Source organism: Methylobacterium guangdongense (assembly GCF_038442355.1).
Taxonomy (GTDB): Bacteria; Pseudomonadota; Alphaproteobacteria; order Rhizobiales; family Beijerinckiaceae; genus Methylobacterium; species Methylobacterium guangdongense.
Genome location: NZ_JBBXMX010000010.1, coordinates 1 through 56,518, shown reverse-complemented (window position 1 = coordinate 56,518; position 56,518 = coordinate 1). Strand labels below are relative to the sequence as shown.

Genomic DNA, 56,518 nt, shown 5'->3' with positions numbered 1-56,518 from the left:
CGGGAAGGGGAACGTGGCCCCGGCTCCGGTGATGTCGGCGGCCAGCGCCGCAGACGCCAGCTGGACCGTCGCGAGGCCGACGGCGAGCGCGTAAGCGAAGGGTTTCAATGAAATCTCCGTTGCCGTCGGGCCAATCCTGCGCCGCTCCGCCGGCATGCTCATGCCCGCGGCAGAGCCTTGCGGCCGGTCCTCGAAAGACCCAGCGCCGGCCGCCCGATGGATGCGCGGTTACGACAGGTAGATGACACCGGCATGACATCGCGCCGCAGGTCGTTCGGCACGGTTTGTGGCTCTCGCGCGTTTCCGGAGCACTCTCCCCCCGGGCGGATACCGGTCCGGCGCATGGGAGGGCATCACGACACAGGCTCACGGCGGTCGTAGACGGCCTGGGCGGTCAGGACACCGGAAGGACGTTGGAGCCGTGCAGGGTGAAGGCACCGACCCAGTGACGGAGCGAGATCCGGGCTGGCTGGCCCTGCATGCCGAGCGGGAGGCTCTGGAGCGGGCCCTCGCCCTGGCCCAGGCCCATCAGAAATTCAGCCCCGATGCGGATGTCGCCGCGGCGGCGCGGCGCGAGGAGGCGGCCCTGCTGGTCGACCTCGATCGGGTGCTGACCTTGATTCGAGCGGCCGAGTATCGCCGCAGGCCGGGTGCGCGCCGCTGGTGACGCGCTCGGGCGTGGCGCTGTCCGCCCGCGTCATGCCGGACCGTATCGCCGATGTCCGGGTCTCGTGAGCGGAGCCGAAAGCGCCGAGCTTGGTGCCGGTCCCCGGCCCAATGCCTCAGCTCGCCCGGCGCAGCTCCCGCTCCTTCTGGCGCAGGCGCAAAAGCAGTTCCACATGCGTATCGGTGATCGGCTGCGTGTCGACGCTGCCTTCATAGATCGTGCGGAGCGAGAGACCGAGCCGGCGCGTATCGATCGCCTGCTTCGGCAGCTGCCCTTCGTGCGAAAGTCCCTCGGACCCGGCACCTGACGGCTTCATGGCTCCCTCCCACCCGTCGCCCGCCCAAACATGCTGCGGCGCCGGGATTGAATGAGAGTCAGCAAAATTGGTTAACGAAACGTTACCGTCAACGCACGGTTAAGCTTACCTGTCACTTAACCATCGGCGCCCTGGAGGAGCCGAGCCGCCGCCGCCCGGGCCTCGTCGGTGACCGTGGCGCCGGCCAGCATACGGGCGATCTCCTCGCGGCGTTCGGCGACCGGCAGGCTCGCCACCCGCGTCGCGACGCGGCTTGCGCCCTTCACGGGGGCCTTCGCGATGAGGAAATGGGTCTCGGCGCGCGCCGCGACCTGCGGCGCATGGGTGACGGCGACGACCTGCACGGTGGCTGCGAGGCGGGCCAGGCGCAGGCCGATGGCGTCGGCGACAGCACCGCCCACGCCGGTGTCGATCTCGTCGAAGATCAGCGTCGGGGCAGAGCCCTTGTCGGCCAGCACGACCTTGAGGGCGAGCATGAACCGCGACAACTCGCCGCCGGATGCGACCTTCATCATCGGCCCGGGCTTGGTGCCGGGGTTGGTCTGAGCCCAGAACTCCACCCGGTCCGTGCCGGCCGGATCACGCGAATCGAGATCGGTGACGATCTCGGTGATGAAGCGTGCGCGCTCCAGCTTCAGGGGTGGCAACTCGGCCTTCACGGCGGCGTCGAGCTGCTTGGCGGCGCGGCGGCGGCCGGCACTGAGCTTCTCGGCCGCCTCGGCATAGGCGGCCTCGGCCCCGGCGAGCGTCTGCTCCAGGCCGGCGAGGGCCGCCTCGCCGGCATCGATCGCCGCGACGTCCCCGGCGTAGCGCTCGGCCAGGGCTGCGAGATCGTCGGCGGGGACATCGTACTTGCGGGCCGCCGCCCGCAGGGCGAACAACCGCTCCTCCACCCGCTCCAGATCGCGGGGATCGAACTCGGTCTCGGCCACCGCCGCATCGAGCACCGCGCGGGCCTCGTCGAGGGCCACCATCGCGGCGTCGAGGGCGTTGACGCAGGGATCGACCAGGGCGGGGAGCTGCGCGGCGCGGCGCTCCAGCTTGCGCAGGGCGGCCGAGAGATGCGGCACCCCGGAATGGGGCCCGCCGACCGCATCCAGGGCCTCGTTGAGCTCGCGGGCCACCTTCTCCGATTGCTGCATGATGCTGCGGCGCTCGGCGAGCTGGGCCTCCTCGCCGGGCTGCGGCGCGAGGGCGGCCAACTCCTCCACGGCGTGGCGCAGGAAGTCGGCCTCCTTGCGGGCCGCCTCGACGCGGGCGCGGTGCTCGGCGAGGTCGGTGCGGGCGGTGCGGACTGCCCGGGCGGCCGTCGCGACCTTAGTGAGCTGGCCCTGGAGGCCGCCGAACGCGTCGAGGATCGCCCGGTGCGAGGCCGGATCGGCCAGCGCCCGGTCGTCGTGCTGGCCGTGAATCTCCACCAGCGCCCCGCCGATCGCCCGCAGCACCTGAACGCCCACCGGCTGATCGTTGACGAAGGCGCGGGTCCGGCCGTCCGCCATCTGGGTCCGGCGCAGGATCAGGTCGCCTTCCGTGTCGATCTCGGCCTCGGCGGCGATTCGGCGGGCCGGATGATCGAGGGGGAGATCGAAGACGGCGGTGACGACACCCTGGGTCTCGCCGTGCCGGACGAGGCGGCCGTCGCCGCGCCCGCCCAGCGCCAGGGCGAAGGCGTCGAGCAGGATCGATTTGCCCGCGCCCGTCTCCCCGGTCAGGACGCTGAGGCCCTGCCGGAAATTCAGTTCGAGGCGGTCGATCAGGACGATGTCGCGAATCGCGAGCTGCGCCAGCATGCGGCGGGGGCATTCCTCAGGAGGGGACCGCAGACATAAGGCCGTCGGGGCGCCGATTCACCCCAAAAATGCGCCGCACAACGGGAAAGGCCCGGAGCGAGCGCTCCGGGCCTTTCCCGTTGTGCGGCGGTCGGCCGATCGAGTCCGGGCTTCGAACGGGCGAGACCTTTCGCGGGTCGAGGGCAGAGCCCTCGTCAGAATCTCAGGGCCCTGCCCCGCACATCTGCCAAAGCGCTGAGCCCTCTGGAAACCCGGACCCGATGCGCTCACTCGGCCGACGCGGTCTTGCCCGTCACCGTGCGGTAGATCTTCGACAGGAATGAGGTCTTCTCCTCGCGGGGCTCGAGGCCGTTCTGGGCCAGGAGCGCGTGCGCGTCCTTGTACCAGGAGCTTTCCGGGAAGTTGTGGCCGAGCACCGCGGCGGCGTTCTGCGCCTCCTGGGTGATGCCCAGCGCCCAGTAGGCCTCGGTCAGGCGCTCCAGCGCCTCCTCGGCGTGGCGGGTGGTCTGATACTTCGAGACCACGTCGCGGAACCGGTTGATCGCCGCCGGGAAGTTGCGCTTCTCGAGATAGAAGCGCCCAATCTCCATCTCCTTGCCGGCGAGTTGGTCGCGGGTGATCTGGATCTTCGCCTTCGCGTCGGTGGCGTATTCGGAGGTCGGATACTTCTGAACGAGCTCCTGGAGGGCGACGAGCGCCTTCTCGGACCGCTCCTGGTCGCGGGTCACGTCCGGGATCTGCTTGTAGTTCGACATCGCCATCAGGTACTGCGCGTAGGCCGCGTCCTTGCTGGCCGGGTGCCGCTGCAGGTAGCGCTTCGAGGCGCTGATCGCGTCGTCGTACTTCTGGCCCTCGTAATTGGCGTAGGCCGTCATCAGCAGCGCCTTCCGGGACCATTCGGAATACTGGTACTGCTTGTCGAGGCTGTCGAACTTCTTGACCGCGCCCTCGTAGTCGCTGTCCTCGAGCTTGGCCAAGCCATCGCTGTAGAGCTTGTCGGCCGGGACGTCCGGCACGACCTCGGGCTTGTACTTCTCGGCGAAGAGATTGGTCGGGTCGAAGTCGCAGCCACCGAGGCCGAGGCCGAGGACGGCCACGAGGGGGGCCACGAAGGCCGCCGCCCGGCGGTGACGAATGGTGACAGGCATCTGGCGCTCTTTCCCGGAAGCGGCGCCATCCCGCGCCGTCATGCCATCGCGTGCGTGGATCCGGCCCGCCGGGCCGTGCCCGCCGTTCACGGACCGTTAAACCGTGCCGGTCGATTCGGGCACGAAAGCGGCAAGGCTGAGGCGGGCTGGATCTGTCGCCGAGTGTGGCGCGCGGACAACAGGTTGATGGTCAGAGGTCGCCTGCGAAGGCGGCGATGCCCAGACCGACGCCGAGTTCGGAGAGGACGGTTTCGCGACGCGGGCCCTGCGCCTCGACGATCGCGTAATTGGCCCGGTCGGCCAGCAGGGCGGAGAGCACGCCGACATTCATCCGGTGGCCGCCGCAATAGGAGCGGTAGGCGCCCTGGATCGGCAGGCCGGCCAGGGCGAGGTCGCCGACCGCGTCGAGGATCTTGTGCCGGACGAACTCGTCCGGGAAGCGCAGCCCCTCGGGGTTGACCACCGCGGTCTCGCCGACCGCCACGGTGTTCTCCAGGGAGGCGCCGAGGGCGAAGCCGGCCTTCCAGTACCGCTCCACGTCCCGCATCATCCCGAAGGTGCGGGCGCTGGCGATCTCGCGGCGGTAGGAGGCGGGGGTGAGGTCCATCGCCTTGCGCGATCGGCCGATCACCGGACTCTCGAAATCGATCTCGACGTCGAGGCGGAAGCCCCGGTCGATCGGGCGGAGCTCCGCGAAGGCACGGCCGCCCTCGATGCGGACGTGGCGCAGAACCTTGAGCCAGCGCCGCGGCGTGCCGCAGGTGGAAATCCCGACCTGATCGATCGCCTGGACGAAGGGGAGCGCGGACCCGTCGAGGATGGGCATCTCGGGCCCGTCGATCTCGATCAGGGCGTTGTCGACGCCCAGGCCGAACAGGGCGGACATCAGGTGTTCGACGGTGGCGACCGCGCCGGTCTCGACGTCCCCCAGGACGGTGCAGAGCTCGGTGGCGGAGACGAGGGCGTGATGCGCCTTGATCAGGCGATCGTTGCCGTTGGCGGTACCGGTGCGGAGAAAAGCGATGCCGTGATTGGCGGGTGCGGGCCGGAGCGTGATCTCGGCGGGGTTACCGGAATGGACCCCGATGCCCGAAAGAGTCGCCGGCCCTTTGAGGGTCGTCTGTTTCAGCGTTCGCATTCCTTAGCCCCCGGCCGCGATCAAGTCCCGCCATTCCGAACCGGGAATGGAAGAAAACTGACTGATCCGTCCGCTGCTTGATGCCCCTGCTCACGCGATCAGGTTGTATCCCGATGCATGTCTCGTCGGTCTCGATGCTTCTATAGCTGCACCGCACAGGGCAGCCAAATCACGGATTCTTACGCTCTGTTACAGACACGCTTGCGGTCCGGCAGACGCAAAATGCTGTGTGATCAAGGGCTTAAAAAGTGGTTAACCCGTGGCTAACCTTGGGCTGATCTGTGTCGCGGATGCACCAGGCCTGTCCGTAACACACAGCCGTACCGCCGCAGGCAGAGCCCACGCCGGCCGATGATAAAACCTGAGATTGTATTCACGCAGCACAGAGAGCCGGCGGTTACCCGCCGGCTCTCTGCCATGGTCGATCGCTGGGGCTTGCTCAGTTCGCCTGACGGCGGAGGAAAGCCGGGATCTCCAGCTGATCGTCGTCCATCATCCGGGGCTGCGGGGCGACGCGGCCCTGCGCGTCGAGGTTACCCTGGGCCGGGCGGTACTGCGGGACCGCCGGTGCGGCCGGAGCGCGGGGAGCCGGCGGGATGTGAGGCTGCGCCATCTGCGGCTGCGGCGCGACCGGGTTGGGCCGGGCCATGGGAGCACCCTCTACGTCCTCGCGACGTCCGCCGAAGCCCACCGTGGCGAGGCGCCGCAGGAGCGACGTCCGCTTCGATTCGGGAGCCGCCTCCTCCTGCGCGCGGGTCGCCAGGATCTGGTTCTGGGCGATCGGCGGCAGCTCGTGGATCTGCGGCATCCGCGGCGCGCGCGCCAGCGGCGTGCCCCCCGGGCTGGCCGGGCGCGGCGGCACGAACGGGCCGGCCTGGAACTGCGGCGCGGGCTCGGCCGGCAGCGGCGCGGGCGCCGGGACGAAGGCGGCGGCGGCCCGCGGCTGGGCCGGGGCGAGCACGACGTCGTCGCGGGTCACCGGAGCCGTGGGCTCGCGGCTGATCAGCGACTCGGAGCGCATCTCCGGAGCCGGCATCGGCGCGGGGGCCGGCGCGGGTGCCGGGGCCGAGGCGACCGACTCGGTGCGGATGCTCGGCACCGGCGAGGCGGCGCGCGAGCGGGCCTCGGCGCGGAGGCGCTCCGCAACCTCGGCGATGCGCTGCTCGGTCTCAGCCATGGCCGGGTTGTTCGGCGAGTTCGCCGCGATCAGCGCCGGCTCGATACCGGTGGCGACCACTGACACGCGGATGATGCCATCGAGGCTCTCGTCGAAGGTGGCGCCCAGGATGATGTTGGCGTCCTGATCGACCTCCTCGCGGATGCGGGTGGCGGCCTCGTCGAGTTCGTAGAGGGTCAGGTCGGAGCCGCCCGTGATCGAGATCAGCAGGCCGCGGGCGCCCTTCATGGAGACGTCGTCGAGGAGCGGGTTGGCGATGGCGGCCTCGGCGGCGCGGTTGGCGCGCTTCTCGCCCGACGCCTCGCCGGTGCCCATCATGGCCTTACCCATGCCGCGCATGATCGCGCGCACGTCGGCGAAGTCGAGGTTGATAAGGCCCTCCTTCACCATCAGGTCGGTGATGCAGGCGACGCCGGAGTAGAGCACCTGGTCGGCCATCGCGAAGGCGTCCGCGAAGGTGGTCTTCTCGTTGGCGACCCGGAACAGGTTCTGGTTCGGGATGACGATCAGCGTGTCGACCGCGGCCTGCAACTCCTGGATGCCCGACTCGGCGGTGCGCATCCGGCGGATGCCCTCGAACTGGAACGGCTTGGTCACGACGCCGACCGTCAGGATGCCCATGTCGCGGGCCGCCCGGGCGATGACCGGCGCGGCGCCGGTGCCGGTGCCGCCGCCCATGCCGGCGGTGATGAAGCACATGTGGGCGCCCGAGAGCTGGTCCCGGATCTCGTCGATCACCTCGTCGGCGGCAGCGGAGCCGACCTCCGGGTGCGAGCCGGCGCCGAGGCCCTGGGTCACGCCGAGGCCCATCTGGATCACCCGCTCGGCCTTCGAGGAGGTGAGCGCCTGCGCGTCGGTGTTGGCCACGACGAACTCGCAGCCCAGCAGGCCCGACTCGATCATGTTGTTGACGGCGTTGCCGCCAGCGCCACCGACGCCGAAGACGGTGATGCGGGGCTTCAGTTCCCGGATGTCCGGCGCCTGGAGGGTGATGGCCATGGTGTCGAGCCTCTCGCTAACTGTGCTGTCCGTGCGACGCCGCGGCGCCGGATTCTCTTCGTCCCACCCTGGGGCGGGGGCGAAACTCTAGAAGCTGTCCCGGAGCCAGCGGCCGACCCGGTTCAGGTAGTTGTCGGTTCCCGTGGCCGCGAAGGCGCCGTGCCCCCGCGGCTCGAAATGCTCGGCATGGGCGACCTGCGGGTAGACCAGCAGGCCGACCGCCGCCGAGAAGGCCGGGCCCTTGGCGGCCTCCGGCAGGCCCCGGATGCCGAGGGGCCGACCGATCCGCACCTGTCCCTGGAGGACGCGGCGGGCGACCTCCGGCAGGCCGACGAGCTGGCTGGCGCCGCCCGTGAGCACCACCCGGCGCCCGGCCTGCGCGGCGAAGCCGGCCTCGCGCAGCCGGTCGCGCACCAGCTCGATCACCTCCTCGACGCGCGGCTTGATGATCCGCACGAGCTGCGAGCGCGGGATGTGGGCCGGGGCCTCGCCCTCGTCCTCGCCGACCCCGTGGACCGCGATCATGTCGCGGTCGTCCGACGGGGTGGACAGGGCCGAGCCGTAGAGGGTCTTCAGCCGCTCGGCCGCCGCCATGCGGGTGGAGAGGCCGCGGGCGATGTCCATGGTGACGTGGTGGCCGCCGACCGCGACCGCGTCCACGTGGACGAGGTGGCCGCCGGAGAACACGCCGACGCTGGTCGTGCCGCCGCCCATGTCGACGACGCAGACGCCCATCTCGGCCTCGTCGTCGACCAGCGCCGAGAGGCCGGCCGCGTAGGGCGTGGCGATCACCGCCTCGACGCCGAGGTGGCAATGCTCCACCGCCAGCATGACGTTGCGGGCGGCCGCCAGCTCGCTGGTGACCACGTGCAGGTCGACGCTCAGGGCCTCGCCGATCATGCCCGACGGGTCGATCACGGCGCCCTGGCCGTCCAGCGCGTAGCCGGTCGGCAAGGCATGGAGCACCGCCCGGCCGGGGCTGACGCCGTGGGCGCTCGCGGTCTCGAGCACCCGCTCGACGTCGCTGCCCGTGACGGTGCCGGAGCGGACGTTCACCCGCGCCTGGAAATGCTGCGAGGCGAGCCGGCCGCCCGACATGTTGACGATGACCGACTGGACCTCGACCTTGGCCATCCGCTCGGCGGCGTGGACCGCCTGGCGGATCGCCCCCTCGGCGGCGGCGAGGTCGACGATGGCGCCGCCCTTCAGCCCGAGCGAGCGCTGGTGGCCGATGCCGATGATGCGCGCGAGGTGGGTGCGCCCGCGCAGCGTGGTCAGCGCCTCGGCGGGCTGCAGCTCGGCGATGAGGCAGACGACCTTGCTGGTGCCGATATCGAGCACCGAGAGCGTGGTCGAGCGTCGGGCCGAGAGCGGCTTCAGGCGCGGCGTGAGGCCGTGGTGGCTGTGCATTGACGCTACCGGACGCGGAGAGCGGGACGGGCGGAGGTTTTGGTCGTGGTCATCAGCTGGCCGCGCCCTTCTTCTTCGCCTTCTGGGCCTCCGCACGGGCGGCGGCCGCCTCCTCGGTCAGGCGCACCACGAGGCGGTCCGGCATGCGCAGGTCCACCGCGATGATGTCCTTCTCCAGGAGGCCGGCCTCGCGCTCGTACTTGACGAGGCGGGCGAGGGCGGCGGCCGGATCGGTCTCGGGCAGGCGTACGTCGACGCCGTCGAGCTTGAGGGTCCAGCGCCGGCCCGAGACGTAGGTGCCGGCCTTGATCCGCTCGGCCAGCGGGCCGGCGGCGGCGATCAGGGCGAGGTATTCGGGAAGCTTGGTGTTGGCGTCCTCGCCGACCACCAGGGGCAGGCTGGCGTAGCGGTCGTCCCGCATCGCGTCGATGACGGTGCCGTCGGCCGCGATGACGCTCAGCTCGCCGTTCTTCTGCCAGAGGGCGGCGGGCTCGCGCTCCACCTGGGTGATGGCGATCTCGTTGGGATAGATCTTGCGGACCGAGGCCTGGGCGATCAGCGGCACGCGCAGCAGCTTCTCGCGCACGTCGGCGACGTCGAGGAACGGCACCGAGGAGCGCCAGTCGATCCCGGCGGCGGCGAGCACCTCGCGCTCGTACATCCGGGAGATGCCCGAGATGGTCACGCGCTCGACGCCGAAGCCGAGGACCCGCGCGGCGATGTCCAGCGGGCGGCCTTGCTCGGCCACGAAGGCATCGTAGCGCCCACTCGCCACGAAGCCGGCGAGCGCGAAGGCCGCGAACGTCATGGAGACGGCAACCGTCCCGGTCCCGCGGGACAGGCGTGCGGTCAGGCGCTGGCCGGAGCGCGCGCGGCGAACCGAGAGCGACCGGGACGGGAGCCGGCCCATCACGGCCCCGGCGAGACGCGCGGGACCGCTCCGGCCGGCGGCGTCGCCGCTCAGCGATTCAGGGAAGCGTCCTCCACCATCCATCGGACGAGCTCACCGAAACTCAGGCCCGCATGGGCCGCCATATCCGGCACAAGGCTCGTCTGGGTCATGCCGGGTTGCGTGTTGACCTCCAACACCACGAGCCGCCCGGTTCCCCCCGGCGTATCGTCGAATCGAAAGTCGGCACGGCTGACGCCCCGGCAGCCCAGTGCTTGATGCGCCGTTAACGACAGTTCTTGGACACGCTGGTAAACATTTGGTTTAAGTTCGGCCGGCAGCACGTGCAGCGAGCCGCCGGGGGCGTACTTCGCGTCGTAGTCGTACCACTCCCCCGTGGTGGCCTTAACCTCGATCACGCCGAGGGCCTTGTCGCCCATCACCCCGCAGGTGAGTTCGCGGCCAGCTATGTAAGGTTCGACAAGGACTTGCTCGCCGAAGGTCCAGTCCTCCGTGCCGAGGATCTGGGGCGGGTGCGAGCGGCCGTCGCGTACGATGATCACGCCCATCGATGAGCCCTCCGCGTTGGGCTTCACCACGTATGGTGGTGGCAACGCGTGTGTCCTGGCGGCCTCACGACGGTTAACGATCCGGCCCTCCGGCACGTCGATGCCGGCGGCGCGCATCACCATCTTGGCCTTGTCCTTATTCATCGCGAGCGCCGAGGCGAGGACGCCGGAATGGCTGTAGGGGATCTTCAGGATCTCCAGGAGGCCCTGGATCGTGCCGTCCTCCCCGTCCGGGCCGTGCAGCGCGTTGAAGGCGACGTCCGGCCGGAGCGCCGCCAGGACGGAGGCGATGTCGGGTCCGACATCGACGCGGGTGACCCGGTAGCCCTCCCCTTCCAGGGCATCGGCGCAGGCCTTGCCGGAACTGAGCGAGACCTCGCGCTCGGCGGAGGTGCCGCCAAAGAGGACGGCGACGTGCTTGGACATGGGGGGCACCTCGAGTGGGTCGGCTTCGAACGGGGCTTGTGCACGTGGTCTTGGTCGTGTCGGAAGGCTCGTGCAGCGCGCTCAGGCTGCGGCTGCCGGCAACCCGATCCTGCGGATCTCCCAGCGCAGCTCGACCCCGCTGGTCTCCCGCACCCGCCGGCGGACCTCCTCGCCGAGGCCTTCGATGTCGGCCGCGGTCGCGTCACGGGTGTTGATCAGGAAGTTGCAGTGCATGGCGCTGACCTGGGCCCCGCCCCGGGTCAGCCCCCGGCAGCCGGCGGCATCGATGAGCTGCCAGGCCTTGCCGCCCTCCGGATTGGCGAAGGTCGAGCCGCCGGTGCGCTCCCGGATCGGCTGGGCGGCCTCGCGGGCGGCGGTGACTCGCTCCATCTCGGCCTCGATGGCGGCGCGGTCGCCGGGCTTTCCGCGAAACAGGGCGCGGGTGAAGATCACATCCTCAGGCGCCTCCGAATGCCGGTAGGAGAAGCCCATCTCGGCGTGGCTGAACGTGCGCAACACACCCCGGCGGTCGATGCCGGTCGCCTCGATCAGCACGTCGGTGGTCTCGCCGCCATGGGCGCCCGCGTTCATGCGCAGCGCGCCGCCGATCGAGCCCGGAATGCCGCGGTAGAAGGCGAGCCCGTCGAGACCGGCCTCGGCGGCGGTCTTGGCGAGGCGCATGTCCGGGACGGCCGTGCCGACCGCCAGGGTGTCGCCGTCGATCGCGATGCTGCCGAAGGCTTTCCCGCCGAGGCGCACCACCACGCCGGGCACGCCGCCGTCGCGGACGATCAGGTTGGAGCCGAGCCCGATCACCGTCACGGGCACGTCCGGTTCGAGGGCCGCGAGGAGGCGGGCGAGATCCTCCTCGTCGGCGGGGGTGAACAGCACCTCGGCCGGACCGCCGACGCGGAACCACGTGAGGTCGGCGAGCGGCTGTTGGCTGAGCAGGCGCCCGCGCAGGTCGGGCGCGGCGGCGCGGATGCGGTCGTGGAGGGATGCGGTCATGCTAAGCTTCGCGCCGACGGAATCGGCGTACGTGAGGAAATCGTGGGGCGATGGATGGCGAGGCGGCCAAATCTCTGGTCTTCACGCGGGCCGCTGCGCGAAGCCTCAGCCGCCTGCCGAAGGACGCCGAGGATCTGATCCGCGAGAAGCTCCGCTCCTACGCTCACGATCCCGGAAGCCTTGCCAATAACGTGAAGGCGCTCAAAGGCGAGGGAAAGCGGCTGCGCCTGCGCGTCGGCAACTGGCGGGCCATCTTCACGATCGAGCCCGATCGGATCATTGTCCATGCGGTCGGCCCGCGAAGCACGATCTACGATTAGGACCTCGCCCGTGACGATCGTCAGAACCAGGACGCCCTCCGGAGAGGCGATTGTGATCCTCCCCGAGGCTGAATTCGAACGCCTGCGCGACTTGGCGGAAGACACCCTCGATGCCCGCCTCGTCGAAGACTCGCTGGCACGTCTCGCATCTGGCGAGGAAGAAATTCTGAGCGAGGCCGACCTCGACGCCCTGCGCGCGGCATCGAGCCCTCTGGCATTCTGGCGCAGTCGCAGGGGCGTAACCGCCTCTGCACTCGGCAAAGCCTGCGGTCTCGCGGAGGCGGACATCATCGCGCTCGAAGCAGGCACGCGCATCGTCGACATGGCGGTCTACCGTCGGGTCGCTCGGGCGCTCGGCATCGACGCCGAGGACCTCGTGCCGGACGCGTGCTGACGCGTCGCCATCCCCTTACAGTCCCCGCGCGGCGAGCTCATCCGGCAGCGCGTAGGCCCATTGGGTGATCGTGCCGGCGCCCAGGCACACCACGTAATCCCCCGGCTTCGCCAGCTCCGCGATGATCCCGGCCAGCTCCTCCGGCCGCTCCAGCGCCCTCGCGTCCCGGTGGCCGCGGGAGCGCAGGCCCGCCACGAGGCTGTCGCGGTCGAACCCCTCGATCGGCTGCTCGCCGGCCGCGTAGACCGGGGCGACGATGACCGTGTCGGCGTCGTTGAAGCAGGTGCAGAAATCGTCGAACAGCGATTGCAGCCGGGTGTAGCGGTGCGGCTGCACCACCGCGATCACCCCGTGCTCGGTCGAGGCCCGGGCGGCCTTGAGCACCGCCTTGATCTCCACCGGGTGGTGCCCGTAATCGTCGAAGATCGTCGCGCCGTTCCATTCGCCGGTGCGGGTGAAGCGCCGCTTCACGCCGCCGAACCCGGCCAGCGCGGTGCGGATCGATTCGGGCTTCACGCCGAGCTCGTGCGCCACCGCGAGCGCCGCCGTGGCGTTGAGCGCGTTGTGCTTGCCCGGCATCGGCAGGACCAGATCCTCCATCTCCATCCGGTAGCCGGGGCGACGGTCACGGATCATCACCCGGAAGCGGCTCTGGCCGCCGCGCAGATCGACGTCGATCAGGCGGACATCGGCCTGCGGGTTCTCGCCGTAGGTGATGATCCGCCGGTCCTCGATATGGCCGACGAGATCCTGCACCACCGGGTGGTCGGTGCACATCACCGCGAAACCGTAGAACGGGATGTTGTCGATGAAGCGCCGGAACGCGTCCTTGACCGCGTCGAAGGAGCCGAAATGGTCGAGATGCTCGGGATCGATGTTGGTGACGATCGCCACATCGGCCGGCAGCTTCAGGAAGGTGCCGTCGGACTCGTCGGCCTCCACCACCATCCACTCGCCCTCGCCCATCCGGGCGTTGGTGCCGTAGGCGTTGATGATGCCGCCGTTGATCACCGTCGGGTCGAGGTTGCCGGCATCGAGCAGGGTGGCGACGAGCGACGTGGTCGTGGTCTTGCCGTGCGTGCCCGCGATGGCGACGCAGGACTTGAAGCGCATCAGCTCGGCCAGCATCTCGGCCCGGCGCACGACCGGGAGTCGACGCTCCCGGGCCGATTGCAGCTCAGGATTGTCGCGCTGGATCGCCGTCGAGACGACGACGAGGGCCGCCTCCGCGACGTTCGAGGCGTCGTGGCCCACGAAGGTGCGCATGCCCTTCTCGGCGAGACGCCGGACATTGGCGTTGTCGGACGCGTCCGAGCCCTGCACCGTGTAGCCGAGATTGTGCATCACCTCGGCGATGCCGGACATGCCGATACCGCCGATGCCGATGAAGTGGATGGGGCCGAGCTTGTCGGGCAGCTTCATGGGTCGAACCGTCTGGTGGCGGGATCGCCGGTCGCGGAATCCCTAGCGAAATCAGGTGCGTGCCGCCGTCTCGACGACGACCTCGGCCAGCCGCTCGGCGGCATCGTGGATGCCCGCGCTTCTGGCCGCATCGGCCGCCGCGGTCAATTTTGCCGGCGTCGCGAAGCAGGCGGTGAGCTCCGCGGCCAGGCGGTCCGGGGTGAAGTCCGACTGCCGGATGGCCGAAGCCGCGCCGATCGCGTCGAGGGTCGCGGCGTTGGCGGCCTGGTCCTGATCGAGGGAGCCGGGGAGCGGCACGAGGATCGACGGCCGGCCGATCGCCGCCAGTTCCGAGACCGTCGAGGCGCCCGAGCGCCCGATCACGAGGTGGCTCGCGGCCATGCGGGCCGGCAAATCCTTGAAGAACGGCGCCGCCTCGATCCCGGCGAGCCCCATGGCGAGGTAGCGGTTCTGCACCGCCGTCAGATCCTCGGATCGGACCTGCTGTACGAGGTGGAGCCGGGCGCGCAGGGCGTCGGGCAGCCGGGCGATCGCCTCGGGAACGACCTCGCCCATGACCCGGGCGCCCTGGCTGCCGCCGAACACGAGGAGCCGGAGCGTGTCGCCCTCGCCGAAGGCCGGATACGAGACCTTCGCGGCCTCGATCACCGCCGGGCGGAGCGGGTTGCCGGTGTGGATCCGGGGGGCCTTCGCCTTGTCGGGGACGCCGCGCACCCTCTCGAAGCCGGTCGCGATGGTCCGCGCGCCCCGCGCCAGGAAGGCGTTGGCCCGACCCATCACGGCGTTCTGCTCGTGGAGGATCGTGGGCACGCGCAGGATCTGGCCGGCGAGCACCGGCGGCACGGTCGGGTAGCCGCCGAAGCCCACGATGGCTGCGGGGTTGATCCGCCGGATCTCCTTCGCGGCGACGCCGAAACCGCGGCCCAGCGTCAGCACGGCGCTGGCCCGCTTGAGGGGCGAGCGGCCGGACGGCGTCGCCGAGGCGATCGTCACCACTTCGGAGGCCGGGAACTCCGAGGCGATGGAATCGACCCGGGCGTCGGTGGCGAGCGCCACGCGGATACCGCGGGCGCGCAGCGCGTGGGCGAGGCTCTCGGCCGGGAACAGGTGGCCGCCGGTGCCGCCCGCGCAGAGCAGGATCGTGGGGGTGAAGACGGTCACCGCATCACTCCGGCCACGGTGGCGGGCGCGGTGCCGGGGGGCTTCTGGCTGAGCAGCACGCTGCGCGGGCGCTTGCGGGTCAGCGCAATGAGGAAGCCGGTTCCGAGCGCCAGCGAGAACATCGACGAGCCGCCGAAGGAGACGAAGGGAAGCGTCATGCCCTTGGCCGGCATGAGCTGGGTGTTGACCGCCATGTTGATGCACGCCTGAAGGCCGAACAGGGTCGTCAGCCCCGTGATCGCCAGCCGCGAGAACGTATCGTCCGTGCGCCGGGCGAGCTTGAGGCCGCGCAGCACGATGTAGGCGAACAGCGCCACGAGGCACAGGCAGACGAGCACGCCGAATTCCTCGCCGATCACCGAGAACAGGAAGTCGGTATGCGCGTCGGGCAGGTGGCGCTTGGCGACCCCCTCCCCCGGGCCGGTGCCGAACCAGCCGCCCGAGCGGAACGATTCCCGCGACCAGAAATCCTGGAAGCCGCCGCCGGAATCCCGGTCCATGAACTTGTTGAAGCGCTCCCGGACGTGATGGAAGAACAGGTAGGCCGCGAAGACGCCGCCGAGGCCGAGCACGCCCAGCACCGCGACCCAGATGAGGTGCAGGCCGGCCACGAAGAACAGCGCGCACCACACCATGGTGATCAGCATGGTCTGGCCGAAATCGGGCTGGAGCAGCAGCGGCACGATGGTGATCGGCAGGAGCAGCAGGGCGAGGATCCCGCCCGGCATGTCGCGCCGCTGCGCGCCCTCCGAGAAGGCCCAGGCGGTCACGATCACGAAGGCCGGCTTCACGAATTCCGAGGGCTGCAGGCCGAAGGAGCCGAACTGGATCCAGCGGTGCGCGCCCTTGATCTCCGGGCCGAACTTGCCCGCGAGCAGGCACAGGGCGACACCGCTGACCCAGGTGAACAGCGCCATCCGGCGGATGCCGCGCAGCGACAGGAACGAGACCGCGCAGATCATCAGGATCGTCGGGGCGAGGTACATCGCCTGCCGGTTCAGGAAGTAGAAGGTCGGCAGGCCGATGCGCTCGGCGACCGGCGGGCCGCCGCCCATCAGGAAGACGAGGCCGGCGACCATCAGGGCGAACAGGGCCGCGAGCAGGCCGCGATCGACCGTCCACCACCAGTCAGTCAGAGGGGTGCGTTCCGCGCGTGACATCATGCCGGGCGACGACTCCAGGCCGCGCGGACAACGATCCGCGCGGGTCGGGCCGGATCCTGTGCAGGAATGGTAAACGGAGGCTTATGACGGGCCGCGGCAGCGGTGGCCCCGGTCGCGTCGGATTAAGCCTACTGGTACGCGAATACTTATAGGAAGATACGCTATGTTAATTTCGACAGTGCAACTTCCGGATGTAGTGGGCCGGCGGTACGGGGCGTGAGGCGCCTGGTCCGCCCTTCGGAAGTCGACGCGCCATGTTCAAGACCCTGCCCGTCCGGGAAGCCCAGGCCAAGCTCGCGGCCCTCGACCGGGTCCAGGGTGTGATCGAATTCGATCTGGGCGGCCGGATCCTGTCGGCGAACCAGAACTTCATCGATGTCGTCGGCTACACGTTGCCGGAGATCGTCGGCCAGCACCACAGCCTGTTTGTGGACCCGGCCCAGCGCGAATCCGCCGATTATCGGGCCTTCTGGGACCGGCTGCGCGCCGGCACCTTCGAGACCGGCCAGTTCCAGCGGGTCGGCCGCGGCGGCCGCCCGATCTGGATTCAGGCCTCCTACAACCCGATGCTCGATGCCCGCGGCCGGCCCTACAAGGTCGTGAAATTCGCCACCGACATCACCCGTCAGCGCACCGAGGAGGCCGACCGCGCCGGCCAGATCGCGGCGATCGACAAGGTGCAGGCGGTCATCGCCTTCGACCTCGACGGCACGGTGATCGAGGCCAACGACAACTTCCTGTCGGTGATGGGCTATGCCCGGTCCGAGGTCATCGGACAGCATCACAGCCTGTTCGTCGAACCGGGCTACCGGGACAGCGAGGCCTACCGGGCGTTCTGGGCGGCCCTGCGCAACGGGACCTACCAGGCGGCGCAGTTCCGCCGGATCGGCAAGGGCGGCCGTGAGGTCTGGATCCAGGCCTCCTACAACCCGATCCTGGATGCCGCCGGGCGGCCCTACAAGGTGGTGAAGTTCGCCACCGACATCAGCGAGCAGGTCCACCTGTTCGCCAATCTGCGCACGCTCATCGACCAGAATTTCGGCGAGATCGAGCAGGCGGTGGCGCATTCGACGCACGCGGCCGCGCTGGCCTCCTCGGCCGCGGATTCGACCTCCGGCAACGTCCAGACCGTCGCGGCGGCCGCCGAGGAACTGGCCGCCTCGGTCGCCGAGATGTCCCAGAGCATCGTGCGCTCCCAGAGCGCCACCGACACCGCCTATGCCTGTGTCCAGGATGCCGATGCCCACACCAAGCGGCTCGCCGATACCGCGACCGCGATGACCAGCATCGTCGGCCTGATCCAGAACATCGCCGGCCAGATCAACCTGCTGGCGCTCAACGCCACGATCGAGGCGGCCCGGGCCGGCGAGGCCGGCCGGGGCTTCGCCGTGGTGGCCTCCGAGGTGAAGGCGCTCGCCGATCAGGCGGCCCGCGCAACCGGGCAGATCAACGGCGAGATCGCCAGCGTCCAGCGGGTCTCGCACGAGGTCGTGGAAGCGCTGGGCTTGATCGGCGCCTCGGTCTCGGTGATGCGCGAGACCGTGGTGGCGACGGCCGCCGCCATCGAGGAGCAGAGCGCGGTGACCCGCGATCTCGCCGAGAACATGCAGAGCGCCTCCGGGGCGGTCACCGCGATCACGGGCAATATCGGCGCGATCGTGCACTCGGTGGCGGGCGTCTCGCAGGCGGTGGGGACCACCCGCGAGGCCGCCAAGGTGCTGGCGCGCTGAACGGCCCTCAGTCGAGCGCCTGCACCAGTTCGCGGAACCGGTTGCCGCGGACCTCGAAGTTCGGGAACTGGTCGTAGGAGGCACAGGCCGGCGAGAGCAGCACCACCGGCTCGGGGGCGCCCGAGGCGGCGGCGGTCTCGGCGGCCTTGGGGACCGCCACGTCCAGCGTCTCGCAGCGGGTATAGGGCACGGCCCCCTCCAGGGTCGCCGCGAAGGCGTCCGAGGCCGCGCCGATCAGGTAGGCGTGGGCGACCCGCTCGAAATACGGCACCAGCGGGAAGATCCCGCCGTCCTTCGCCTTGCCGCCGAGGATCCAGTGGATGTCCCGGAAGGCGAGCAGCGCCTTCTCGGTGGAATCCGCGTTGGTCGCCTTCGAGTCGTTGACGAACACCACGGAGCCGCGCCGCCCGACCTCCTCCATCCGGTGCGGCAGGCCGGGGAACGAGCTCAGGCCGGCCTGGATCTGCGCGCCCGAGAGGCCGAGCGCCCGCGCCACCGCGACCGCCACCGCGGCGTTCTGCCAGTTGTGGGCGCCGCGCAGGGAGCCGATCCCGTTCACGTCGGCGAGCGCCGTGCCGTCCGGCTCGCGGACGATCCCGTCCCGCACCGTCAGGGCGTCGGTCGCCAGCACCTCGCCGTGGGGCACGTGCACGCGCACGAGATCGGCGCCGCGCCGATCGGCGATGGCGCGGCTCGGCGCATCGTCCACACCGACCACCGCGAGGCCCGCCCCCTGGATCAGCCGCTCCTTAATGGCGGCGTACTGCTCCATCGTACCGTGGCGGTCGAGATGGTCGGGGGTGATGTTCATCAGCACGCCGACGCTCGGGTCGAGGCCCGGCGTCAGGTCGATCTGGAAGGACGACATCTCGATCACGTGGATCCGCCCCTCGGCGGGCGGCTCCAGCGACAGGATCGCGGTGCCGATATTGCCGCCCATCTGAACGTCGCGGCCGGCCTGCGCGAGGACGTGGGCGATCAGCGCCGTGGTGGTCGACTTGCCGTTGGTCCCGGTGATCGCCACGAACGGCGCGCCCGGAGCCTGCACCCGGCGCTCGCGGCAGAACAGCTCGATGTCGCCGATGATCTCGATGCCCGCTTCCCGGGCGCGGCGGACGCTCCAGTGCGGCTCGGGATGCGTCAGGGGTACGCCGGGGCTCAGGACGAGGGCGGAGAAGCCCGACCAGTCGGCCTCGCGCAGATCCTGGATCGTGATCCCCGCCGCCTGCGCGCGGACGCGGCTGTCGGCGCTGTCGTCCCAGGCGCGCACATCGGCGCCGCCCGCCTTCAAGGCCTGGGCGGTGGCGAGGCCGGAGCCGCCGAGTCCGAACAGGGCGACGATCTTGGTCTGAAACACGGTGATGGGAGTCATACGAAACTCTGGATGCGGCCCGAACACGGCCGATCCCACCCGCCTCCTCATCCTGAGGGCCCCGCGCAGCGGGCCTCGAAGGAGGGCTCCAGGGATCGCTGCGCCGGCTGGAGGGCTCCTTCGAGGCCGCCGCTCCGCTGCGGCACCTCGGGATGAGGGCGTGGGTGGGATCGCCCTCTCGCCGAGCCTCTCTATCACAAGTGTCAGCGCAGCTTGAGCGTCGCCAAGCCGGCCAGAGCCAGGATCACCGCGATGATCCAGAACCGGATCACGACCTGCGGCTCCTTCCAGCCCTTCTGCTCGAAGTGGTGGTGGATCGGCGCCATGCGGAAGACGCGTTTCCCCGTCAGCTTGAACGAGGCGACCTGGATGATCACCGACATCATCTCCAGCACGAACAGGCCGCCGACGATCGCCAGGACGATCTCGTGCTTGGTCGCCACCGCGATGGTGCCGAGCAGGCCGCCCAGCGCCAGGGAGCCGGTATCGCCCATGAAGATCTGGGCCGGCGGCGCGTTGAACCAGAGGAAGCCGAGGCCCGCCCCGATCACGGCCCCGCAGACCACGGCGAGCTCGCCGGTGTCACGGACGTAGTTCACCTGCAGGTAGCTCGCCGTGAAGGAATTCCCGACGAGGTAGGCGATGAATCCGAAGGTGCCGCAGGCGATCATCACCGGCACGATGGCAAGCCCATCGAGACCGTCGGTCATGTTCACGGAATTGCCGGCGCCGACGATCACGAAGGCGCCGAACAGGGGATAGAACCAGCCGAGGTTCAGGAGCGCGTCCTTGAACACCGGGAAGGCGAGCTGGTTTTGCAGCGCCGCGGGGGAATAGACCGCGATGGTCACGCAGGCGGCGAGCGCGATCGTCGCCTCAAGCGCCAGGCGGAACTTGCCCGAGAAGCCCTTGTGCGACTGCTTCGTCACCTTGAGGTAGTCGTCGTAGAAGCCGATCGCCCCGAACCCGAGGGTGACCGTCAGCGTAACCCACACGTAATGGTTGCGCGGGTTGGCCCAGAGCAGAATCGCCACCACGGCGCCGGCCAGGATCATCAACCCGCCCATGGTCGGGGTGCCGCGCTTGGTCAACAGATGGGTCTGCGGCCCGTCCTCGCGGATCGGCTGGCCCTTGCCCTGGCGGATGCGCAGGAGCGAGATGATCCAGGGCCCGAACCAGAACACGAACAGGCCCGCCGTGAACAGCGCGCCGCCGGTGCGGAAGGTGATGTAGCGGAACACGTTCAGCGGCGTGAAGCTGCCGCTCAGTTCCGAGAGAAGATACAGCATCCGGGCGCTCGGCCCCTTCGTTCAGGCGAGGGTTTCAGGGAGCGGCACCGATCGTCTTGGACGCTCGGCCGCATCGATCATGGGCCGATCATGGGGCCGTCGCGAGGGCGCGCCGCGCCGGGTCGACCGCGTAGCGGGCTTTCAGCGCCTCGACAATCCGGCCCATGCGGCTGCCGTTCGATCCCTTGATCATCACGGCGTCGCCGGCCCGCAGGATCCGCGCGAGCGGTTCGATCAGCTCGGCGGCGGTATCGGCCACGCCGCCGCGGCGGCTCACCGGCAGCGCCTCGAACAGGTGGCGCGTCAGGGGGCCGGCCGTGAAGACGAGGTCGATCTGCGCCGCCTCGATCGCCTCGGCGAGGCCGCGGTGCAGGTCGGGGGCGGCGGCGCCGAGTTCCAGCATGTCGCCCAGCACCGCGATGCGGCGCCCGCGCGGCCCGGTCTCGATGCCGGCGAGCGTCGCGAGCGCGGCGCGAACGGCGACGGGATTGGCGTTGTAGCTCTCGTCCACGAGATAGGCGGTGCCGCCGCCGATCTCGAGGGCGGTCCGCTCGCCGCGCCCGGCCGGCGGCGTCAGCGCGCCGAGCGACAGGGCCGCGCGGGCCAGATCGGCCCCGAGGCTGTGAACCACCGCCATGACGCCCAGCGAGTTTAGCGCCGCGTGCCGGCCGGCCGTGCCCAGCTTGTAGGTGACGGGCTGGCCCATCACCACGGCATCGACCACCGACAGGTCGGGCCGGAGCACGATCTTGAGGGCGCGGACATCCGCATCCGGGTGCTCGCCGAAGGTCACGATCCGGCCCGCCCTGGAGGCCTGGGCATGCGCGGCGAGCCGGTCGAAATGCGGGGCGTCCCGGTTGAGGATCGCCACGCCGCCGGGCTGCAGACCGGAGAAGATCTCGCCCTTGGCGTCCGCGATGGCGGCCAGCGAGGCAAAATGCTCGATATGGGCGGGGGCGATCGTGGTGATCAGCGCGATGTCGGGCCGGACCTGGGCGGTCAGCGGCACGATCTCGGCGCCGTGGTTCATGCCGATCTCGAAGATGCCGTAGCGCGTCGAAGCGGGCATCCGGGCCAGCGTCAGCGGCACGCCCCAATGGTTGTTGTAGGAGGCCGCCGAGGCGTGGGTCTCGCCCTGTTCCGACAGGACGTGTCGCAGGGCTTCCTTGGTGCCGGTCTTGCCGACGGAGCCCGTCACCGCCACCACCTGGGCCTTCGTCCGGGCCCGGGCGGCCTTACCGATGCGGCTCATCGCGGTCAGCACGGGATCCGCGCCCACTTCCGGCACCGCCAGTAGCGGGCCGTGCGCCGCCAGACCCTCGGCGCGATCCTGGCGCACCACCGCGGCCCCGGCCCCGCGCTCGAGGGCGGCGGCGACGAAGTCGTGGCCGTCGCGCGCCTCGCCGCGAATCGCGAAGAACAGGTCGCCGGGCTGAAGCGTGCGGGTGTCGATCGAGGCGCCGCCGATCGGCCGTTCGGCGCCGATCAGGCGACCGCCGGTGGCGGATTGGAGCTCATCGCGGGTCCAGAGAGCAGTCATGGTCAACCCCCGTCGCCGTCAGGCGGCCGCGTCGGCGATGGCGGCACGCAGGACCGCGTGGTCCGAGAACGGCAGGGTGCGATCTCCCACGATCTGGCCCGTTTCATGACCCTTGCCGGCAACGACCAGCACGTCGCCCGGCCCGAGCCGGCCGACGGCGGTGCGGATCGCGTCCTCCCGGTCACCGATCTCCTCGGCGCCCGACGCCGCCGCCAGGATCGCTTGGCGGATCGCGGCGGGATCCTCGGTGCGCGGGTTGTCGTCGGTGACGATCACCGTGTCGGCGAGCCGCTGCGCGATGGCACCCATCAGCGGGCGCTTGCCCCGGTCGCGGTCGCCGCCACAGCCGAACACCACGACCAGACGGCCCGACGCGAAGGGGCGCAGCGCCGTCAGCACGCTCTCCAGCGCCTCGGGCTTGTGCGCATAATCGACGAGGCAGAGCCCGCCCCGCGCCTCCCCGATCCGCTCCATGCGGCCCGGCACCCCGGTGAGGTGATCGAGCGCCGCGAAGACCCCGTCCGGATCCGCCGCGCCTGCCGGGGTGGCGAGCGCGAGGCCGGCCGCCACCAGGGCGTTCTCGACCTGGAATTCGCCGACGAGGGGCAGGCGCAGCGTGCAGGTACGCGTGCCCGCGGCGAGCCGGACCGCCTGGGCGAAGCCCTCCGTCCGGACGGATTCGACCCGCAGGTCCCGCCCGGCGCGCCCGACCGTGCGCACGGGCCGCCCGGCGCGTTCGGCTGCGGCGATGACCCGATCGGCATAGGCCCCGTCGGCATTCACGACCGCCGGGCAGCCCGCCGGCAGCAGGTCGGTGAAAAGTCTCAGCTTGGCCGCGAGATACTCCTCGATGCTCGCGTGATAATCGAGGTGGTCCCGGCCGAGATTGGTGAAGCCCGCCGCGTCCAGCCGCACGCCGTCGAGCCGGCGCTGCTCGATCCCGTGTGAGGAGGCCTCCATGGCCAGATCGGTCACGCCCTCCTGGGCGAGCCGCGCCAGGGTCTCGTGCAGGGTCACGGGATCCGGAGTGGTGAGCGAGCCGTATTGCGCGCCGCGGTTGGTCACGATTCCGACCGTGCCCAGGCTCGCGGCGTCGCGGCCGAGGCGCGCCAGGATCTGGCGCACGAAGTCGGCGACCGAGCTCTTGCCCGCGGTGCCGGTCACCGCCACCACGGTCTGCGGCTGCGACCCGGCGAAGCGGGCCGCCGCGAGGGCGAGCGCCCGTCGCGCATCGGCCACGGGGATCCAGGCGACCGCCGCCGGCAGATCCGCCGGGCGTGCGCCCTCCCCGGCCACCGCCACGGCGCCGCGATTGGCGGCCTGCGCGGCGAAGCGGCGCCCGTCGGCCTTGGTCCCCGGCACGGCGACGAACACCGTGCCGGTGGCGACCTGCCGGCTGTCGGCGGTCAGGCCGGTGACCGCGAGATCGGCGGCCGGGCCGGCGGCTTCGGGGAAGAGATCGGCGAGCCGGGCCGTCATGCCAACCCCCTCACGGGCCGCCGAGCTGGTTGACGTGATAGGCGTTGAGCTTGACCATCTGGGGGAACGGACGCACTGGCGGCTCGAATTGCGGCGGCAGGCCGAGGATCGGCGCAACCCGCTCGATCACCTTGCCGGTGACGACGCCGGAATTCCAGGCCGCCGTGGCGTAGCCGCCGGATTCCGGCAGGCCCTGCGGCTCGTCCATGATGGTGACGAACAGGTACTTCGGGTCGTTCATCGGCGCCGCCGCCATGAAGGTCGTGAACAGGCGGTTGTGGATGTAGCGGCCGCCGATCACCTTCTCGGCGGTGCCGGTCTTGCCGCCCACGAAGTAGTACGGGATCGCGGCCTTCTTGGCCGAGCCCTCGGTGGCGTTCAGCCGCATGATGTAGCGCATGGCCTCGGAGGTCTGGGTCGAGAGCACGTGCGCGGCCTTGGCCTTCGCGTCGTCCGACGTGGTCTTCAGGAAGGTCGGCGTGATGAGATCGCCGCCGTTGACGATGGCCCCGACCGCCATCGCGGCCTGGAGCGGCGCCACCGCGATGCCATGGCCGAACGCGATGGTGATGGTGTTGATCTCGCTCCACCGCGACGGCACGATCGGCGCCGCGCTCTCCGGCAGCTCCGTGCGCAGCCGGTCAAGCAGGCCCATCTTCCGCAGGAAGGCCTTGTGGCCGGGCACGCCGACGCCGAGCGCCATCTTGGCCGAGCCGATGTTGGATGAGTGCGTGAACACCTCCGGCATGGTGATGACGCGGTTGGTGCCGTGATACTCGTGAATCTTCTGCCGGCCCCAGTTCAGCACGCCGCCACGGGTGTCGAAGGTCGAGTTGACATTGTATTTACCGGATTCGAGCGCCATGGCGAGGGTCATCGCCTTGAAGGTCGAGCCCATCTCGTAGACGCCGACATTCATGCGGTTGATCCGGTCGGGCGAGAGCGCGTCCTTCGGATCGTTCGGGTCGAAGTCCGGCATGGAGACCAGGGCGATGACCTCGCCGGTCTTCACGTCGAGGATCATCGAGGCGCCGGCCTTCGCCTTGAAGTGGTCGATGCCCCAGGCGAGCTCGTCGCGCACGGCGAACTGGGCGCGCAGGTCGATCGACAGCTGCACCGGCTTCAGGTCGGCCTGCTTGTTGATCAGGCCGAAGCTGTTGAGCGCCTGGATGCCGGTGGAGTCGATGTACTTCTCCATGCCGGCGATGCCGACGCCGTCGAGGTTCGTGGCGCCCAGGATGTGGGCCGCCGCGACGCCGTTCGGATAGACGCGCTTGTGGTCCGGCAGGAAGCCGATGCCCGGGATGCCGAGCCGGTGGACCTCGGCCTGCTGCTTCGGGGTCAGCTCGCGCTTCACCCACACGAAGCCCGCGCCGCTGCGGCCCTTGCGCGAGGACAGCTTGGCCCGCAGCTCGGAGGCGTTGAGTTCGGGCAGGACCGCGGTGAGGAGCTCGACCGCCTCGTCCTTGTCGTAGATGTTGCCGGGCTCGGCGAAGACCGACACGGTGCGGATGTCGGTCGCCAGGATCTCGCCGTTGCGGTCGACGATGTCGGGCCGGAAGGCCGTCGAGGACGCCGCCGCGACCCGGTGCTCCTGGCTCGGCGGATCGCCGAAGATCGCCATCGCGAGCAGCTTGGACGCGATCGTCCCGAACACGCCGACGAAGACCAGCCCGACGAGCGCCACGCGCATGTGCGACCGCTCGATGGCGAGCCGGAACATGCTGCGCAGGAACGCCTTGGCGCGGTCGGCCCGCGGCTCCGGCGGAAGCGCTTCCTCCGGGATCGGGCGCGGCGCGGCCGCGGCGTGCGCCAGAGCGGCGGCTTCGAGGAGCGCGGCCTCGTGCTCCGAAACCTCGGTCTCGGTGACCGGCGTGGCGTCCGGGATTTGATCGGTGTCTTCGGACACGGGGGACTACCTCGAAGCCGTCGTCGGGGTGCGGGTCGTGGTCACGGTGCGGGTGATCGCGCCGGTGGTGCGCGGCTCGGGTCCGCCCTTGTCCTTGGGCGTGGCGGTCGCGGCGAGCAGGCGGCCGATCTCGTCGCCGCGCTCCTGCCGGACGGGCAGGTCCGAGAGGCGCGCCAGATGGCTCGTGCCGATCGGCTCCAGGGCGAGGTGCTTGTCGACGGCCGCCTGCAGCCGGTCCGGTCGGGTCAGGAGCTGCCACTCGGCGCGCAGCACCGCGATGGCCTGCCGCTCCTTGTGCAGGGCCGTCTGCAGCTTGGAGACCTGACCGCCCTGGTAGAGCGTGTCGTACTTGATCGAATAGGCGTAGACCGCCGAGGCGATGAGCCCGACCACCGCCAGCAGGTTGAGGAGGCGGATCATCGGCGGTGGCTCCCGCGGGCGGCTTCGGGAAGGCTCGCGAGCGCGGTGAGCGCCGCCAGCGGTTCCGGCACGTCGGATTCCGTACGTTCCGCGGCGCGGAGCTTAGCCGAGCGGGCGCGCGGATTGCGCGCGGTCTCGGCCTCGCCCGGCAGGACCGGCCCCTTGGTCACGAGGCTGAAGCTGCGCACGGCCTCGACGGGCGCCCCCGGCAGGTGGCGCGAGCCGTGGGCCGAGCGGCCGCTGCGGGCGGCGAAGAACTGCTTGACGATCCGGTCCTCCAGGGAATGGAACGTCACCACGGCGAGCCGGCCACCGGGCCGGAGCACCCGCTCGGCCGCGTGCAGCGCCCGCACCAACTCGCCGAGCTCGTCGTTGACGGCGATCCGCAGGCCTTGAAAGGTCCGCGTCGCCGGGTGGATGTGGCTCCCGGGCTCAGCCCGGACGACGCCGGCGACCAGTTCGGCGAGCTGCCCGGTCGTCTCGATCCGGCCGCGGCGGCGGGCCTCGTGGATGGCGCGTGCGACGGCGCGGGAACGCCGCTCCTCGCCGTAATGATAGATGATGTCGGCCAGCACCGCCTCGTCGGCCTCGTTGACGAGGTCGGCGGCGCTCGGGCCGTCCGTGCCCATGCGCATGTCGAGGGGGCCGTCGAGGCGGAACGAGAAGCCGCGCTCCGGCGCGTCGAGCTGCATCGACGAGACGCCGATATCGAGCACGACGTGGTCCGCCTGCGCCTCGCCCGTATCGCGCAGCAGGGCGTCGAGATCGCCGAACCGGCCGGGCACCAGCCGGAGACGGCCCGCCGAGGCTGCGACCAGCGGCTGGCCGGCCGCGATCGCGCTCGGGTCGCGGTCGATGGCGATGATCCGCAGGGCCGGATCGCGCTCCAGCAACGCGCGCGTGTAGCCGCCGGCGCCGAACGTGCCGTCGATGGCGAGGCCGCCCGCGGTCTTCAAAGCCGTCGCCACCTCGTCGAGCAGGACGGGGATGTGCGGCGGGGCCGGGCTTTCGGATGCCGGTCCGGGCATCTCGGGCAGGGGACGGCGCCGGCTCATGCGGGCCTCGGCGCGCCGGCGCGGCCGGTGGCGGGATAGCGGCGCGTTCCGGGAATCCGGACGCGGATGCGGCTCAAGCGTCTCATGGTGCCCTGGGCCGGGCCGCGCGGGGGCGGCACACGTGACGGGAACGGCACCGGATGCGACATGCGCAAAACGCCGCGCACGGACGGGCCCTGCAGAGAAGCAGGTTGCGCCCGGCGATCCGATACACGCCGTTGACGGGAGGATGCCGGGTATCATGGGCCTCAGAGGATCGTCAACGGACAAGCTTGGCGCTGCCGTGCGGACCGATCTGAACCCGGCAAGGTTAACCGAAGGTTTTTGCCGCTCAGGAAATTGCACGTCCGCCCGCTCCGGCGCGCGCGCCGCCGCCCGTCGCTAAGCCCTTGTGCGGATGTGAAGTTTTTGGTGGCGGTGGATCAGCCGGCCTGTAAGCCGGGTTCTGTAGGGCCGACGCTCGCGCGCCGACGTGGCAGCCATTCCTCTGGGACGGTCGTCGCCGACCGCCTCGAGCAACCAACCCGGGCGACTGGCCTGGAGAGAAGGCCTGCCCCTCTCGCGAAGGGCGCGCCGCCCCTATTCGGTCTTGCTCCCGGTGGGGTTTGCCATGCCGTCCGCGTTGCCGCGTCCGCGGTGCGCTCTTACCGCACCCTTTCACCCTGACCCCGGACGCGTCCGGGGCGGTCTGCTCTCTGTGGCACTGTCCCTGGGGTCACCCCCGCCGGAGGTTATCCGGCACCGCCTCTCCATGGAGCCCGGACTTTCCTCCCCGGACGCGGGAAGCGTCCGGAGCGGCCGCCCGGCCGGCTGATCCGGGGCGCAGATGCGCCTGCGGATCCGTCCGGGTCAAGGACGGATCACCAGGTTCCGGTGTTCTCCATGGAGGTCCAGGGCTCCTGCGGCTCCTTGGCGCCGCCCTTCTGGAGGATCTCAATCGAGATGCCGTCCGGCGATTTCACGAAGGCCATGTAGCCGTCGCGGGGCGGCCGGTTGATGGTCACGCCCTTGTCCCGGAGCTTGGCGCAGAAGGCGTAGATGTCGTCGACCTGATAGGCGAGGTGCCCGAAATTGCGCCCGCCCGAATAGGTCTCCGGATCCCAGTTGTAGGTCAGCTCGACGAGCGGGGATTTGGTCTCCTTGGCCCGGGCGGCGTCGCCCGGGGCGGCCAGGAAGACCAGGGTGAAGCGGCCCTTCTCGTTCTCGACGCGGCGGACCTCCTGCAGGCCGAACGTGTCGACGTAGAAGGCGAGCGCCCGGTCGAGATCGGCCACCCGGACCATGGTGTGCAGGTATTCCATCGGGGGGGATCCCTCTGTTGCGGCGAGGGCGATCACGACGCCCTCGGGGAGAACCAGCATGGCCGACGCGGCTGCGGCCAATCGGGCTCGTAGCTAGAGCGAACCCGGGACCGCGAGTAGCCCGGAATGCGCCGTCTGCCCGAACGGCCCCCTGCGCGCGCGCGCGTTGCGCCGGGCGTCCCGAGGGACCAGAAGGGCTTCGAGTGAAGGACCCGGAGTGAGAGACGCATGCGCACCGAGACGCCGCCGCTGATCCGCCTGGAGGAATACCGGCCGAGCGACTACCTGATCGACCGTGTCGAGCTCGACATCCGCCTTGACCCGCACGCCACCCGGATCGACGCGACCCTGGCGCTGCGCCCGAATCCGCACGGCGTCCCGGGCGCGCCCCTGAACCTCGACGGCGACGACCTGCGGCTGGTCTCGGCAACCCTCGACGGTGCGGCGCTCGCGCCCGACGCCTACACGGTCTCGCCGGCAGGCCTGAGCCTGCTCGCCCCGCCCCGGCAGCCCTTCAGCCTGCGGCTCGTCACCGAGGTCGATCCCACGGCCAACACCAAACTGATGGGTCTCTATCGGTCGAGCGGCGTCTACTGCACCCAGTGCGAGGCGGACGGCTTCCGACGCATCACCTATTTCCTCGACCGGCCCGACGTCATGGCGGTCTACACGACGCGGATCGAGGCCGACCGGGCCGAGGCGCCGGTGCTCCTGGGCAACGGCAATCTCGTCGAGTCCGGCCCGGTCGGCGCCGACCGCCACTTCGCGGTCTGGCACGACCCGCACCCGAAGCCCGCCTACCTGTTCGCCCTGGTCGGTGGCCGGCTCGGCAAGGTCGAGACCCGGTTCACCACCCTGGAGCAGCGCGCCGTCACCTGCGCGGTCTATGTCGAGCCCGGGAAGGAGAACCGGGCGGATTACGCCCTCGACGCCGTGATCCGCTCCATGGCCTGGGACGAGACCGCGTTCGGCCGCGCCTACGACCTCGACGTGTTCAACGTCGTCGCCGTGTCGGACTTCAACATGGGCGCCATGGAGAACAAGGGGCTCAACATCTTCAACGACAAATACGTGCTGGCGAGCCCCGAGACGGCGACCGACGGGGACTACGCGGCCATCGAGGCGATCATCGCCCACGAGTACTTCCACAACTGGTCGGGCAACCGCGTCACCTGCCGGGACTGGTTCCAGCTCTGCCTGAAGGAGGGCCTCACGGTCTTCCGCGATCAGGAGTTCTCCTCCGACATGCGCTCCCGGCCGGTCCATCGGATCGCCGAGGTGCGCGGCTTGAGGGCGCGCCAGTTCCCCGAGGATGCCGGACCGCTGCGCCATCCGGTGCGGCCGCGGGCCTACGCGGAGATCAACAACTTCTACACGGCGACCGTCTACGACAAGGGCGCCGAGATCGTCCGGATGCTGCGCACCCTGATCGGTGCAGAGGCGTTCCGGGCCGGCATGGACCGGTACTTCGCCGACAACGACGGGCGCGCCGCCACCGTCGAGGATTTCCTCGCGGCCTTCGCGGCCGTCACCGGGCGCGACCTGTCGGCCTTCGCCCGCTGGTACGAGCGCCCCGGCACGCCGCGTCTCTCGGTCTCGGGACGGTACGATCCGGAGGGCGCGCGCTACACCCTGCGGCTCGCGCAGAGCCTGCCCGACGCCGACGGGCAGGAGGGGCCGCCGCTGGTGATCCCGGTCGCCCTCGGCCTCGTCGGTGCTTCGGGCCCCTTGGCGGGCGCCAAGTCGGAGCAGGTTCGGGACGGCGTATTCGTCCTCGACCGCCAGGAGGCCGAGATCGTCTTCGAGACCGTCACCGAGGAGCCGGTCCCCTCCGTGCTGCGCGATTTCTCGGCGCCCGTGCGGCTCGACCTTGCGCTCACCGACGCGCAGCGCATGCGCCTGCTGGCGCAGGACAGCGACCCGTTCAATCGCTGGCAGGCCGCCCAGGATGTCGCCCTGCGGCTGATCCTCGAACCCGATGCCGGTCGCCGGGAGGCCTTCGCGGAGGCTCTGGGCCGCTTCCTCGATGGTGAGGCACTCGCCGATCCGGCCTTCGCGGCGCTGGTGCTGGCGCTGCCGAGCGAGGGGGAAGCTGCCGACGCGCTGCCGGCCGATGTCGATCCGGACGCGATCCACCGGGCGCGCTTCGATCTGCGGGCGTATCTGGGCCAAGCCCTGAGGCCGCGCCTGGAGCAGATCGACGCCGCCCTCGCGCCGGTCGCGGGCACGCCCTACAGCCCCGATGCCGCTTCGGCGGGCCGCCGGTCGTTGCGCAACGCGGCCCTCGACCTGATCGCGGCGGGCGATCCGGAGGCCGGTGCGGCCCGGGCTGCCGAGCGTCTGGTGGCGGCCACCAACATGACCGACCGGCTCGCCGCCCTGGCCACCCTGGCGCTGATCCCGGGCGAGGCGCGGGAGGCCGCTCTGACCGGCTTCGCCGCGCGCTACGCCGACGAGCCCCTGGTCCTCGACAAATGGTTCGGCATCCAGGCCCAGATCCCCGAACCCGGGACGCTGGAACGAATCACCCGGCTGCAGGAACACCCTGCCTTCACGCTGACCAACCCGAATCGGGTGCGTGCCCTGATCGGGAGCTTCGCGTTCGGCAATCCCACCCAGTTCGCGAGGGCCGACGGCGCCGGTTTTTCGTGTGTGGCCAAGACCGTGGCCGCCCTCGACGCGACGAACCCGCAAGTTGCCGCCCGCATGCTGACGGCCTTCGGATCGTGGCGTCGGCTGGAAAAAACACGCGCCGCCAAAGCCGCCGAAATGCTCAACGGGATCAAGGCGATCCCGGGCCTGTCCCGGGACACGGCCGACATTCTCGCGCGCACGCTGGGAGGTGGCTAAGTAACTGAGGTGACGGGGGAAATTGATTCTCTGGCGCCGCTGCAACAGACACTATCCGTCAAGCCGGTATGGTAAAAAATCCGTGGACAAACCGCCCCCCGGGGTGATTGTATTCACTGAGATTCGGGGGGCCGAGCGCTCCGACAGGGTCACAGTTCCCACGGGCGAGGTTCGGCCATGCCGGAGGCGGGTTCCGCTTCCTTCTCCGCGCGTGCGGAATCGACTGTTGCTGTTTCTTGGCCGGGTCGTAGCCAGGAGACCCGGTTCAGGCAGGCCGAGCGCTGGCTGCGGTTCGCCGTGCCGGGCTCGCTCGCGGTGTTTCTCGCCTGTCTGATCGGGCTCGCGGCGCTCCACATCCGTGGCCAGCGCGCCGAGATCCTGGCGGTCGCCCAGGCGGAGATCGAGGGATTCGCGCGTCTGGCCGCGCGGGCCGTCGGTCCCGCGGGCGGCGTCGGAGCGGATCTGCGTGCGCTGATGCCGGAGAGCGGCCGGCATTCGGGCCGGCGGCTGCTGCTGGTCCGCCCCGATACGCGCATCATCGCGGCCCATCCGCCCCTTCCGGCCGATCTCGAGACCCTGTCCCAGATCCTCGGGGACAGCGAGCCGCTCTCGGGCCTCGGCGAGCGCGCCGGCGCCATCGCCCTCGAACTGCCCAACGGCCAGAGCGTTCTGGCCGCCATGCACAGCCTGCCGGGCGGTGCCGGGCAGGTGGCGGTGCTCCAGCCGATCGAGCCGCTGCTGCGCGGCTGGAGCGCCCGCACCCGGGACCAGATCGTCCTGATCGCGGCGGCCGCCATCGTGATCGTCGGGGTCGGGCTCGCCTACGGCCTGCAGACCCGTCAGGCGGCGCGGGCCGATCGCGCCCGCGAGACGATCCGCGGTCGCCTGGAGACGGCCCTGCGCCGGGGTGCCTGCGGCCTCTGGGATTGGGATGTCGCCCGGGGACGGATCTACTGGTCCGACTCGATGTACAGCCTGCTGGGGTACCGGCGGCAGCACGAGTATCTCTCGTTCGGCGACGTGAACGGCCTCGTTCATCCCGATGACGGCGATCTCTACAGCCTCGCCCGCGGAGTGGCGGCCAACCAGACCCATATCGACCACGCCTTCCGCATGCGCGGCGCCGACGGGGCCTATGTCTGGTTCCGCACCCGGGCCGAGGTCGTGGTCAACACCGCGGATGGCAGCCAGCACCTCGTGGGCATCGCCACCGACATCAGCGAGCAGCGGGCCCTGGAGGAGACCAACGCGGCGGCCGATATGCGCCTGCGCGATGCCGTCGAGGCGATCTCGGAGGCCTTCGTGCTCTGGGATACCGGCAACCGGCTGGTCCTCTGCAATTCGAAGTTCCGGCATCTGCACGCCCTGAGCCCGGAGGATGCCCGCGCCGGCCAGAGCTACGCGGAGGTGATGGGGCGGGGCGTGCTGCCGCAGATCCGGCGCGAATCGCCCGAGACCGGCCTGGCCCCCGGCGGCGCCACGTCCCGGACCTTCGAGGCCGAGCTGGCGGACGGCCGCTGGCTGCAGATCAGCGAGCGGCGCACCAAGGACGGCGGCTACGTTTCGGTCGGGACCGACATCACCAGCCTGAAACGCCATCAGGAGCGGCTCCTGGCCTCGGAGCGCGAGCTGATCGAGACCGTAAAGGACCTCAAGCGCTCCCGGCGCACGCTGGAGCTTCAGACCCAGCAACTCGCCGACCTCGCCGAGCGCTACCTCGACCAGAAGGCCGTCGCCGAGGCAGCGAACACGGCCAAGGCGGAGTTCCTGGCCAATATGAGCCACGAGCTGCGCACCCCGCTCAACGCCATCATCGGCTTCGCCGACGTCATGGAGAACGCGGTTCTCGGCCCCCTCGGTACGCCCCGCTACACGGAATATTGCCGCGACATCCGCGAGAGCGGCTCGCACCTCCTGTCGATGATCGACGACATCCTCGACATGGCCCGACTCGAAGCGCGGCGCGTGCGGTTGAGCCCCCGGGCGGTGTCCGCAGAGGCGGCGGTCTCGTCGGCCATCGCGCCCTTCGCGGCCGTGGCCGACGAGAAGGCGATCACCATCAGCGCCGACGTGCCACCGGATCTCCATCTGCTGGCCGACCCGAGCGCCCTGCAGCAGATCCTCGCCAACCTTGTGCAGAACGCCGTGAAGTTCACGCCGGCCGGGGGGCGGGTCGCGGTCCGTGCCCGACGCGCGGGGGCGAGCACGCATCTCTACGTGGTCGACAACGGCATCGGCATCCGGCGCTCGGACATCGCCCGGCTCGGCCGGCCGTTCACCCAGGTCGAGGCCCAGATGACCCGCAGCCACAAGGGATCAGGGCTCGGGCTTGCCATCACGCGCTCCATCGTCGAGCTGCACGGCGGCTCGCTGCGCATCCGCTCGGAGGAATCGGTCGGCACCATCGTGCTCGTGCGCTTGCCCGCCGGTCAGGCCGACGCGCCGGACCATCCCGGATCGGACGCTTCGAACGCCCGGGTCGCGCCGCGTCGCACTCGGATGGCCGAAACGGCCGCGGCCTAGCCGCGTCTCGTCAGGATCCGGTTCGACGTTACCGCCGCGGATCGAGGCCGCCGAGGCGCGCCATCCGGCCCTGTTCCGCGTGCCAGCGCGCATCCGCCACGGCACGGGCGAGGCTCCGGATGCGCCAGCGGCGATAGAGGCCGAAGATCGGATTGCCGCCGAGCCCCGCCTGATGCCGCTGGAGGCGTCGGAGCAGGCCCGGCAATTGAGCCGACGCCGCATCGCCGGTCGCAATCTCGATGGCGCGCAGTTCGGCCCGGAGCCCCGCTTTCCAATCTTCCATGCGCCCGCGTCTCCGCGCTGGTGCCGCCCGCTCGCCTGCACGCCTCCCTCGGGAGCGGGTCCGCCAGGGCCGCGGCATGAATGCGCGCCCTGCAAACCGGCGTTCCGGATGGGGGTTTACGCCACAGACGATCCGGTCAACGGATCACGCCCGGAGAATAGGATCAATGCGGTCTACAATACGATTGCGCGTCAGCGTCGCGACCCTCCTGGTCCTCGCGGCCACCCCGGTGCTGGCGCAGAGCACCGGCTACGTCACCGGTTTCCCCGGAAAGGATCCCGCGGGCGACGAGGAGATCGGCTGGGGGCCGGCCTATCGCCCCGAGACCAGCTTCGCCCAGCCCGGCACCCCGCCGACACCCGGCGAGATCGCCGGTCGCGCCTATCGCGCCCGCACCGGTCATGGCGTCTACGATCGCGTCGAGGGCGACGGGCCTTATCGGGTCCGGTAGGCGCGATCGATCACCGCCGCCGCAGCGCCCGCTTGGCGGCGGCGCGCGCCTCCCGTTCGAACCGCGCGAGCCGCAGCCGGCGCTCGAGGGCGAGGCCGTGGTGGCCCGGTGGAAGCGCGATGATCTCCGCCACGGCGGTGCGGTCGCGATAGAGGCTTTCCAGGGCCGAGCCGTCGAGCGTTGCCGAATCGAGCCGGTCGGCGAAGCCGGTCTCGTGGCAGGCGCGCACGATCTCGGCCTCCAGCAGAAGCCCCGGGGCGTGGCTGCGCAGATCCTCGTCGTAAGCGGTCTTCAGCAACGTCGCGATGCCGCCGCCGACCAGCGCGAGGCTGACCGCGACGGGGCGGCCGTCGAGGGTGAGGGCGTCCGCCCGGACTCCCACCGGACCCGCCCCGCCCGCGAACAGGGCGTCGGCGAGCGCCTCGGTCTCCGGCCGGCACGCCATGGCGGTGCCGGCCTGCCCCTTCCAGCCGGCGCGCTCCAGCGTGAGGAACGCCGCGACCAAGCGGGTGAGGTCCGCCCCCGCGGTCGCGCTCTCGAACCCCACGGCGCCGGCCTCGGCGAGGCGGCGGGTCCGGCGGCGCAGATCCTTGAACCGGGAGCGGCTCGGGTGGCCGGCCAGGAAGGCGTCGTGATCGCTCCGGCGATCCATGACCGGGCGGTCGAAGGCCGCCACGGTACCCACGGACCAGCCGCGGGCCCGCATGGCCGCCAGCAGGTCCGGCACCGCGCCCTCCTGGGTCGGCAGCAGGGGCCAGCGCCAAGCCGGACCGCCGGAGACGGCTTCGAGGGCGACGACGAGGTCATGGGCGTGCGCGGCGCGCCCGGGCCCATCGGCGATCAGCGGCGCCGTGGCGGTCACGAAGGGCGAGAGGAACGGCCGCATCACCCGGCCTCCCAACGCGGTGATGTCGCGGCCCGGCGCACAGGGCAGCAGCGCCACGAGCCGGTCTCCCTGGCGAACACTGACGAACCGCAGGCCGGACGGCAGCAATCCCGCGGCCCCGTGCGCCGCTAGGACATGGCGCGAGTAGTGCGGGTGCGGGTGGGCGGCGGCCGCGAACAGGGCGTCCCAGGCCTGCGTGTCCGGGACCGCGGCGTCGGAGATCGACCAGCCGGAATGGTGGAGGGCGGTATCGGCGCGGCTCATCGGACGGCTCCCGCGGACCAGATCGGTGTCGGCAGGCCGTGGATCCGGCCAGCCGCATGGGCGAGGAAGGCCGCGCGCAGGACGGTGGCGAGGGCCACCGCCACGGCGGCGCCGAGCGCGCCGAGGGTCGGCACCAGGGCGAGGCACAGACAGGCCGCCACGATGAGGGCGCCCGCGGTGATTCCCGCGCAGCGCCGCTCGCCGCCCAGCATGGTCAGAAGGTCTTCGCCCGGCCCGAACAGGCTCGCCGCGACGCTGCCGGCCACGAGCACGCACAGGATCGGAATGCTGTCGCCGAGGCCCGCGCCGAACATCGCCAGGAGCAGGGGCGAGGCCGCCAGGATCGCGCCGCCGACCGCAACCGTCGCGGCCGCGGTGAGCTGCGCTTGCCGCCTCACCAGTTCGGCCAGGAGGAAGCGGTTCTCCACGGCGTGGGCGGCGCTGTAGCGCTGGAGCGTCGCGGCACTCACGGCGAAATGCACGAACACGACGAATTGCTGGATCCGCGTCGCCGCGAAGTAGAGCCCCACCTCGGCGGGGCTGACCAGGGCACCCAGCACGATGACGTCGACGAAGGTGAAGCCGGCATTGGCGAGATCGATCGCGGCGATCGGCAGGCTGGTGCCGAGCCACGCCCGCCAGCGGTAGCGATGCGGTCCATCGGCCAGTTCCCGGCGCAGGCGGGCGGCGAGCAGGGCGGCCTGAAGGGCCGTCGCGGTGGCGGCGGCCACCAGCATGCAGCCCATGGCGACCTCCGCGCGCGGCGGGGCGCCGAGCAGGACCGCCGCGATCATGCACGCCATCATGAGGGTCTGGCGCAGGAGGTAGGGCGGCGCGATGGCGAGACCGATCCAGTTCTGGCTGCGCGCCACGCCCTCCAGATAATCCTGCAGCGCGAAGAGCGGCATCACGCAGAGGGCGACCGCGACCGGGGCGCGATAGGCCGGCGCGAACAGCTCCGGTTCGAGGAACAGCAGTGCCGCACCGAGGCCCGCCACCGCGAGCGCCGCGCCGCCGGTCATGAGCGCGCCGGCGCGGATGTAGCCCCGGGCGAGATCGAGGTCGCCCTGCGCCTGGTTGGCCGGCACGAACCGGCAGGCGCCCTGCGACAGGCCGAGCGTCAGCGTATGGCCGAGCATCGCGGTCCAGACCCAGACCGAAGCGAAGATGCCGTAGGCGTCCCAGCCCATCAGCCGCGCCGCCAGGACCTGGGCCCCGTAGGCGAACCCGGCCGAGCCGACCCGGATCGCGAAGACCGTGAGCGCCACCCGCTGCGGGCCGCGTGTGAGCGCGCGCAGGCGCCGGAAAGCCTGGATCGGAAGAGCTGTGGCTGACACGTGAGCGCTCTCCGCCGAAGTGGACGCCGGTTCGGCGCAAGAGCGTGCGGCACGCAATGACGGAGAGCCGTTCCCGAATGCGGCGCGATCGGGAACGATTCTCGGCGTTCCACGCCGAACTCCAAGGCTGGCGGGGCGCCGACCTCCGGTTGTTCGGTCTAACCCGGTGCGCGTTGCGTCCCGGTTAAGGGCGGCGCGGCGGGCGCGGCCTTCGGATCCGCGGGCGCCTCGGTCTTCGCCAGCGATGTGACGATCGTCAGCGCCACGTGCTCGGCCATGCAGCGCAGGCCCAGATCGTTCAGCCGGAACTGCCGCCCCAGGAAATGGCCCTCGCCCCGGTCGATACGGCTCGACAGGTAGTGCAGGGCCTCGTAGCGCCGCACGAGGGGGACCTTCTGCTGCGTCGCCACGGTCCGGACGGCCTCGACGATCCGGTTGTAATCGGCATCCGCGGCCATGCTGGCGGTGTAGATCGGGTCGACCAGAACCACGTCGATCCCGTGGGACCGGATCCACGCCACCGCTTCGCTGAGCGCGGATTCGAAGGCATCGGCATCCACGCGGGCGATGGCGTCGTGGGTTCCGACCTGCCAGACGATCAGATCGGGCTCGGCCTCCACCACCATGGTGCGCAGCCGCTCGGCGGCGCCGGAGGCGATCTCGCCCGGGAGGCCGCGGTGATCGATCACCACGTCGACCTTCGGCAAGGCCCGTTCCAGGGCCGCCTCCAGCTTGGCCGGATAGGAGGCGGAGGCCCCCGGTGCCGCGGAGCCGCCGATCGCCAGCAGCTTGATCGGCCGCTTCTCGGCCAGGGCCGCCTGGACGGCGCCGAGCCTGGCGGCCGTATAGAGCTGCGCCCCCGGAACCCGGCATTCCAGCGACAGGCTCGGTTCGGCGGTGCCGGGATCGACAGTCTGCTCGGCGCGGGGCGGCGAGGCTGACATGGCCAGCATCAGGGCCGCCAGGGTCACGGCCGGAAGCCACGGCGGTCGGCGGGCCGCGCTCACGTCCGCGGCCTCGGAGACTTGCTGCGGGTACGCCACTCGACGAACCATGCGGTCAATCCCAGCCCGATCAGGCCCGAGCCGGCGACCAGCATATCGATCAGCAGGCCGCCGCCGGTCTGGAAACGCACGAGCTGTCCGATGAGGCTCAGGATCGAGCCCATCGAGAAGACAGCCAGGGAGTTCCGTCCCAGCTGAGTCAGATAGCCGACGATGCGGCCGATTCGGGGGGCGAGCAATGCGTAAACGGGGGCGAACGCCAACAATACCCCCAGAAAATGTATCAGACGCGCCGGCGTGAGATAGGTCTTCTCGAACGTGAACAGCAGACGCGGCTCCGGCACCAGCATCGGATCCGGCCGGATCTCAGTCACGGCGAGCACGATCCCGGCGACGACGATGATGACGCCGATGGGGAACAGCCGCGGCGCCCAGCGGCGCAGGAAATCCGACCGGCCATTCCATCTCTGCAGCACGAAGCCCAGCACCAGGAGCACCTGCCAGCACAAGGGATCGAAGTACCAATCCCCCTCCCCGGGCCAGGAGGGCACGTTCCACTCGAAGACGAGGCTGGCGATGTAGATCCCGCCGGACAGGAGCAGGGTCCCGACGAGGCTGTACCGGCCGACGATGACGAAGAGCGGTGCGATGCCGATCAGCACCACGTAGAGCGGCAGGATGTTGAAGTAGCCGAGCTGGTAGGTCAGCAACGCCATGCCGCAGACCGACTGGATCGGGTCCGCGAAGAAGCCGCCGGCATTGTGCCATTCGAGGATGAGCGGGTTGTCGAGCAGCAGCGCCGCGCCCGCGATGATGGCCAGCGCCAGCAGCATCACGGTGAGCTGTGCCCGATAGACCTCGACGGTCCGGTTCAGGAGCCGCAGCGCGCTCTTGCCCGGCGGCTCCGGGATCCCGTCGCGGCCACGGGTCGCGATGCCGATCGACCAGCCCGCCAGGAACACGAACAGCTCGGCGGCGTCCGAGATGCCGTATTGCGAGAAGGTGTAGCGCTCGAAGGTGTTGCCCGGGATGTGGTTGATGAAGATCGTCACCAGGGCGAAGCCGCGCCAGAAGTCGATCGCGTTGGGATCCCGCATCGTCGCGGCGGCTCCGAGGTTCGATGCGACCGAGGATCGGCGGCGGGTTCAGCGGCCCCCTGATACGGTGCCGGACCGGGTCTGCAAAGGCGAACAAAGGTGGGGATCGCGCGGCGGAGCGAACCGGAACGACGCATCCGCGTTACGACCCGGCACGGAGCCCCAGACCGATGACCCGCCCGATCACCCTTCCCAGCCTTTCGATCGTCCTGACCCTCGTGGCGGCCGGTGCCGCCCTGGCGCAGGCTCAGACCGGGACCGGCGGCGGCCCGACCTCGACCGTGACCGCACCCAACACCTCGTCGGTCGGGCGCGTCATGCCGCCGAGCCGCGGCGCCGGCGCGGCGACCGCGGACGACCGGCGCGAGCGCACGCCGCGCGAGGCCGAGAACGACAAGCTGATGCGCGGGATCTGTATCGGCTGCGCCCCGCGCTGACGCGTCTCGCGTCTGCCCCGCCTACTTGCCCCGGCGCAGGCGCAAATCGTCCTCGCTCTCGCGGGAGAGCCGCAGCAGGTTCTGGCCGTAGCTCGTCTTGGCGAACATCTCGCCGCGGGCCACGAGCTGGTCGCGGTTGATGAAGCCCTGCAGGTAGGCGATCTCCTCAAGGCAGGCGACCTGAAGTCCCTGGCGGTGCTGCAGGGTGCGGACGAACTCGCTCGCCTCCAGCAGGCTGTCGTGGGTCCCGGTGTCGAGCCACGCGTAGCCCCGCGACATCCGTTCCACGTGGAGCTGGCCGCGCTGCAGGTAGGCCTCGTTGACGCTGGTGATCTCCAGCTCGCCGCGGGGCGAGGGCTTCACCTCGGCGGCGATGTCGAGCACCTGATTGTCGTAGAAGTACAGGCCGGTGACCGCCCAGGTCGATTCCGGGTTCTGCGGCTTCTCGACGATCTTGGTCGGTCGGCCGGCCTTGTCGAGGTTGACCACGCCGTAGGCCTGCGGGTTGTCGACGTGATAGGCGAAGACCGTCGCACCCTGCTTCCGCGCCGCGGCACGCTCCAGAAGCTCGCCCATGCCGGCGCCGAAGAACAGGTTGTCGCCGAGGATCAGCGCGACGTCGTCGTCGCCGACGAAGTCGCGCCCGATCACGAAGGCCTGGGCGAGACCCTCCGGCCGCGGCTGCAGCGCGTAGGAGAACTTCAGCCCGAACTGTTCGCCGGTGCCGAACAGCCGCTTGTAGTTGTCGAGGTGCTCCGGCGACGAGATGATCAGGATCTCGCGGATGCCGGCCAGCATCAGCACCGAGACCGGATAGTAGATCATCGGCTTGTCGTAGACCGGCAGGAGCTGCTTGTTGATCGACAGCGTGGCCGGGTGCAGGCGCGTGCCGGAACCGCCGGCCAGGACGATGCCCTTCATGGCTTGGATACTCCCTCTGAGACCGGCCCGACGAGCCGGTCCAGGATGTCGTCGAGCGCCGCCTGCCAGGGGCGGGGCCGGAGGCCGTAGGCCTCGGTGAGGCTGGCGGTGGACAGGCGCGAATTGGCTGGGCGCCGGGCCGGTGTCGGGTAGGCGGAGGTCGGGATGCCCTTGACCGGGACGGAGCGGCCGCCGCGCCGGGCGGAGGCCGCCACGATCGCCTCGGCGAAGCCGCACCACGTCGTGGCGCCCGCGTTCACGCAGTGGAAGGTGCCGGTGGGGGCGGACGCGTCGGTCGCGAGGCGCTGCGCGATCGCCGCGAGTGCGGCGGCGAGGTCCGCGGCCGAGGTCGGGCAGCCGTGCTGGTCGTCGACCACGGTCAGCGCGTCGCGCTCACCGGCGAGCCGCAGCATCGTCTTGACGAAGTTGCCCCGGTGCGGGCTCACCACCCAGGCGGTCCGCACGATCGCGTGGCGCGGGTTGCCGGTGCGCACCGCCAGCTCGCCCGCGGCCTTGCTGGCCCCGTAGACGCTCTGCGGGTCGATCGGATCGTCGGGCGCGTAGGCGCCCTCCGGTTTATCGCCCGCGAAGACGTAATCCGTCGAGACGTGAACGAGGGGGATTTTTCGGGCCGCCGTCGCGGCGGCCAGAATGGCCGGGGCCAGCGCGTTGAGGCGCCAGGCCGCGACCACGTCGGATTCGGCCTTGTCGACCGCCGTATAGGCGGCGGTGTTGATCACTGCGCCATAGGCGCGGCCATCAAGGGTCGTCGCCACGGCATCCGCATCGGTGATATCGAGTTCGGACCGGCCGGGCGCGTGGATCGAGACGCCGGCCGGCCAGGACAGGGCCTGCAGCTCGGTGCCGACCTGACCGGCACCGCCGAGGACGAGGATGTCCATCAGCCGTTCAGCCCCAGGCGCTCGCCCTTGTAGCGGCCCTCGCGGATCGGGCGCCACCAGCTCTCGTTGTCGAGATACCACGCCACGGTCTCTTCCAGCGCCTGCTCGAAGGTCTTTTGCGGCCGCCAGCCCAGTTCGGTCTCGGCCTTGGTGCAGTCGATGGCGTAGCGCCGGTCATGGCCGGGACGGTCGGCGACGAAGCTGATCAGCTGCTCGTGCGGAGCGCTCTGCGGCCGCAGCCGATCGAAGGCCGCGCACAGGCCCTTCACCACCGCGAGGTTGTTGCGCACCGCCCGGCCGCCGAGCAAGTAGGTCTGGCCGATCCGTCCGCGCTCCAGCACCGCCACGAGGCCCTTGGCGTGGTCCTCGACATGGATCCAGTCGCGCTCGTTCTGACCGTCGCCGTAGACCGGCAGCTTCTTGCCCTCCAGGGCGTTGAGGATCATCAGCGGGATCAGCTTCTCCGGGAAGTGGCGCGGCCCGTAATTGTTCGAGCAGTTCGTCACCAGGACCGGCAGGCCGTAGGTCTCGTGCCACGCGCGGGCGAGGTGGTCAGAGGCCGCCTTCGAGGCCGAGTAGGGCGAGCGCGGATCGTAGCGGCTGTCCTCGGTGAAGAAGGCGTCCGGGGGCAGCGAGCCGTAGACCTCGTCGGTCGAGACGTGGAGGAACCGGAAGCTTTTTTTGTCCGCCTCCGGCAGGGATTCGTAATACCCGCGGGCACCGTCCAGCATGGTCTGGGTGCCGATGACGTTGGTGCGCACGAAGGCGCCCGGATCCGTGATCGAGCGATCGACGTGGCTCTCGGCGGCTAGATGCATCACCGCCTGCGGCTTGAAATCGGCAAACGCCTTCTGCACCGCGTCGCGGTCGCAGATATCGGCTTCGACGAGGCGGTGGCGCGGATTGTCGGCGAGCCCGGACAGGGAGATCGGGTTGGCCGCATAGGTCATCGCGTCGAGGGTGCAGACCTCGTGGCCGAGGTCGTTGACGAGATGCAACACCAGCGCCGAGCCGATGAAGCCGCAGCCTCCGGTCACCAGGATGCGCATGGCAGAGTACCTCTTTGGATCGTCGAACGGATTGGCAGGGGGTCAGAAGACCGCCCCCGTGACTAAATTACGGCCGCATGGCCGCGGCGGTCAGAAGACGGGGCCGAGATCCGCCAGTTTCGGCGCGCGGCGATCCTTGTCGGACAGGATGGCGGCCTCGGCCGAGACCGGCCATGAGATCCCGATTTCAGGGTCGTTCCAGGCGAGCGACCGGTCATGCTCGGGACTGTAGTAATCGTCGACCTTATAGGCGACCATCACGTCGGGGGTGAGGGTGCAGAAGCCGTGGGCGAAGCCGTGCGGGATGAAGAGCTGCGTGCCGGTCTCGGCGTCGAGCGTCACGGCCACGTGCTTGCCGTAGGTCGGCGAGCCGCTGCGGATGTCGACCGCCACGTCGAGGATGGCGCCCTGCAGCACGCGGATCAGCTTGGCCTGGGCCCGGGGCGCGATCTGGAAATGCAGCCCGCGAATTGTGCCCTGCGGCGCCGAGAAGGACTGATTGTCCTGAATGAAGGTGTTAGTGATGCAGGCGCGTTCCATGGCATCGACGCGGAACGTCTCGGAGAACCAGCCGCGCGCATCGCCGAGGCGCTTCGGCACGATGCGTTTCACGTCCGGGATCTCGGTCTCGAAGACGTCCATGCCAGCGCCCCTTCCGCGGTTCCCGTGGCGAGGCGCTGCGAGCGGCTTCGCGCGTGCCCGGCCCGAGCCGGCCGTCCGCGTCGCCGAACCCGACCTCGTTGATCGAGTTGCGACTTCCGGTCATTCGACATCCGTGTCAAGGCGTGTGCGTGCGGTGCCGATTACGCGGGGGCCGATGGCGGATCCGTCAGAGCGATCCGTGGAAGCGCTGCTGCGCGCCCAGGTTGCTGACCCGACTTGCGCGTGGAGTCTCGGCAGCTACGGCGCCGTCGCGGCTTTCCACCGGGATCCCGATGAGCCGGCGCAGTTGCTCGACGATGGGCGGATCGGGCTCGCGACGGATCGCGGCGCGCTGGCCCTCGTCGCGCCGCCGGCGCTGCGGCCTTTGGCCTACGAGACCGGGTTCACGGGCGGCTGGAGCCAAGCGGTCGCGCTCTGCCTGCCATCCGCCGCGTGCGCGATGGGTCGGCGTGCGGTGCTGACCGAACTCGGTCCGGACGTCGCGGCGGCCCGGCCGCGGAACCGCGACGGTATCCTGTTCGATCTCGGCCTGGGCCTGCACGCGATCGATGCCTGCGTTCGCGTGGCCGATCCCGACCTGATCGCGCAGCTGCGGTCTGCGAGCGGCCGGCCGCTCCTCGAGCCCGGCAACCCGGCCGTGGCCGCGCTCAGGACCGCGAGCCCGCATCGCGTGTTCATCGCCCGCATCGGTCGGATCGAGGTGTACACGGCCATCCCGCCGCCGGGCGGCATCGCCGATCCCGGGCCGCACAGCCACATCCTTCCGAAACTCCTTCGCCTGCGGCGGACCCATGCGGCCACCGCGCCGATCCCGCAGGGCTGGGTGCCCGTCGCGGCGTTGCACCCGGCCCATCCGATGAAGGACGCGACCGGCCGGCCGATCCCGTTCGACGCGGCACGCCACGCGGCGTTCGGGCGTCTGCTCGATGCCTGGGGCGAGCCTGCCCTCGTGGCCCTTCGGCGCGCGGTGCTGTCCGGCGAAGAGCCGGATCCGAATCTGGCCGGCGGACGACATGCGCGTTCGGCGATCCGGGCAGCGCGCGCGCAACGCGCGGCCATGGGTGCGTGAGCCGCCGAACCGTGAGCCCGGGAGACCTGTCGCAGCGTCAGGGAATCCCGATCATCTTGTGGGTTTGGAGCGACAGGCGCCAGCGGGCATCCCGGCGGCAATAGGCGATCGCGGCCTCCGTGCTGGCGATCCGGCCCGGCCCGTCGAGGGGCTGGAGGAAGCGGTGAGCGAAGTCGAGGCCGACGAAATCCGCCGGGTCGGCGTCCGCCTGCGGGTAGACGAGCTTCAGCTCCTGTCCGGTCGTCTGCGCCAGTGGGTTGCGGCCCTTCGGGCTGACGCAGATCCAGTCGATGCCGGGGGGCGCCGGGAGCGTGCCGTTGGTCTCGATCGCGATCTCGAACCCCTGCGCGTGAACGGCTTCGATCAGCGGCACGTCGAGCTGAAGCAGCGGCTCTCCGCCCGTGAAGACGACGTAGCGGTTCTCCGGTCCGCCGATCCACGTCGTCGCGATGGCTGTGGCGAGGGTGGCGGCGTCCTCGAACCGGCCACCGCCCCCGCCGTCCAGGCCGACGAAATCGGTATCGCAGAAGCGGCAGGACGCGGCGGCGCGGTCGGCCTCGCGGCCGGACCAGAGATTGCACCCCGCGAAACGGCAGAACACGGCCGCGCGCCCGGCCTGGGCGCCCTCCCCCTGAAGGGTGTGGAAGAGTTCCTTGACCGCGTAACTCACCGTCGTCCCAGTCTGTGTCTCGCACCAAAGGCCACGCGGCCCGCCGGCTGCAGATAGGCGCTGTGCGGATCGGGGACCACAGACAACCGCGCCGCGCAGGGCCGCGCTCCGCTCTCGCCTTGCTCTTGCCACGGTGGGCACGTTGATGCCTCGGTGCAGCGCGGCGACCGAGGGGCGGCCGTTCGGGTTGCGCCCTCCATCCGGCCCGTCGGCCGGACCCGCGGCGCCTTGCGGCGCCGATCCTGGCGATCCTCAGACGAGTCGGGCACGCATGTCGTCTTCTCTCCTCCGGCGCTTCACCGTCGGATTCGCGGCGCTCACGGGTCTCCTCGGCGCAAGCCTCGCCGGGATCCGCGCCGCGGACGCGGTCACGGTGCCGATCCTCGTGGCGGACGTGGACTCGGGCAAGGTCATCTACGCGCAGGCCCCGACCGATCCCTGGTACCCGGCCTCGATCACGAAGCTGATGACAACCTACGTCGCCCTCGATCTCGTGCGGCAGGGCAAGGTCTCGCTCGACTCAATGATCACCATCTCGGCCGCCGCCGCCGCCGAGCCGCCCTCGAAGATGGGCTTCAAGCCGGGGACGCAGCTCACCCTCGACAACGCCCTCAAGATCATCATGGTCAAGTCGGCCAACGACATCGCCTACGCGATCGGCGAGACTCTCGGCGGCTCGATCGACAACTTCGCCACGCTGATGAACGAGACCGCACAGCGGATCGGCATGCGCGACAGCCACTGGTACAATCCCAACGGCCTGCCCGACCCGCGCCAGTGGACCTCGGCCCGCGACATGGCGGTGCTGGCCCGGGCGCTGATCCGCGACTTTCCGGATAACCACGACCTGTTCTCGATTTCGGCGATCCAGTTCGGCCGCGCCGTCATGGCCAATCACAACGGCCTGCTCGGGCGCTATCCCGGCACGGATGGGATGAAGACTGGCTTCATCTGCTCGGGCGGCTTCAACGTGGTGGCCACCGCCACGCGCAACGGTCGCCGGATCGTCACCATCGTGATGGGCCAGCCGAGTCCGCGCGAGCGGGATGTGAAGGCCGCCGACCTGTTCGATTACGCCTTCGGCCAGAGCGCCGGCTGGACCAGCCCGACGCTCGACGCGCTGCCGGCCTCGGCGCTCCCCGCGCCGCCGGACATGCGGCCCTACGTGTGCGGCGGGAAGAAGCCTCCGGCCATCGAGGACGGCCCCGGTGCGCTCACCGCCCCCGGCTCGGCCGCGCAGCTGATCGGCGGTGCGGCGGCCAATTCGCCGGCGCTGGCGATGGCGGCCTTCAACAACCCGGCCCTGCGCGCCCGCTCCCTGCCGCCCCGGGCGCCGCTGCAGCCGATCGCCGTCTGGATCGGCCGCAACCCCGCTGAGGGCCAGCAGATCCTCGACGCACAGGAGGCCGAGCAGAAGGCCGCGGCCGCCAACAGCCGCGCCGCCAAGCTCGAAGCCGCCAAGGCCAGGCGCCTCGCGGCCATCGAGGCGGCAAAGCAGGCGCGCGCGGAGCGGGCGGAACGCGCCAAGGCCGCCAAGGAGGCCACCAAGGAGGCAGCCAAGTCCGCACCGAAGGCGGCGCCCAAGGTCGCCGCGAAGCCGGCTCACGGCCTCCCCCATGCGGCGAGCGCCTATACCTCCACCACGACGCCGTCGATGCCGGAGGCCAAGCCCGGCAAGGGCCTGTCGAAACCCGCCCCGAAATCGGCCGCCCATAAGCCGCCCGCCCCCAAGAAGCCGGCCGCCAAGAAGGCTTCCGCGGACGAGTAGGCGCCCCCAACCGGCGCCGCCGCGTTGCCGTGGGCGCCGGGGAAGCTTACCTCGCGGGCATGTCTCTCAGCCCTACCCCCGCCCCGGATCCGCGGCGCCCCGAGCCGATCCCGCTCACAGTGCTCACCGGCTTCCTCGGCGCCGGCAAGACCACGCTGCTGAACCGGCTGCTGCGTGATCCGGCGCTCGCCGACACGGTGGTGATCGTCAACGAGTTCGGCGAGATCGGCCTCGACCACCTGCTGATCGAGACCGTCGACGAGGACATGATCCTGCTCGGCGCGGGCTGCCTGTGCTGCACCGTGCGGGGCGACCTGATCGCGACCCTCGAAGACCTCCTGCGCAAGCGCGACAACGGACGGATCGGCGCGTTCCGCCGCGTGGTGATCGAGACCACGGGCCTCGCCGACCCCGCGCCGATCCTGCACGCGCTGATCTACCATCCCTACCTCGTGCTCCGGTTCCGGCTCCAGGCGGTCATCACCGTGGTGGACGCGGTGACCGGGGCCGACACCCTCGATGCGCATCCCGAGGCGGTCCGGCAGGCCGCGATCGCGGACCGGATCGTGCTCACCAAGGCCGATCTCGCAGGCGATACCGCCGCGATCCGGGCACGGATCGCCGAGCTCAATCCCGGTGCCCCGATCCTCGCGCCGGATACCCCGGCGGAGACGCTGCTCGGCGGCCTGTTCGGCCTCGACGGCAAAGGCGCCGACGTGCGCGCGTGGCTCGGCGATGAGGCTCTGGCGCAGGCGGATCACGCCCCTGCCGACGTGAACCGGCACGACGCATCGATCCAGGCGGTCTGCCTGACCAGCGCGGCGCCCGTGCCGCACACCGCCTTCGAGATGTTCATGGACCTGCTCCGGTCGGGCCACGGGCCGAAGCTGCTGCGGCTGAAGGGTATCGTGGCGTTGGCCGAAGATCCCGAACGGCCGCTGGTGGTGCACGGCGTCCAGCACGTCTTCCACGCGCCGCTCACCCTGCCGGCCTGGCCGGATCCCGACCACACGTCCCGTCTCGTCCTGATCCTGAAGGATCTCGATCCGGCCTTCGTGCGCCAGCTCTGGGACGCGTTCCTGGGCCGTCCGCGGATCGATGCGCCGGACGCGGCCGCCCTCACCGACAACCCCCTGGCGATCCCGGGTCCCTGACGCCGCATCGGCGCGGCATCGGCCTTGAAACGCTCCGGCCAGAGGGCGCCTCAACGGCGCCGAGCTGTCTCGAAACGGGACAGAGCGTCGAGAGGCAGGACACGCGATGGCGCCACGCTTCACCGTGATACAGGGCGGCCTGTCCGCCGGACCCGGGCGCGCAGCCGAGCTCTCGCGCGAGTCGGACCGCGCTGCCGGGTGGCGGGTCGATCTTCACCGGCCCGCGGTCGTGGACTCGGAGGAGGTGTCGGCGTGGCGGGCGATGCTGGTCCGGAATGCCGTGACCGACCCGCTGCGAGACCCCGATCATCTGCTGCCCCTCGCCCAGCATCGTCCCGCCGGCAGCCGGATCGCCATCGCCCTGGTCTGGGACCGCGACGCGGAGATCGGACGGGAGGCGCTGCAGGGCGTGGTGCCGCTGGCGATGCCGCACCCGATCTGGGGTGGGCGGGCCCGCCCCTGGCAGCCGGCCGAAGCCGAGGCCACCGGCCTCATCGAGCAGGCCGCCGCGGAGGCCGTCGACCGGGCGCTGCGCGCGCGGCTCGGGGCCCTGCGGCGCCCGATTCGGCTTGTCGGCGCCGTCGAGCCCATTCGGCAATCCCCGCGGATCCGCCTCGCATCGTCGGCGGTCCGTTCGGCTGACGCGCGGTCGATTCCCACCACGAGCCTGATCGGCATCCGGCCCGTCGGATGGGAGGCCCCGGCGACCGAGATCCATACGGTCACCGAGGCGCGGGCGGTGCGTGACGCCGTCGAGACCTTCCTCACCCTCGATGCCCGGACCGCGCAGCGCCCGATCATCGCCGATCCGGCGGAAGCCTCGCTGGTTCGGGTGGTGAGCCGCCTGTTCGGGCGCCGCGGCGCGCTGCGGGTCGAGTTCCTCCGCCGCGCCGGCGAGATCGTGGCCGGCACCCTACATCTCGGGTCTGGCGCAACGTCGGTGCCCTGGCGGCGGGCGCGGGCCTGAGCGGTCAATCGGCCGCGCAAGCCGGGCCTGTCTGGGCTGCTGCCGGAACGCTAGGTCCCCGGCATGGCACGCGACACCCTCCACGGCCTTCGATCCTCACCGCGCCGGGCCCCCGCCAAGCCGGCCCGACCGATCGACGCCGACGCGGCCGAGCGGATCGCCGCCGTGATGGGCCGCCTCTCCGATGCGGATCCCGATCCGAAGGCCGGGTTCGACGACACCGACCCGTTCCGGCTGCTGGTGACCGTGCTGCTCTCCGCCCAATCCACCGGCCCGACGGTCGCGCGCATCGCGGAGGCGCTGTTCAGCGCGGTTCGCGATCCGGCCGGGATGCTGGAACTGGGCGAGGCCCGCATCACCGAGATCATCCGGCCGGTCGGGCTCGGGCCGTCGAAGGCGCGCAACATCGTCAAGCTGTCGGCGGCGTTGATCTCCGAGTTCGGCGGCACCGTGCCGCGCAGCGCCATCGAGATGCGCCGCCTTCCGGGAATCGGCCGCAAGAGTGCTGAGGTCACCGCCAACTTCGCCTTCCGCGAGCCGGTCATTGCCGTCGACACGCATGTGTTCCGGGTCTCCAACCGGATCCCCCTCGCCCCCGGCGCGACCGTCGATGCGGTCGCGGACGGCCTCGCGCACCGCGTCCCCGAGCGGTTCAAGGACGGCGCCCATGTCTGGCTGTTCCGACACGGCCGCGACACCTGCACGGCCCGAAAGCCCGGGTGCGCGCGCTGCCTGGTCTCGGACCTGTGCACGTGGTCCGGAAAGGCAATCTGACGCCGCTACTCGTCCTCGCCGAACCGGTTGGCGAGCAGGGCCTCGATCGCGTCGAGGCAGGCCTCCGCATCCTGACCCACGGCCGTGACGGCGATGCGCGTGCCCTTGGCGGCCCCCAGGGTCAGCAGACCCATGATCGAGCGGCCACCGACGGTCTCACCCGCCCGGGTGACCGTGACCGCGGCGGCGTAGCGCTCGACGGTCTGCACGAATTTCGCGGAGGCCCGGGCGTGCAGGCCGCGGCGGTTGATGATCGGCAACAGGCGGAGGAAGCCCCCCTCCGGCACCGGGGGATCGTCGTCCGTCTCGAAAAGGTCGTCCATCGCCCTTGGTTTTTCCCGCCCGATCCACGGCTGTCATGGCCGCTTGGGCCGAACGTAATTCTTTGACCGGGGGTGTCTATCCCGGAAGATCATCGCCGTTCGTCCGACGCATTCGCGCGCCGGGATCTCACCACTCATACTCGGCGCCGACACCCAAGCTGGTCCGGCCATCGCTGCCCGCCTCGCCCTTCAGCTTGATCCGCCGCGTCACGTCGAAATCCACACCCACCGCCGTGTCGGCCGGCTTGGCGCCGGCCTTCACGCCGACGCTGACCCGGTCCGAGATGTAGCGCGAGGCGCCGAGCGCCGGGCCGCCGCTCGCCCCCGTCGAGACGTCGAGGCTGTCGAGGCCGAGCCCCTTGCGCGCCTGCTCGAATACATCCGGCCCGGCGGCGCCCCCCGAGAGCTGAGCCACGGCCTGCGCGAGCTGCAGGGCCTGGAACGGCGAGAGCCCGCCCGCCGCCTTCTTGAACAGCAGACGCGACAGGATCTCGTCCTGCGGCAGCACCGGATCGGAGGTCAGGGCGAATTGCGGCGCGTCGGCCGGTCCGCTGACCGCCACCCGGGCAGTCACGTCGCCGGCCTTGGTCTCGGCGGCGAAATCGAGCTCGGGCGTGGTCAGGCTGCCCGCGAAGGTCAGCCGGCCGCGGCTGAAGTCGAGGCGCTGGCCGACCAGTTCGAAGCGGCCGCGCCGCATCGCGAAGGCGCCGACCGCGTTGGGCGCCAGCGAGGTTCCGGTGACCCGCAGGGAGCCGCCGAGCTCGGCATCGATGCCCCGCCCGCGCACGAAGATGTGGCTCGGGGCGTCGATCGCCACGTCCAGCGTCGCATCGAAGGGAACGGCCGGCTTCTTCGGCCTGCGCCCGGGCGTCGCCGCGGCCTTTCGCGCGGCACGTTGCGTCAGCCGCGCGCGCACCTCCGGCGGCGTGTTCACGTGGCGCACCCCCGGCAGGGGTCGGACGGTGGCGGGCAGCCGATCCGGCACGGCGACGTCGATCGAGGCGACATCGACCCGGCCGGAGATCCGTGGCGTCCGCGCCAGGGGGCCGGCGAGGGTGAGGTCGAGGCTCGACACGGCGGTCATCAACGGGCTCGAGACCAGCTCGGCCCGATCCGCGACGATATGGAACTGGCCCGGGAAATCCGGCTGCAGCGCCACGCGGCCGGTCACGGAGACACGGCCGCCGTTACGGGTCGCCGCATTCAGGCGCTCGACCACAAGGCTGTCGCCCCGCCCGGTGACCCGCCCCTCGATCCCGGTGAGCCGGATGCCGTTGAGGGGGTCGGTGAAGCTGCCGCCGGTGAGGGTCGCCGACCCTTGCGCCCGGGGCGCCGCCAAGGTGCCGGTGACGCCGCCGTCGATGGCGACCGTCCCGGCCACACTCTGTCCGCTGACGCTCAAGAGCGAGTTGGCGAGTGCCGCGTCGAGGGTGCCCCGGCCGCGGAGGTCCAGAGCCCCGCCGGCCTCGACCGGGATCCGGCCAGCCACCGTCAGCGCAACGCCGCGCCCGGCGGTGACCCGGCCGTCGATGCTGGCCTGACCGTCCGACAGCGTGCCCTTCGCGCTGGCATCCACCGCCGGCAGCCCCGCCTGCCGCGTCTGCGGCGCGACGAGCTTAGAGACGGTAAGCGCGTAGCGCCCCTCCGGCCTGTCGGCCGGCCCGTGCAGATCCGCCTCCCCGTCGAGGGCGCCCGAGAGGGCGAGGTCTGGCGCCGCGATCCGGGCAAGCGACAGGGGCAGCGCCCGGATCGCCACCTTCAGGTCGAGGTCGCGCCCGGCCCGGCCCGCGACCGAAACGCGGCCGCTGCCCGCCGCGACGACGAGCCCGTCGATCACCGCGCCGCCGTCCCGCAGGGTGATGGCGGCCGGTCCGGCCAGGGCGAAACGGTCGTTCCCGCGGGCAGCCGAGAAGCGTTGAAGCTCGATGCGGGTCTCGGCAGCTGGCACGATCCGGGCGGCCCCGTCGAGGCCGAAGCCGCGGGCCTTGGCGCTCAGCGTGACGTCGCTGAAGGCCGGGCTGCCGTTGGCGACGAGCCGGACGGTGTCGATCTGCTGGCCGGCGGCGACGAGCCGGTCGGCCTCCAGACGCCCGTCGAGGACCGGATGCGCCAGCAGATCGCGGCCCCTCAGATCGGCGTCGAGGCGCGTCAGGGCGGTGCCGCCGTAGCGCAGGGCGGCACCGGTCGCGCGGATCGCGGCATCCTGGCGGCCGCCGTCGCGGGACAGCGTCACGGCGGCGTCGAGGCGACCGGCCATCGGCTCCGGGGCGAGCGGCGCGATGTCCTCGAGATTACCCGCCCGCACGGTGAGCGATCCGGCCGTGAGCCAGGTCTCGGCCGCCACCGTGGCGCTGCCCGCCACCGTCACCGAGCCGAGATTGAGGGTCAGCCGATCGAGCACCCAGTCCGGCCCGGAGCGCGCCCCGTGGGCGTCGCCGGTCAGCGCCTTGCCCGCCACGTCTCCGGCGAGCTTCACGCTGCCCTCTGGCGCCAGCAGCGCATCCTTGACGAGGGCGTCGGCGCGCAGATTGCGGATCGGCTTGCCGTCCGCCGTGGCGGCGGGCGCGGTGAGCGTCGCCGTCAGGTCCGGATGCTCCAGGGAGCCGGTCAGCCGCGCATCGACGGCGGCGCGCCCGGTGAGACGGAGGTCGAGATCCGCCAGGCTACGGAGGTCCAGCCGACCGGTCACATCGGCGAGCTGTGAGGTGGCCTCGCCCTGCAGTGTCGCGGCGATGCCCTGCCCCTCCAGGCGCAGGTGATCGAACCCGTAGCCGTCGTAGGACCGCGACACCCGTCCCTGCAGCGTGGGCGAGCGCCCCAGAAGATGATCGGCCGCCGCAAGCCCGGTCGCGAGGCCGGCGGTGGCGACCGACAGATCGGCCGCGATGGCCTTCCGGGCCGGATCGCCGCTGAGCCGGGCCTTTGCGTCCAGGGAGCCGGAGAGCCCGCGCCCGGCAAGGCCGGAGAAGACCGCGAGATCCGGCAGCGCCGCGTCGAGGGTGCCGGTCAGGGTGTTCTGTCCGACCCGACCCGCATAGGCGGCCTTGGCCGTCTCGGACTCGAGTCGAAGCGTGGTGACGTCGATCACCCCGTCCGGCCCGGTCCCCGCCCGGAGGGTGAGCTGCGCCCGGCTTCCGATCGCCCGGCGCAGGGCCGGATCGGCGAGCCGCAGGCCCACGACCGTCCCGTCCGCGCTGATGGCGAACCGCTGCGCCGTGGGCTCGCCCTGGGGCGTCACGTCCAGGCGCGCCTCGACCCGGTCGAGCGCGGATTCGCGGCTGCGCAGACCCGCCGCGTCGAGGATCCCGCGGATGGTCGGCGTCGCGATCGGACCCTTCAGGCTGCCGTCGAACACGAGTTTCTCGATCTCGGCTTCGCCCGCCTTCGTCACGCTGCCTTCGGTGGGCAGGGCCCGGGCCTGAAGGGTGAGATCGGCGATCCGGTCGGCGCTCAGGCTCCCGCCGGCGGCGAGCCGGGCGGTGCGCGAGGTCAGCTCCAGCCGGTCGATCCGGAAGGCGCCGCTATCCGCGAAGGCGAGGCCGCCCGCGAGCTGCGTCGTGCCGGCGAACACGGAGGCCGCCGGTCCCGGAACCAGCCCCTCGATACGCGCCGCGAGATCCAGGGCGAGCCGCCGCTCGGCACCGATCCGCGAGATCTTCGCGCCGCCCTTCGCGCCGATCTCCGGGCCGGCCGCGAAATCGAGCTTGGCCGACCACGCGTCGAGCGTCCCGGTCCCGTCGAGGTCGAAATTGATCGGCGGCGTGCCGGGCAGGTTGGCCGCCCGGGACAGCAGCCCGCCCGCAGGTTCAACCAGATTGGCCTTCAGCTCCAGCTTGTCGCCGGTCGGCACGTAGAGCAGGCTGAGCAGGAAGCGCCCGGGGGCGTCGAGGCGCTGCGCCCGGGCCTTGAGTTCCAGCCCCTCGCTCGCCGCGCCGAGGCGGGCGCGCCCCTCCGCGGAAAGCCGGGCCGGCTGCCCGGCCACCGCTTCGCCGAGCACAAGTTCCGCCAGCCTGAAATCCTTGATCTCGACCTTCACGGGCAGGTCCGGAAGCAGCTTGCCGTCGGGCTTCGCCTCCGGCGGGGTCGGGCCGGGGACCGGACGGCGCAGCATTTCGAGCTGTCCGATTTCGAGGCTGTCCACCTCCAGCCGGCCGGACAGGAGGGCGAGTCGGCGCCAGACGATCCGCGCCTTGTCGAGCTTGAGCCAGACCCCGTCGCGGTCGCTCACCGCGACATCGCGGATGGTGGCATCCGACGACAGGGCGCCGTCGATCGCGCCGATCGCCACCCGCGACGACGGCGTCGAGAGCACCTTGGACAGGAGGCCGCCGAGGACGGACTTGTCGCCTTCGTCGGCCCAGGTCCGCGTCAGGGTGGCCGGGATGAGCAGCGCAAGACAGAGCAGGATGAGGCTGAGACCGCCGCGTCCCATGCCGAGGAAGGTTCGCCGTCGTGTTCCGGCTCGGCCTGTCAGTTCAGCCATTCAGAACGCCTGCCCCAGGCTGAGATACAGGACCGCCGGACGGACGTGCCCGCCCTTGTAGGGGTCGAGCGGGAAGGCGAGGTCCGCGCGGATCGGCCCGATTCCGGTGTAGTAGCGCAGGCCGATACCGACCGATTTCCGGATCTTCTCCTGGAAATCCGGCAGCGCGGAGGCGAAGGCGGTGCCCGCGTCGAAGAACGGCACCACACCGATCGTGTCGGTGACCTTGATGCGCGCCTCGATCGACGCCTCCAGCAGGCTCCGGCCGCCAATCGGCAGGTTGTAGGGCCCGATCGGCCCGAGGGTCCGGTAGGGATAGCCGCGCACCGAACCGCCACCGCCCGCGAAGAAGCGGAAATTGTCCGGGATCTCGCCGAGCGGTGCGCCGGAGACCGAGCCGAAGCCGATCCGCCCGGCCAGGATGTAGCGGGATTCGTCGTCCAGCGAGTAATAGGTTGAGCCCTGCGCCTTCGCGACGAGGATGCCGGGCGACGAGATCGCCCCCGGATAGGCGGCGAGGGAGGCGATCGCCCGCACGCCGCGGGTCGGATCCAGGAGATTGTCGGTCGAGTCGTAGGTGACCGACGCCGGCACGCCGATCAGCCGATAATTGACCGTGCCCAGCGCATCCTTGGAGCGACCGACCTGCGCGTCGAGGCCGATCTGGGCCGAGAACGTATCGGAGAACCGGTGCCGGATCGCCGCTGAGGCGCCGCCGCCATCCACCAGGTAGCTCTGCTGCACCTCGCGGGTGACGAAGGCATTGGCCAGCAGGTCGTTGCGCGAGCCCCAGAGCGCCGGCTGGACATACGTCGCCGAGAGGCGGCCGCCGAGTCCGTTGGTGCCGATGCCGGCGAGCTTGCGCTGGGTGGCGAAGGGATCGTTGCCGAGGCCGAGATAGTAGATGTCGGCATCGATGCGGAACGTCTCGCCGCCGCCGAACAGGTTGCGGTTGGCGTAATAGGCCCGCACGCCCGGTCCATCGACCGTGGAATAGCGCGCCGAGATGCCGATGAGATTGCGCTCCCGTTCCGTCACCTCGACGAACAGCGGTAAATTCCCGTCGGCATCGAGCGCCGTGCCCTCGCGGACCCGCACGCCGCCGATGCCCTCGATCCGAGCGACCGACCGCCGGATCGCCGCCACCGCCTGCGGCGCATAGGGATCGCCCGGCTCGGCGTAGATGAAGGAGCGGATCGTGGCCGGGTCGATGCCCGGCGCGCCGCTGACCGCCACCGGACCGAGGCCCGCGACCGGACCCGGATCGACCGTGAAGGTCACATCCATGACGTGGGCTGCGTCATCCACGACCGGGTCGCGGGTGATCACCTTGGCGAAGGGGTGGCCCTGAGCCCGAAACTGATCGACGATTCGCGCCTCGCGGGCCAGCACCGTGGCCGAGCGCGCTGGGACATTTTCATCGACGCGGGTGATCCGCGTCGGCAGAATCGCCTCCGGAAACGCGCGGCCGGCCGGATCGCGCACGACGATCCGGCGCAGATGATAGAGCGGCCCGAGATCGACCGTGATCCGAACCGGGACGAGCCCGCGGTTGCGCCACGCCTCCGCGGCGCCGACCGCCGCAGCTTCCCGCCCGGCGACCGGAGCGCCATCGACGCGAATCGCGACGGTGCCCTGGTAGTAGCCGTAGCCCGACAGGACATCGGCCAGCTTGGCGCGATCGGCCTCGGCCCGGCGCAGCAGCCCTTCCCCGTCAGGGGGCGGCTCCTGGCGCAGGCGATAGAGGGTCGAGGTATCCTGTACGGCTTGCAGGAGATCGGAATCGTCGGTGCCGGTGATCCGGACACTGTACGGTAGGGCGGAGGGACTCGGCGCCGGCGGTTCGGGCTCGCTCGCGAACAGGCCGAACAGGTCGAAGGCCTGCGCCGGATGCGGTGCGGCCGCCAGAAACAGCAGCGCGCTTGCACTGGCCAGCATCAGCCGTTGCAGCGCGCGACGCGTGCGGATCTCGACTGCTGTGTTGGCGGAACGGGAAACGCGCAAACGGCGCTCTTCAGTCCCGATTGAGGTCGGTCGTGCCGCCCGTCCGGATCATCGTCGCTGCTCCCCCCTACGCCGCGTGATCCGACGTACCCCACGTTATCTTAAAGCGGCGTGCCGCTCAGGCCAACTCTGCGGTGTGCGTCGTCCAAAGTCGATGCAAGATCGGCACGATCGCGCCGGCAGGGCGACGTGGGCCGGCGGCGCTTTAAGAGGATGACATTGTCAGATGCCCTCGCTCCCTTCGAGATGGTTGCGTTCGGCAGAATCGGGATCGCGCTGAATGAAGACGGCTGAAGCCCCTTCCCCTGCCAGACGGACCATCCAGCCGCGCTGATCGCAATTTGGGAGGCGTTTCCGAATGCCGGACGACAAAAAGCCCGCGGCGTGGTCAGCGCGGCGGGCTTTCGGTTGGTTCGTTGTATTTGGTTGCGGGGACAGGATTTGAACCTGTGACCTTCAGGTTATGAGCCTGACGAGCTACCGGGCTGCTCCACCCCGCGCCAAGTGTGTGCGGCTGGTCCGGGGCGCCGGCTCTGTGTGAGCGCGG

General features: G+C 70.8%; 47 protein-coding genes, 1 tRNA gene and 1 other RNA gene (1 of these 49 cut by a window edge). 13 read left to right on the top strand and 36 right to left on the bottom strand.

The window, feature by feature from the left end; all coding sequences use genetic code 11:
* On the bottom strand, positions 1-108 hold the 5' portion of the coding sequence (pstS, locus tag AAHG09_RS18970) for a phosphate ABC transporter substrate-binding protein PstS (RefSeq protein ID WP_342109002.1). Its footprint begins 933 nt before the window's first position; only the first 108 of its 1,041 coding nucleotides appear in the window; its start codon is at positions 106-108; its stop codon lies off the left edge, out of view.
* Between the two features lie 313 nt (positions 109-421).
* Here pstS and AAHG09_RS18965 point away from each other — a divergent pair, with 313 nt between their 5' ends.
* Positions 422-667 carry a hypothetical protein gene (locus AAHG09_RS18965; RefSeq protein WP_342109001.1) on the top strand — a complete coding sequence of 82 codons (246 nt, stop codon included), beginning with the start codon at positions 422-424 and terminating at the stop codon, positions 665-667.
* A 115-nt stretch (positions 668-782) separates the two neighbouring features.
* On the opposite strand, the gene AAHG09_RS18960 is transcribed toward AAHG09_RS18965, so the two are convergent.
* The 9 genes from AAHG09_RS18960 to murB form a co-directional block, all read right to left on the bottom strand.
* Entirely contained in the window at positions 783-983 is a 201-nt protein-coding gene (locus AAHG09_RS18960; protein WP_342109000.1) for a hypothetical protein, read from the bottom strand.
* 116 nt (positions 984-1,099) lie between these two features.
* Positions 1,100-2,773, bottom strand: coding sequence for a DNA repair protein RecN (gene recN / locus AAHG09_RS18955; protein WP_342108999.1), 1,674 nt, complete (start codon positions 2,771-2,773; stop codon positions 1,100-1,102).
* Between the two features lie 266 nt (positions 2,774-3,039).
* The gene (locus tag AAHG09_RS18950) at positions 3,040-3,921 is read right to left on the bottom strand and encodes an outer membrane protein assembly factor BamD (RefSeq protein ID WP_342108998.1); all 882 of its coding nucleotides are present in this window, start codon (positions 3,919-3,921) and stop codon (positions 3,040-3,042) included.
* A gap of 190 nt (positions 3,922-4,111) precedes the next feature.
* A complete protein-coding gene (gene lpxC, locus AAHG09_RS18945; protein ID WP_342108997.1) occupies positions 4,112-5,059 on the bottom strand; it encodes a UDP-3-O-acyl-N-acetylglucosamine deacetylase in 948 nt (315 codons plus the stop codon).
* 439 nt (positions 5,060-5,498) lie between these two features.
* Positions 5,499-7,235, bottom strand: a complete 1,737-nt coding sequence (ftsZ, locus tag AAHG09_RS18940; protein WP_342108996.1) for a cell division protein FtsZ — start codon at positions 7,233-7,235, stop codon at positions 5,499-5,501.
* Between the two features lie 87 nt (positions 7,236-7,322).
* Positions 7,323-8,645 carry a cell division protein FtsA gene (gene ftsA / locus AAHG09_RS18935; RefSeq protein WP_243997079.1) on the bottom strand — a complete coding sequence of 441 codons (1,323 nt, stop codon included), beginning with the start codon at positions 8,643-8,645 and terminating at the stop codon, positions 7,323-7,325.
* 52 nt (positions 8,646-8,697) lie between these two features.
* Complete coding sequence (locus AAHG09_RS18930) at positions 8,698-9,639, bottom strand: cell division protein FtsQ/DivIB (RefSeq protein WP_342108995.1); 942 nt, start codon at positions 9,637-9,639, stop codon at positions 8,698-8,700.
* The gene (locus AAHG09_RS18925) at positions 9,606-10,529 is read right to left on the bottom strand and encodes a D-alanine--D-alanine ligase (protein ID WP_342108994.1); all 924 of its coding nucleotides are present in this window, start codon (positions 10,527-10,529) and stop codon (positions 9,606-9,608) included. The genes AAHG09_RS18930 and AAHG09_RS18925 overlap by 34 nt, the downstream gene beginning before the upstream one ends.
* Positions 10,530-10,610: 81 nt before the next feature.
* The gene (gene murB / locus AAHG09_RS18920; protein ID WP_342108993.1) at positions 10,611-11,537 is read right to left on the bottom strand and encodes a UDP-N-acetylmuramate dehydrogenase; all 927 of its coding nucleotides are present in this window, start codon (positions 11,535-11,537) and stop codon (positions 10,611-10,613) included.
* Positions 11,538-11,587: 50 nt separating this feature from the next.
* Here murB and AAHG09_RS18915 point away from each other — a divergent pair, with 50 nt between their 5' ends.
* Complete coding sequence (locus AAHG09_RS18915; protein WP_342108992.1) at positions 11,588-11,857, top strand: type II toxin-antitoxin system RelE family toxin; 270 nt, start codon at positions 11,588-11,590, stop codon at positions 11,855-11,857.
* Between the two features lie 10 nt (positions 11,858-11,867).
* Positions 11,868-12,251, top strand: coding sequence for a helix-turn-helix domain-containing protein (locus AAHG09_RS18910; RefSeq protein ID WP_342108990.1), 384 nt, complete (start codon positions 11,868-11,870; stop codon positions 12,249-12,251).
* 15 nt (positions 12,252-12,266) lie between these two features.
* Here AAHG09_RS18910 and murC read toward each other — a convergent pair whose 3' ends face one another.
* The 3 genes from murC to AAHG09_RS18895 are packed head-to-tail and all read right to left on the bottom strand — an operon-like array spanning position 12,267 to position 15,997.
* A complete protein-coding gene (gene murC, locus AAHG09_RS18905) occupies positions 12,267-13,673 on the bottom strand; it encodes a UDP-N-acetylmuramate--L-alanine ligase (protein ID WP_342108989.1) in 1,407 nt (468 codons plus the stop codon).
* Between the two features lie 51 nt (positions 13,674-13,724).
* On the bottom strand, positions 13,725-14,834 hold the full coding sequence (gene murG, locus AAHG09_RS18900; protein ID WP_342108988.1) for an undecaprenyldiphospho-muramoylpentapeptide beta-N-acetylglucosaminyltransferase: 1,110 nt from the start codon (positions 14,832-14,834) through the stop codon (positions 13,725-13,727).
* Positions 14,831-15,997, bottom strand: a complete 1,167-nt coding sequence (locus tag AAHG09_RS18895; RefSeq protein ID WP_342108987.1) for an FtsW/RodA/SpoVE family cell cycle protein — start codon at positions 15,995-15,997, stop codon at positions 14,831-14,833. Before AAHG09_RS18895 ends, murG begins: the two co-directional genes overlap by 4 nt.
* 254 nt (positions 15,998-16,251) lie before the next feature.
* Here AAHG09_RS18895 and AAHG09_RS18890 point away from each other — a divergent pair, with 254 nt between their 5' ends.
* A complete protein-coding gene (locus tag AAHG09_RS18890; RefSeq protein WP_342108986.1) occupies positions 16,252-17,727 on the top strand; it encodes a methyl-accepting chemotaxis protein in 1,476 nt (491 codons plus the stop codon).
* A 7-nt stretch (positions 17,728-17,734) separates the two neighbouring features.
* Here AAHG09_RS18890 and murD read toward each other — a convergent pair whose 3' ends face one another.
* The 9 genes from murD to AAHG09_RS18845 form a co-directional block, all read right to left on the bottom strand.
* Positions 17,735-19,099 (bottom strand): UDP-N-acetylmuramoyl-L-alanine--D-glutamate ligase, encoded by a 1,365-nt coding sequence (gene murD, locus AAHG09_RS18885; protein WP_342108985.1) that lies wholly within the window; start codon positions 19,097-19,099, stop codon positions 17,735-17,737.
* A 203-nt stretch (positions 19,100-19,302) separates the two neighbouring features.
* A complete protein-coding gene (gene mraY / locus AAHG09_RS18880) occupies positions 19,303-20,388 on the bottom strand; it encodes a phospho-N-acetylmuramoyl-pentapeptide-transferase (protein ID WP_342108984.1) in 1,086 nt (361 codons plus the stop codon).
* An 88-nt stretch (positions 20,389-20,476) separates the two neighbouring features.
* On the bottom strand, positions 20,477-21,928 hold the full coding sequence (locus tag AAHG09_RS18875; RefSeq protein WP_342108983.1) for a UDP-N-acetylmuramoylalanyl-D-glutamyl-2,6-diaminopimelate--D-alanyl-D-alanine ligase: 1,452 nt from the start codon (positions 21,926-21,928) through the stop codon (positions 20,477-20,479).
* 18 nt (positions 21,929-21,946) lie between these two features.
* The gene (locus tag AAHG09_RS18870) at positions 21,947-23,407 is read right to left on the bottom strand and encodes a UDP-N-acetylmuramoyl-L-alanyl-D-glutamate--2,6-diaminopimelate ligase (RefSeq protein WP_342108982.1); all 1,461 of its coding nucleotides are present in this window, start codon (positions 23,405-23,407) and stop codon (positions 21,947-21,949) included.
* A 10-nt stretch (positions 23,408-23,417) separates the two neighbouring features.
* Complete coding sequence (locus AAHG09_RS18865; RefSeq protein ID WP_342108981.1) at positions 23,418-25,316, bottom strand: peptidoglycan D,D-transpeptidase FtsI family protein; 1,899 nt, start codon at positions 25,314-25,316, stop codon at positions 23,418-23,420.
* A gap of 6 nt (positions 25,317-25,322) precedes the next feature.
* Positions 25,323-25,736: a cell division protein FtsL gene (gene ftsL, locus AAHG09_RS18860; protein ID WP_342108980.1), complete on the bottom strand. Its 414-nt coding sequence runs from the start codon at positions 25,734-25,736 to the stop codon at positions 25,323-25,325.
* Positions 25,733-26,764 (bottom strand): 16S rRNA (cytosine(1402)-N(4))-methyltransferase RsmH, encoded by a 1,032-nt coding sequence (rsmH, locus tag AAHG09_RS18855; protein ID WP_342109168.1) that lies wholly within the window; start codon positions 26,762-26,764, stop codon positions 25,733-25,735. The genes ftsL and rsmH overlap by 4 nt, the downstream gene beginning before the upstream one ends.
* A gap of 445 nt (positions 26,765-27,209) precedes the next feature.
* An RNA gene (gene rnpB, locus AAHG09_RS18850) (RNase P RNA component class A) lies at positions 27,210-27,605 on the bottom strand.
* A gap of 46 nt (positions 27,606-27,651) precedes the next feature.
* Positions 27,652-28,092 (bottom strand): VOC family protein, encoded by a 441-nt coding sequence (locus AAHG09_RS18845; protein ID WP_342109166.1) that lies wholly within the window; start codon positions 28,090-28,092, stop codon positions 27,652-27,654.
* 228 nt (positions 28,093-28,320) lie between these two features.
* On the opposite strand from AAHG09_RS18845, the gene pepN reads away from it, so the two are divergent.
* Entirely contained in the window at positions 28,321-30,942 is a 2,622-nt protein-coding gene (gene pepN, locus AAHG09_RS18840) for an aminopeptidase N (RefSeq protein WP_342108979.1), read from the top strand.
* A 177-nt stretch (positions 30,943-31,119) separates the two neighbouring features.
* Positions 31,120-33,465 (top strand): PAS domain-containing sensor histidine kinase, encoded by a 2,346-nt coding sequence (locus tag AAHG09_RS18835; protein WP_342108978.1) that lies wholly within the window; start codon positions 31,120-31,122, stop codon positions 33,463-33,465.
* A gap of 28 nt (positions 33,466-33,493) precedes the next feature.
* On the opposite strand, the gene AAHG09_RS18830 is transcribed toward AAHG09_RS18835, so the two are convergent.
* A complete protein-coding gene (locus tag AAHG09_RS18830; RefSeq protein WP_342108977.1) occupies positions 33,494-33,748 on the bottom strand; it encodes a hypothetical protein in 255 nt (84 codons plus the stop codon).
* Positions 33,749-33,914: 166 nt separating this feature from the next.
* On the opposite strand from AAHG09_RS18830, the gene AAHG09_RS18825 reads away from it, so the two are divergent.
* Positions 33,915-34,199, top strand: a complete 285-nt coding sequence (locus tag AAHG09_RS18825; RefSeq protein WP_342108976.1) for a hypothetical protein — start codon at positions 33,915-33,917, stop codon at positions 34,197-34,199.
* Positions 34,200-34,209: 10 nt separating this feature from the next.
* On the opposite strand, the gene AAHG09_RS18820 is transcribed toward AAHG09_RS18825, so the two are convergent.
* The 4 genes from AAHG09_RS18820 to AAHG09_RS18805 form a co-directional block, all read right to left on the bottom strand.
* Positions 34,210-35,349 carry a GNAT family N-acetyltransferase gene (locus AAHG09_RS18820; RefSeq protein WP_342108975.1) on the bottom strand — a complete coding sequence of 380 codons (1,140 nt, stop codon included), beginning with the start codon at positions 35,347-35,349 and terminating at the stop codon, positions 34,210-34,212.
* Positions 35,346-36,686 carry a lipopolysaccharide biosynthesis protein gene (locus AAHG09_RS18815; RefSeq protein ID WP_342108974.1) on the bottom strand — a complete coding sequence of 447 codons (1,341 nt, stop codon included), beginning with the start codon at positions 36,684-36,686 and terminating at the stop codon, positions 35,346-35,348. Before AAHG09_RS18815 ends, AAHG09_RS18820 begins: the two co-directional genes overlap by 4 nt.
* 158 nt (positions 36,687-36,844) lie before the next feature.
* Entirely contained in the window at positions 36,845-37,693 is an 849-nt protein-coding gene (locus tag AAHG09_RS18810; protein WP_412760055.1) for an SGNH/GDSL hydrolase family protein, read from the bottom strand.
* Entirely contained in the window at positions 37,690-38,787 is a 1,098-nt protein-coding gene (locus AAHG09_RS18805; RefSeq protein ID WP_342108973.1) for an OpgC family protein, read from the bottom strand. Before AAHG09_RS18805 ends, AAHG09_RS18810 begins: the two co-directional genes overlap by 4 nt.
* A gap of 170 nt (positions 38,788-38,957) precedes the next feature.
* Here AAHG09_RS18805 and AAHG09_RS18800 point away from each other — a divergent pair, with 170 nt between their 5' ends.
* Entirely contained in the window at positions 38,958-39,224 is a 267-nt protein-coding gene (locus AAHG09_RS18800; protein ID WP_342108972.1) for a hypothetical protein, read from the top strand.
* Positions 39,225-39,245: 21 nt separating this feature from the next.
* Here AAHG09_RS18800 and rfbA read toward each other — a convergent pair whose 3' ends face one another.
* From rfbA to rfbC, 4 genes are all read right to left on the bottom strand, one after another.
* Positions 39,246-40,145, bottom strand: a complete 900-nt coding sequence (gene rfbA / locus AAHG09_RS18795; RefSeq protein WP_342108971.1) for a glucose-1-phosphate thymidylyltransferase RfbA — start codon at positions 40,143-40,145, stop codon at positions 39,246-39,248.
* Positions 40,142-41,047, bottom strand: a complete 906-nt coding sequence (rfbD, locus tag AAHG09_RS18790; protein ID WP_342108970.1) for a dTDP-4-dehydrorhamnose reductase — start codon at positions 41,045-41,047, stop codon at positions 40,142-40,144. Before rfbD ends, rfbA begins: the two co-directional genes overlap by 4 nt.
* Entirely contained in the window at positions 41,047-42,096 is a 1,050-nt protein-coding gene (gene rfbB / locus AAHG09_RS18785) for a dTDP-glucose 4,6-dehydratase (RefSeq protein WP_342108969.1), read from the bottom strand. Before rfbB ends, rfbD begins: the two co-directional genes overlap by 1 nt.
* Positions 42,097-42,186: 90 nt before the next feature.
* Positions 42,187-42,738: a dTDP-4-dehydrorhamnose 3,5-epimerase gene (rfbC, locus tag AAHG09_RS18780; protein WP_342108968.1), complete on the bottom strand. Its 552-nt coding sequence runs from the start codon at positions 42,736-42,738 to the stop codon at positions 42,187-42,189.
* A 175-nt stretch (positions 42,739-42,913) separates the two neighbouring features.
* Here rfbC and AAHG09_RS18775 point away from each other — a divergent pair, with 175 nt between their 5' ends.
* Positions 42,914-43,828 (top strand): DUF6925 family protein, encoded by a 915-nt coding sequence (locus AAHG09_RS18775; RefSeq protein ID WP_342108967.1) that lies wholly within the window; start codon positions 42,914-42,916, stop codon positions 43,826-43,828.
* Positions 43,829-43,865: 37 nt separating this feature from the next.
* Here the strand turns inward: AAHG09_RS18775 and queE are convergent, their stop codons facing one another.
* Positions 43,866-44,498 (bottom strand): 7-carboxy-7-deazaguanine synthase, encoded by a 633-nt coding sequence (gene queE / locus AAHG09_RS18770; RefSeq protein WP_342108966.1) that lies wholly within the window; start codon positions 44,496-44,498, stop codon positions 43,866-43,868.
* 271 nt (positions 44,499-44,769) lie between these two features.
* On the opposite strand from queE, the gene AAHG09_RS18765 reads away from it, so the two are divergent.
* The 4 genes from AAHG09_RS18765 to AAHG09_RS18750 all read left to right on the top strand — a co-directional run bounded on the left by AAHG09_RS18765 (position 44,770) and on the right by AAHG09_RS18750 (position 49,161).
* Positions 44,770-46,266 carry a D-alanyl-D-alanine carboxypeptidase family protein gene (locus tag AAHG09_RS18765; protein ID WP_342108965.1) on the top strand — a complete coding sequence of 499 codons (1,497 nt, stop codon included), beginning with the start codon at positions 44,770-44,772 and terminating at the stop codon, positions 46,264-46,266.
* A 59-nt stretch (positions 46,267-46,325) separates the two neighbouring features.
* The gene (locus AAHG09_RS18760; protein WP_342108964.1) at positions 46,326-47,420 is read left to right on the top strand and encodes a CobW family GTP-binding protein; all 1,095 of its coding nucleotides are present in this window, start codon (positions 46,326-46,328) and stop codon (positions 47,418-47,420) included.
* Between the two features lie 106 nt (positions 47,421-47,526).
* Complete coding sequence (locus AAHG09_RS18755; protein ID WP_342108963.1) at positions 47,527-48,387, top strand: GNAT family N-acetyltransferase; 861 nt, start codon at positions 47,527-47,529, stop codon at positions 48,385-48,387.
* 63 nt (positions 48,388-48,450) lie between these two features.
* Positions 48,451-49,161, top strand: coding sequence for an endonuclease III domain-containing protein (locus AAHG09_RS18750; protein WP_342108962.1), 711 nt, complete (start codon positions 48,451-48,453; stop codon positions 49,159-49,161).
* A 5-nt stretch (positions 49,162-49,166) separates the two neighbouring features.
* On the opposite strand, the gene AAHG09_RS18745 is transcribed toward AAHG09_RS18750, so the two are convergent.
* The 4 genes from AAHG09_RS18745 to AAHG09_RS18730 all read right to left on the bottom strand — a co-directional run bounded on the left by AAHG09_RS18745 (position 49,167) and on the right by AAHG09_RS18730 (position 56,471).
* A complete protein-coding gene (locus AAHG09_RS18745) occupies positions 49,167-49,484 on the bottom strand; it encodes an HPr family phosphocarrier protein (RefSeq protein ID WP_342108961.1) in 318 nt (105 codons plus the stop codon).
* Positions 49,485-49,611: 127 nt separating this feature from the next.
* Positions 49,612-53,916, bottom strand: a complete 4,305-nt coding sequence (locus tag AAHG09_RS18740; protein WP_342109162.1) for a translocation/assembly module TamB domain-containing protein — start codon at positions 53,914-53,916, stop codon at positions 49,612-49,614.
* Positions 53,917-53,967: 51 nt separating this feature from the next.
* Entirely contained in the window at positions 53,968-55,905 is a 1,938-nt protein-coding gene (locus AAHG09_RS18735; RefSeq protein ID WP_342108960.1) for an autotransporter assembly complex protein TamA, read from the bottom strand.
* Between the two features lie 489 nt (positions 55,906-56,394).
* Positions 56,395-56,471: transfer RNA gene (locus AAHG09_RS18730), tRNA-Met, on the bottom strand.
* Between the last annotated feature and the right edge of the window lie 47 nt (positions 56,472-56,518).

What these genes read in the sequence shown, in the direction of transcription:
- AAHG09_RS18890 (WP_342108986.1), top strand. Translation starts at nt 16,252, where the DNA reads ATGTTCAAGACCCTGCCCGTCCGGGAAGCCCAGGCCAAGCTCGCGGCC.
- AAHG09_RS18735 (WP_342108960.1), bottom strand. Translation starts at nt 55,905, where the DNA reads ATGCTGGCCAGTGCAAGCGCGCTGCTGTTTCTGGCGGCCGCACCGCAT.
- pepN (WP_342108979.1), top strand. Translation starts at nt 28,321, where the DNA reads ATGCGCACCGAGACGCCGCCGCTGATCCGCCTGGAGGAATACCGGCCG.
- AAHG09_RS18820 (WP_342108975.1), bottom strand. Translation starts at nt 35,349, where the DNA reads ATGAGCCGCGCCGATACCGCCCTCCACCATTCCGGCTGGTCGATCTCC.
- AAHG09_RS18750 (WP_342108962.1), top strand. Translation starts at nt 48,451, where the DNA reads ATGGCACGCGACACCCTCCACGGCCTTCGATCCTCACCGCGCCGGGCC.
- ftsA (WP_243997079.1), bottom strand. Translation starts at nt 8,645, where the DNA reads ATGCACAGCCACCACGGCCTCACGCCGCGCCTGAAGCCGCTCTCGGCC.
- rfbD (WP_342108970.1), bottom strand. Translation starts at nt 41,047, where the DNA reads ATGGACATCCTCGTCCTCGGCGGTGCCGGTCAGGTCGGCACCGAGCTG.
- AAHG09_RS18915 (WP_342108992.1), top strand. Translation starts at nt 11,588, where the DNA reads ATGGATGGCGAGGCGGCCAAATCTCTGGTCTTCACGCGGGCCGCTGCG.
- AAHG09_RS18740 (WP_342109162.1), bottom strand. Translation starts at nt 53,916, where the DNA reads ATGGGACGCGGCGGTCTCAGCCTCATCCTGCTCTGTCTTGCGCTGCTC.
- AAHG09_RS18805 (WP_342108973.1), bottom strand. Translation starts at nt 38,787, where the DNA reads ATGCGGGATCCCAACGCGATCGACTTCTGGCGCGGCTTCGCCCTGGTG.
- AAHG09_RS18830 (WP_342108977.1), bottom strand. Translation starts at nt 33,748, where the DNA reads ATGGAAGATTGGAAAGCGGGGCTCCGGGCCGAACTGCGCGCCATCGAG.
- ftsL (WP_342108980.1), bottom strand. Translation starts at nt 25,736, where the DNA reads ATGATCCGCCTCCTCAACCTGCTGGCGGTGGTCGGGCTCATCGCCTCG.
- AAHG09_RS18775 (WP_342108967.1), top strand. Translation starts at nt 42,914, where the DNA reads ATGGCGGATCCGTCAGAGCGATCCGTGGAAGCGCTGCTGCGCGCCCAG.
- AAHG09_RS18960 (WP_342109000.1), bottom strand. Translation starts at nt 983, where the DNA reads ATGAAGCCGTCAGGTGCCGGGTCCGAGGGACTTTCGCACGAAGGGCAG.
- AAHG09_RS18745 (WP_342108961.1), bottom strand. Translation starts at nt 49,484, where the DNA reads ATGGACGACCTTTTCGAGACGGACGACGATCCCCCGGTGCCGGAGGGG.
- rsmH (WP_342109168.1), bottom strand. Translation starts at nt 26,764, where the DNA reads ATGCCCGGACCGGCATCCGAAAGCCCGGCCCCGCCGCACATCCCCGTC.
- AAHG09_RS18875 (WP_342108983.1), bottom strand. Translation starts at nt 21,928, where the DNA reads ATGACTGCTCTCTGGACCCGCGATGAGCTCCAATCCGCCACCGGCGGT.
- AAHG09_RS18825 (WP_342108976.1), top strand. Translation starts at nt 33,915, where the DNA reads ATGCGGTCTACAATACGATTGCGCGTCAGCGTCGCGACCCTCCTGGTC.
- lpxC (WP_342108997.1), bottom strand. Translation starts at nt 5,059, where the DNA reads ATGCGAACGCTGAAACAGACGACCCTCAAAGGGCCGGCGACTCTTTCG.
- murC (WP_342108989.1), bottom strand. Translation starts at nt 13,673, where the DNA reads ATGAAGCTGCCCGACAAGCTCGGCCCCATCCACTTCATCGGCATCGGC.
- rfbA (WP_342108971.1), bottom strand. Translation starts at nt 40,145, where the DNA reads ATGAAGGGCATCGTCCTGGCCGGCGGTTCCGGCACGCGCCTGCACCCG.
- AAHG09_RS18870 (WP_342108982.1), bottom strand. Translation starts at nt 23,407, where the DNA reads ATGACGGCCCGGCTCGCCGATCTCTTCCCCGAAGCCGCCGGCCCGGCC.
- recN (WP_342108999.1), bottom strand. Translation starts at nt 2,773, where the DNA reads ATGCTGGCGCAGCTCGCGATTCGCGACATCGTCCTGATCGACCGCCTC.
- murD (WP_342108985.1), bottom strand. Translation starts at nt 19,099, where the DNA reads ATGACTCCCATCACCGTGTTTCAGACCAAGATCGTCGCCCTGTTCGGA.
- AAHG09_RS18895 (WP_342108987.1), bottom strand. Translation starts at nt 15,997, where the DNA reads ATGATGTCACGCGCGGAACGCACCCCTCTGACTGACTGGTGGTGGACG.
- AAHG09_RS18755 (WP_342108963.1), top strand. Translation starts at nt 47,527, where the DNA reads ATGGCGCCACGCTTCACCGTGATACAGGGCGGCCTGTCCGCCGGACCC.
- rfbB (WP_342108969.1), bottom strand. Translation starts at nt 42,096, where the DNA reads ATGCGCATCCTGGTGACCGGAGGCTGCGGCTTCATCGGCTCGGCGCTG.
- rfbC (WP_342108968.1), bottom strand. Translation starts at nt 42,738, where the DNA reads ATGGACGTCTTCGAGACCGAGATCCCGGACGTGAAACGCATCGTGCCG.
- murB (WP_342108993.1), bottom strand. Translation starts at nt 11,537, where the DNA reads ATGACCGCATCCCTCCACGACCGCATCCGCGCCGCCGCGCCCGACCTG.
- ftsZ (WP_342108996.1), bottom strand. Translation starts at nt 7,235, where the DNA reads ATGGCCATCACCCTCCAGGCGCCGGACATCCGGGAACTGAAGCCCCGC.
- AAHG09_RS18765 (WP_342108965.1), top strand. Translation starts at nt 44,770, where the DNA reads ATGTCGTCTTCTCTCCTCCGGCGCTTCACCGTCGGATTCGCGGCGCTC.
- AAHG09_RS18845 (WP_342109166.1), bottom strand. Translation starts at nt 28,092, where the DNA reads ATGGAATACCTGCACACCATGGTCCGGGTGGCCGATCTCGACCGGGCG.
- AAHG09_RS18925 (WP_342108994.1), bottom strand. Translation starts at nt 10,529, where the DNA reads ATGTCCAAGCACGTCGCCGTCCTCTTTGGCGGCACCTCCGCCGAGCGC.
- mraY (WP_342108984.1), bottom strand. Translation starts at nt 20,388, where the DNA reads ATGCTGTATCTTCTCTCGGAACTGAGCGGCAGCTTCACGCCGCTGAAC.
- AAHG09_RS18835 (WP_342108978.1), top strand. Translation starts at nt 31,120, where the DNA reads ATGCCGGAGGCGGGTTCCGCTTCCTTCTCCGCGCGTGCGGAATCGACT.
- AAHG09_RS18930 (WP_342108995.1), bottom strand. Translation starts at nt 9,639, where the DNA reads ATGGATGGTGGAGGACGCTTCCCTGAATCGCTGAGCGGCGACGCCGCC.
- AAHG09_RS18800 (WP_342108972.1), top strand. Translation starts at nt 38,958, where the DNA reads ATGACCCGCCCGATCACCCTTCCCAGCCTTTCGATCGTCCTGACCCTC.
- AAHG09_RS18760 (WP_342108964.1), top strand. Translation starts at nt 46,326, where the DNA reads ATGTCTCTCAGCCCTACCCCCGCCCCGGATCCGCGGCGCCCCGAGCCG.
- AAHG09_RS18950 (WP_342108998.1), bottom strand. Translation starts at nt 3,921, where the DNA reads ATGCCTGTCACCATTCGTCACCGCCGGGCGGCGGCCTTCGTGGCCCCC.